Source organism: Gluconobacter sp. Dm-74 (assembly GCF_018256135.1).
Taxonomy (GTDB): domain Bacteria; phylum Pseudomonadota; class Alphaproteobacteria; order Acetobacterales; family Acetobacteraceae; genus Gluconobacter; species Gluconobacter cadivus.
This window is the reverse complement of record NZ_JAERLX010000010.1, coordinates 57,672-111,960: the sequence shown is the minus strand read 5'-3', so window position 1 is coordinate 111,960 and position 54,289 is coordinate 57,672. Positions and strand designations below refer to the sequence as shown.

Genomic DNA, 54,289 nt, shown 5'->3' with positions numbered 1-54,289 from the left:
CTGGATCACCAGAATCTTGAACATCAACACGGGATCAAACGGCGGTCGTCCACCTTTGCTCCCATCTGAATAGGCCAGAGCCTTCTCCAGATCGGGGCGGAACACCTCAAAATCCACAGTCCGGGAAAATGCCTCAAGCTGATCGCCAAGCCCGCTTAACCGGGCCAGCCGCTCTTCAACATCAAAGAAACTCGGCTGCTTCATCTGCCATCATCCCCAATCAACGCAGGAGAGATGGAATCACAGAGGAACCCTCAAATCCAGAAGGTTTTTCGAACCCTCCAGGTCTATAAACCTGATCACGCCAGTCCGAAGAAGCAACCTCGTCGAAACCAACCGAGACCGCATCGTCCGTATAACCCAGAATAGCGGTAACTTGCTGGGTGATCGCATCCGCCAGACGCTGTTTTTGCTGCTCGGATTTACCTGGCCAAAGCTTCACGATGATATGCGGCATTGAGGATTCCTCACCAGGCCTGATTGGCTGGCCCTACTGTAAACTCGTTGATCGTTGTGTCTGCTGGGGCAGAAATCGCAAACGAGACTACGTCGGCAATGCGTTCGGGTGGGATAGCATGCTGATCGTACAGCTTTTGCATGGCTGCAGCCGCCCCGGGATCAGAAATGCCGCCGAGCAATTCAGTTTTCACCGCTGCAGGATAAATCGTGGAGGTACGAATATTGCTACCCTCCATGGCTGACTCCATACGAAGCACCTCCATGAAATCGCGAACGAACCACTTGGTGCCGCCGTAGATCGCGCTGCCAGGGTATGCTTTGAGACCGGCCACTGAGGAAACGGCAATGATCTGACCGTATTTCTGTGCCAGAAAATGAGGCATGGCGGCAGCAACGCCATTCAGAACGCCTTTGATGTTAATGTCGACGGCTGCATTCCATTCGTCTGTCTTCAAGGCGGATACGGGGGCTGTCGGCATCAGACCTGCGTTGAGGAAAATAACATCAAGACGACCGTATTTTTCTTTGGCCATGTTGACCAAAGCCTCATTATCACTCGGCTTCGTTACATCCGTCACGAGGTAGGTCGCTGTGCCGCCCTCGTCTTTGATAGCACTGACAATCTCCTTTAGACGCTCTTCTCTGCGCGCACCCAGGACAACTTTCGCACCCTGCCGTGCCAGAAGCCGCGCCGTCGCTTCGCCAATACCAGAAGATGCACCAGTGATGAGAACAACTTTATCTTTAATCATGATGTGTCACCCGTATAAATATTTGACTTATTGCCCGTATTGGTCGTCAGAGACGTGCTCGAGCCAGTCTACGACTTTCCCATTCTCGACTTCCTGAATCGCGATATGGGTCATGGCCGTCTCTGGAGCGGCGCCATGCCAATTTTTTTCACCTGGTTCGAAGAAAACCACGTCGCCAGGACGGATTTCTTCGACGGGGCCGTCCCATCTCTGTACGCGACCAACGCCTGATGTCACAATAATGGTCTGGCCCAGTGGGTGGGTATGCCAGGCTGTCCGTGCACCCGGTTCAAATGTCACGTTTGCACCCTGAACACGATCGGGAGCGGCGGGGTTGAAAAGCATATCAACCCGGACCGTGCCTGTGAACCAGTCTCCGGGCCCTTTGAAAGACGGCTTGTGACCTACGCGGAAGATTTCCATAAAAATTTCCTGTGTTTCGCTGTCAGGCCGGACGAGGCCTTGTTCCGAACACGATAAGGGATCTTGCTGAACTCGATTAGAGCATATAACGTGCATGAACCTTTGAAATAAGCTCAGCAATGCCACGCGATCATATCAATGAACTGACGGCTTTTCTCGCGGTTGCCAGGGAACGAAGCTTTACGCGAGCCGCTGCCGAGCTCGGTGTCACGCCTTCAGCCTTGAGCCACACGGTGAGAGGACTTGAGGAAAGGCTCGGAGTTCGCCTGCTGTCTAGAACGACCAGAAATGTTGCAACTACCGATGCCGGAGAGCAGCTTCAAAAGCGTGTCGGGCCCCTTCTTGAACAGGTCTCTACCGAACTCGACTCAGTTGCGTCTCTTGGTAGCAAGCCTGCCGGATCAATTCGTATCACATGCACCGATGCGGCCATAGAACTGGTGTTTCGACCTAAACTTCTCGAATTTCTCCAACAATACCCCGACATCAACATCGAATTCAGCATGGATTACGCTTTTGTTGATATCGTTGCAGAACGCTTTGATGCAGGAGTCCGTATCGGGGAAGCCATCGAGAAAGACATGGTCGCGACGCGTGTGGGCCCCGACTGGCGCTTTTGCGTCGTAGGATCACCGGATTATTTTCACCGTCATCTGCCCCCTGCAACGCCTCATGATTTGCGCCGTCATAACTGTATTAATATGCGGATGACGACTGCTGGAGGAAACCTGAAGTGGGAGTTTCGTGAACCGACAGGACGCGAAATCGCATTTCGTGTGGCAGGACAAACAACGTTTAGCAACTCTATGTTGGTCCTCGGTGCTGCTATTGATGGGATTGGGTTGGGCTACGTTCCTTATGATCTGGCAAAGCCCGATATTGAAATGGGACAACTGGTTGAGGTGCTTTCTGAATGGAGCTTAGAGTGTGAAGGCCCCTATCTGTATTATCCCAGCAGGCGATTACACTCACCAGCTTTTGCAGCGTTGGTAGAAGCCATGAGATATCATCTTCCTGTTTCTTAGAAATAATACCGTCATAACTGAGGAACAAATTTTTAAGGGATTTGCGCCATCTTCCATAGCGTGTCGCGTATCCAGCAGTGCGCCTGATCGTCTCCGTAGGATCCATGCCAGATCATGTCGATCCTGACATCTGTGAGTGCTACAGGAGGCGGACTGGTCGTAAGATTGAAGATCTTTGCCAGCATTTGCGCAGGGCGGCTGTGCATGGTCGCTATCACGGGAGCCTGCACGAGCAAAGGAGCAACGCTCATAAATCTTGGCGTTGTCAGGGCAATTGAGCGGCTCAATCCCAGGAGCGCCAAGGCCTTATCAACCACACCATGCTCCCCAGGTCGCAAGCTTGTCAGCAGATGTGGGAATTTAAGAAAATCGTCGAGAGAAAGTGGTGTTTTTAATTTTGTGATATGAGAATTGAAGAGAACCAGATATTCATCCCGCATTAAAAGACGGCTTTTATGGTGGGTTTGTGCACCACTGAAGGGTCCTATACTAATCGCGAGATCGATTTTGTTTTCATCTAGCGTATTGAGGACGGATTCAGGATCAACGTTATGTAGGCGCAGGCGAATTCCTGGAGCCTTTTCCTGAAGGTACGCTAGAAATCGAGGCATCAGAAGCATTTCGATACTGTCTGGGACTGCAATCCTGAAAAGACGTTCAGCTGTGGCTGGATCAAATGGTGTTTCACGCCCTAACAAAGCCTGAAGACTACTGAGGGCCTCTCGCACGGGTAGGCGGAGAGCTTCTGCGCGCGGGGTGCGTCGCATGCCGCCCGCATGTCGTGTCAACAGTTCGTCTCCAAAAAGAGTTCGAAGACGCCCTAAATTATGGCTCATGGCAGATTGGCCGATCCCCATCAGCTTTCCAGCTTTTGTCACACTTCCCGTTTCCAGAAGAGCATCCAGAGCGATCAGAAGATTCAAATCGAGCCCAGCCAAATTGATATGATCGATACCCACCATTGACCTCATTTGTTTGTTTGATCCTGGCTGTTCTCTTATCTTCTGGCAACGGCTCTGGGGCAGATAAGCCAGTCAATCAAAAAGAATCAGGGGAGGGGAAGCATGGCGTTTATATCGCCCGATACGAAGGCTGTTTCCGACGCTCTGTCGACAATCGTGACTGAGATTTCTCATGCCTTACACTCTGTACGTATTGAGAACTGTAAAAGGGCAGCACGCATGATCGCATCTGCGCCGCGCCTGTATTTTGCAGGTGCCGGTCGCAGTGGCATTGGGATGGGAATGAACGCAATGAGGTTCATGCATCTCGGACTGAAGGTCCACATGCTGTCTGAATCAACGGCACCGGCCGTAAGTTACGGAGATGTCGTAATTATTCCGTCAGGATCCGGGAGCACGGACAGTATGCTCGCGATCGCTCGTAAAGTGGTCCGTGCGGAAGCAGATGTGATTGCCCTGACCACAGCAGCGGACAGTCCCTTGAGCCAGATCGCGACTGTCTCGATCATCATAGATGCTGCTGGGAAGCAAAGTTCACATAGAGGATCCACGGTTCAGTACGCCGGGTCGCTGTTCGAACAGGCGGCCATTCTGGTTCTGGACAGCCTCTTTCATGCCATCTGGCAGGCCAACCACCTCGAAAAGGACGTGCTTTGGGCCCGTCACGCAAATTGGGAATAATGTCATGAAACTTCAGATTGCTTTGGATCTTCTGCGCACGCGAGATGCTCTCCTTCTGCTGGGAAAGGTTGCGCCATATGTTGATATTATCGAAATTGGTACACCGCTCGTCAAAGCAGAGGGTTTAGCGGTTCTCAGGGCTATCAAGACTGCTTATCCAGAGAAAGAACTCTTCGCAGATTATAAAACAATGGATGCCGGGGAGCTTGAAGCCACCATGGCGTTTGAAGCGGGGGCTGACTCCGTTGGCGTGCTGGCCCTTGCGAACGATGCTACGATCGCAGGTGCCGTTAAAGCCGGACATACGTATCAAAAACGGGTCGTTGCTGATTTGATTGGTGTGCCTCCACAGAACCGTCTCTCCCGGATTTCCGAACTAAAAGATCTGGGGGTTTCTCACGTCGAACTCCATGCGGGATTGGATGAGCAATCTTTACCTGGGTACAGCATTGTTGATCTGCTCAAGACAATTTCCGGAAGCGTGCTTCCATTCGCCGTAGCGGGTGGGATCAATGCTTCTACAATCGTGACAGTTCGGGATGCAGGTGCCGAAGTTGCTATCGTGGGAGGGGGAATCTATGGCGCGGAGGATCCTCAGGACGCAGCCCGAAGACTGCGCAGTGCCATCAAATGAAGCAATAAAATAATTAAGGAGCTGAACATGAAGTCACGGGCTGCTGTTGCTTTTGAAGCAGGGAAACCGCTTGAAATTGTCGAAATTGATGTTGCGCCTCCCCGTAAAGGAGAGGTGCTCATTCGGATAACGAATACTGGCGTCTGTCATACAGATGCGTTCACCCTGTCAGGCAATGATCCGGAGGGGCTTTTCCCAGTTGTGCTGGGGCACGAGGGCGCTGGCATTGTCGTCGAGGTTGGCGAAGGTGTCACAAGTGTTGCCCCAGGAGATCATGTGATCCCGCTTTACACGGCGGAGTGTGGGAAATGCGAGTTTTGTCTGTCTGGGAAAACCAATCTTTGCATTGCTGTTCGTGCCACTCAGGGCAAAGGTGTGATGCCTGACGGAACAACGCGTTTTTCGTATAATGGTCAGCCTCTGTATCATTATATGGGCTGCTCGACGTTTAGCGAATATACGGTTGTTGCAGAAGTTTCGTTGGCTAAGATCAATCCTGAGGCCAATCCCGAACACGTCTGCCTTTTAGGGTGCGGTGTCACGACGGGTATTGGCGCAGTGCATAATACAGCCAATGTTCAGCCGGGGGATTCCGTTGCGATCTTCGGCCTGGGCGGTATTGGTCTTGCTGCGGTTCAAGGGGCACGGCAGGCGAAAGCAGGGCGCATTATTGCCATTGACACCAATCCGGAAAAATTTGCGTTAGCACGCCAGTTTGGTGCTACAGACTGCTTGAACCCCAAAGATTTTGATCGGCCAATTCATGAGGTGCTGATCGAGATGAGTGGCTGGGGCATCGATCACACATTCGAGTGTATTGGCAATGTCCATGTCATGCGCTCAGCCTTGGAGGCCGCGCATCGTGGATGGGGACAGTCTATTATTATTGGTGTCGCCGGAGCGGGGCAGGAAATCTCGACACGTCCGTTTCAACTGGTTACAGGACGTGTCTGGAAAGGCTCTGCTTTCGGCGGTGTCAAGGGACGTTCCCAGCTTCCGACTATGGTCGAAGACGCTATGAAGGGGGATATTGAACTTGCGCCCTTCGTCACGCACACGATGCATCTGGATCAGATTAACAAGGCTTTTGATCTCATGCATGAAGGAAAATCTATTCGGTCAGTTATTCACTTCCATTGAGGGAATAGGTGGACCCGTCTGTCCGGACAATTTCGGGCTTGAATAAGCTAGAGGGTTCGAAAATCCCTCTGGTTTTGAGTTTATCTGTGTGATTCCATTTCTCCTGAATTGATTGAGGGCGTGGATGATGAAGCAGTCTGGTTTGTTTGATGTTGAAGAGCGGCTTGCCCGGTTGAGCGGGCTTGGTGATCAGCTCGAAGCCTTTTCCCAGATTGTGGATTTTGCAGTGTTCCGTCCTGATCTGGAGGAGGCTCTGGCCTATTCCGATGGAAGCACGGGCGGACGATAGCCTGTCGTCCATGCGCTTCCTTGGGCTGGGGCTTTCAGATCGTGTTCTTGATGCCAAAACGGTCTGGCTGTTCCGTGAGTGCCTGACGCAGATGGGAGCGATCGAGGGTCTGTTCAATCGCTTTGATACAACCCTGCGGAACGCAGGCTCTCTGCCGATGTCAGGCCAGATCCTGGATGCAGCATTGATAGCCGCTCCAAAGCAGCGCAATACGAACACTGAGAACGCCGACCTCCGGGCAGGACGTATCCTCGATGACTGGCAGGACAAGCCGGCAAAGCTGTCGCACAAGGATCGTCATGCGCGCTGGACACTGAAGTTCATGAAGGCGAAGCGGCAGGATGACGGGACGATCCCCACAACGGATCTGGCCACTCCATATCCAGCGGTCCAATGCAGGAAAGTCCGTGATCCGATCCCGCGTCGAGCACGTCTTTGCCGATCAGAAATCACAGACAGGGCTGTTCGTCCGAACTTTCGATATTACCCGGGCCACCATGAGGATCGGGCTCGCCAATATCGTCTACAACATGCGCCGCTTCCTCTTCCTGGAGCCGATCAACGCGAGCGCGTAGTCATCCAGCGGGTAACAGCCCCCAATCTGCTCAAAATGCAGACCGGATGCCATCGCAGAATCAGAACCAAGGCACATCAACAAACGGTTCTTCGATCCCTCCATATGGACAACAGCCCAAAGTATTTCGCGAAAGCCAGATCCGCGAGCTTGAACAACGGATTGAAATCGTTATCGCAGAGGCAGAAGAACTCTCCGCCAAAGCACAGCTTCTCCGTTCCATTCCTGGTATCGGCCCGGTATCAGTCGTCATGCTTCTCGCAGAAATGCCAGAGCTCGGCCGCATGACAGCGACAGAAGCCGCTGCCATGACCGGACTTGCGCCAATGGCTCACGATAGTGGTGCAATGTGCGGAAAACGTGTCATTTCAGGGGAAGGAAGATCTCTCCACCACGTGCTGTTCCAGGCAGGATTAACAGCTGCCTGCCATAATCCTGTTCTGAAAGCTGCCGCCGAACGCATGAAACAGCGGGGTAAACCACATAAACTGATGATCGTCGCTATCGCACGGCGTCTCGTCACAATCGCTATCCTCAAAACCGGAGTGCCATAGCGCATTAGCTCCGCCGCTTAGACACAGTTGCGGGTTTATTTATATCCTTGAAATAATTTCGACAAAATTACACGGTTTGTGATTGCTATCTAGCTGATATTTTAAAATATCATCCCACCCATCTTTGACTGCGCCTGGTGATCCGGGAAGCGCAAATAGTAATTTCCCACGGGACACTCCCGCCATGGATCTAGATTGTATTGTAGAGGTCCCTATCTTTTTATAAGACAACATTCGAAACAGCTCTCCAAAACCGGGAATGTATTTATCTAAAACCAGATCGAATGCTTCCGGAGTGACATCTCGTTTGGTTAATCCAGTTCCTCCTGTGGTAATTATAACATCAACATCCTTATTATCGATCATGATATTGAGCGCGTCAGTAATTCGATTGATATCATCTATTTCAATCGACCTAGCCGCAAGAACGTGCCCTGCCTCCATGACTCTGTCGGCCAAGATCTTACCAGAAATGTCGGTTTCTAAATTCCGGCTATCTGAAATAGTCAGAATGGCAATCCGAACGGGTATAGAGTTGTTCAAGTTATTATCTTTCCACTTTTATTCCGGACGCGACTTTAGCTTCCCCGTCTCAAGTTCATCAGCAAGAGCATCAGCGTGATACACCGTCCTCAATGCAGCCATGATGGCACTTGTATCCGTGGAAACAGCACGATTGCGCTCGATGTCGTAATAAAGATCGCCCGCCAGGCTATCGAGGTTACCGTCAAAAATCAGGCCAACGACATCGCCTTGACGGTTAATAACAGGGGAGCCTGAATTGCCGCCGACAATGTCATTGGTCGACACATAATCAAGCTTCGTAGAGAGGTTTAGATGTGGCTTCGCATCCAACCAGACTTGCGGCAGACGGAACGGATCACTGCCCGTTGCATGTTTGTACATCCCTGCAAAATCCGTGAAGGGTGCAATGACCTTTGCGCCATCCTGGAAGCCTTTAACTGTGCCGTAAGATAGTCGCGGCGAGAACGTGGCATCCGGATAAAGTGTATCTGCCTTTCCTTCTGCCTGAGCACGCGCGAACTGGGCCCGTGCAATCGTACCCTGGGCTTCGTGCATCGGTGCTTCAATCTGGTCACGGCTGCGATTGCGGATCGTGTCCAGAACCGGCTCTAAGTGACGTGCCAGAACGATCATTGGATCTTTGGATGATTCAATGGCCTTGACGCCACCTTTGTAAAGCGCGAGACGCTCTGCGGGATCCGCCAGTTTCGTGCCCTGTATCAGTTCTACGGCGCGCTCATCCGGGCTTTTTTTTCCCAGAATCAGATGGACCGCTGCATCATCCTCACCGAGTATCTGGCGCATGGTCGTCATACCTAACGCCAAAGTCGTAGTTTCCAATTCAGTATGCACCGGCACTTTCGCAGCGATCTCGGTTTCAAGTGCGGCTAATTCCGCATCATGGTAACCGGACCGACGCTCTGTATCTGGCTTCTTTCGTTCATGCGCCGCTGACACCAGCATAACAGCGTCCCCCAGCAGACCATGAACTGTGCGTGTTATGGCAAAATCATGCACATAATACTGACGCTGCACAGCAAGAGCGGCTTCCACTTTTTTGTACGGATCACCATAAGTCTTGCGACGTTCTGCATCTGCGTCAATCCACGCCTGAAGGGCTTGATCTTCCGCCTCGCGCTTTTCTATCACTTCAGGTTCACGCAAAGCCTTTGCTGTACCAGACAGAGATTTCAGTGCGTTCTGAACACCGAAAAGCGTATTTTGTGCGTCAATTAGGTGGGTCTTGCTTTCTCTGGAATACTGCCACAGCGCTCCTTCAAGGGTCGAATAAGCAGCAATAATGGTTGGCAGACTGACATCTCGTTGAAATGCCAATGCGCTGGCCGGAAGGGACCGTTGTGTGCGTCCTGGGTTTCCGGATGTGAAAACCAGATCACCAGCCTTGGGGCCCTTTGGATCGAATTTAAAAAACGGCGTATGAACCGGCTTGCCGTCTTCAAACACCCGCAGCATCGATAGATCAATATCATAACGCGGGAATGTAAAGTTATCGGGATCACCACCAAAGAATGCTATATCCTGATCGGGCGCCATCACGAGACGGATATCCTGATAACGGCGGTAACGATAAAGCGCCGTCTGTCCACCATGATAGAGTGTCACGACATCGCAACGCCAGTGTGAGGCATCACCCAGCGCGCATTCCTTGGTCAGGACACTATTGGCAACCTGCAAAGCTTTGCCATATTCCGCACCATGTTTTCCTGCGGTCATTTCTGCGACACGACCCGTTACATCTTTCACCTGATCCAGACGATCCAGTTCCATCCCCGGACACTGAGGCTCTTTTGAGACCTCTCGAGCCGAGAAACCATCATGGAAATAATCGTGATTTTTGTCAGACAGATCCGTGAGACACGTATTGGCACAATGATGATTTGTCATCACCAAACCATCACCTGATACGAACGAGGCAGAGCAGCCTTCCGCCAAGCGTGCCGAAGACTGAATGACATGGTTAATCCATTCGACAGAGGGTTCAAACCCATATTGCTGCTTCATCTGCCGAATAGGCAAATGATCAAACGTCCACATGCCTTCTTCAGCCTGAGCAGATCCAATAAACGCAGGAATAATTGCAAACAAAATTGATTTTTTTCTCATAAATAAACCCGAATTAAGAACCTTAAAGATACGGAAACATAACTTTACTTGACGTTTTACATTGTAATAATTCCCGTTCCTTGTTTAACGAATTTTAGTATGTTAACTCGCGTCGAAACACTTTATTTTCGGTGGCTATCATTACGTTATAACATCACAAATAACCCGACATCGCAATATTCGTCAAGCATAAGACTAACGTATTCGATCCCGGACTTAAGTTGCGTAGAAATAATCAATAGCCTCTTTGTATATATTGGGATTTCGAAATAGATGTCGGGGCGAAGTCAGAAATGTAGAAATTATTATAAATATTATTCGTATAATCACTTATCCCAATGATATCTAACAACCAAAGAAATCGTGTCGATAAGCTAAAAGACTTGTGCCAAACGAGACTCCGATGCTTTGGCGATTAAATTGATAGCGGATTCCATGTCCAACATTGGTGTTTCTGATCTTCCATATTCCCGGATAGACACGGTGCCTGCCTGTGCTTCCTTCTTCCCGACGATCAGCAACATGGGTACTTTCGCGAGGCTGTGTTCGCGGATTTTGTAAGCGATTTTTTCATTGCGCAAATCGGGCTCTGCTCGGACTCCACGTTGGCGGAGCGCTTTAATCAGATCGACTGCGTAATCGTCTGCAGCGCCGGTGATTGTTGCCACCACGACCTGAATGGGTGCAAGCCAGAAAGGCAGGTGGCCGGCATGGTGTTCAAGGAGAATGCCGATGAAACGTTCAAGCGAACCGAACAGGGCGCGATGCAGCATGACGGGCGGATGTTTTTCTCCATCCGCGCCAATATAATGCGCGTCCAGACGCTGAGGCAGATTGAGATCGACCTGAACGGTACCGCACTGCCAGTCCCGGCCGATTGCATCACGCAGTACGAACTCCAGCTTGGGACCGTAAAAAGCGCCTTCTCCTGGATTGCGTGTGTAGGAGAGGCCTGAAGCTTCGACCCCGCGCTGTAACGCTTCCTCCGAGCGATCCCAGATCTCGTCCGATCCGACACGTTTGTCAGGCCGGTCGGAAAATTTGATACGGACATCTTCAAAACCGAAGTCCTTATAGATCGAAAGCACGAGATGGCAGATCCGCTGCGTCTCGGCCTCCATCTGTTCCGGTGTGCAGAAAATATGTGCGTCATCCTGCGTGAATGCACGTACGCGCATCAGGCCATGCAACGCTCCTGACGGTTCAAAGCGATGGACTTTGCCGAATTCGGCCATCCGCAGGGGCAGGTCGCGATAGCTCTTCAGGCCTTGGCGGAAAACCTGCACACCACCGGGGCAATTCATAGGCTTGAGGGCGTAGGTACGGCCTTCGGTTTCAGTGGTGAACATGCTCTCCCCGAATTTTTCCCAATGGCCAGAGGCCTGCCAGAGCGACAGATCCATGATGTCGGGCGTATTGATCTCCACATAGTTCTCGGCCTTCTGACGTTCGCGCAGATAAGCGAGCAGGGTCTGGAACAGTGTCCAGCCGTTCGGATGCCAGAACACCGCGCCTGGAGCTTCGGCCTGGAAATGGAACAGATCCATCTCGCGGCCGAGACGACGATGATCACGCCGTGCTGCTGCTTCCTGACGCTGCTCCCACGCGGCGAGTTCGTCGGCATCACGACAGGCCGTTCCGTGAATCCTCTGCAGCATTGGATTGCTTCGATCACCTTTCCAATAGGCACCAGCCGTACCGAGAAGTCGAAAGGCGTGTCCGATCTGTCCTGTGCTGACGAGATGTGGCCCTCGGCAGAGATCGACGAAGTCGCCTTGTCGATAAAAGCTCAGGGTGGCATCAGCAGGCAGGGACATGATGATCTCGGCCTTGTAGGGCTGTCCATTCTCCCGGCACCAGGCAAGTGCTCTCTCGCGATCCCACTCCTCCCGGATGATCGGCTCGTCCCGGTCGACGATCTCGTGCATCCGTGCGTCGATCCGAGCGATGTCATCATCGGTGAAAGCGTGCTCAGCGGCGAAATCGTAGAAAAATCCCTGTTCCGTGGCGGGCCCTGTCGCAAGCGCGGTGCCGGGATACAACTCACTGACGGCTTGTGCCAGAACATGGGCCGTGTCGTGACGGATCAGGGAAAGCGCATCGGCGTCCGACCGGAAGACAGGGTCAGCCCGTTGGTCACCAGTTGTGGAGGAAAGATCGCTGATAATGCCGTTCACACGGCAGGCGAGCATATCCTTTGGTGGGTGGGATGAAGGACGGGAAGAGATGGTGGTCGGTAACATGAGAGAGCCTTAACGGAGAAGAGCGGCGAGGGGGCGCGGTTCATTTGGGCGCGCGTGTCGGAAGCTTGTGCTTTTGTTGTGTCGGCAAGAAAGACGGGCAGACGCTGCATCGTGCGCAGACGCCCTGAACTTCGATGACCCGATGCCGGACCTGAAATCCAAGGGTCTCGGCCGCAGCGTCGATCAATTGACAGGATAGCGTATTTTCCACCGCTTGCGCGGCACCACATCGATCGCAGATACAGTAGACGAGGTGAGAGGGATCGTTTGCCCAGATCCGCACGAAGGCATTTCGACTTTCGAGCCGTCCCACTAACCCGCTGGCAATCAGCTTTCCGAGAGCCCGGTAAATTGTAGTCGGAGCAATCCGCGGGCAATTCGAATGACTGACACACCGTAGGATGTCGTAAGCCGAAAGTGGGACGTTTGCCTTCGTCAGCACGTCGAGTACATCATTCCGTAAAGACGTGGTCCGCCTTTTGAAGGCATCGCAACCTTGACGTGCGTCGCGAGACGGCGGCATGACACGCTCTATCATCGGGAAATTGTATCCATCACGAGGACCGGCCCAGGCCTTGCACCGTTTGCGATATTTGCCGGGAGACGATGAAGGCATCCGAGTTTGCCTTCAGCCGCCCCTTTAATGAACACTACTGCGAACGGTGTCAGGGTACTGACAATACCACTCTTTGGATTTTGGCTGCCGCACCACTCTGGTCCAGCGCTTCCATAGGCGCAGATCAGCCGAAGTGCATCGGGGGGCAACTCGAACGCAGTCTCCCCACGGGATGGCGTTATTAGCTGGATGTGCTGCCGGACGCCTCCTGTCAGCGCACCGAACAGTGCGGACAAGTCCCTGACATCAGTCAGGATGAGGGGAGACCAGTCCTGATGTAAAGCCGGGTTTACAAGGGAATCTGCGATTTCCGAAGGTGTGCCGGCGAGAGTGAGAGCAGATGGGGCTTGTGAGCAGTTTGTGAGAGTTCCTTCCCATGTTGCCGGAATCCGGCGCCCCCACACGACCATATCGACATCCGGTCGCTGCAGATCCATCACGACTGTCGCGTGGGCACAGGCGACCACATGCGGTGCAAGACGGCCCAGAGTACTGTTTTCCGGTGGGTCGATTGTTGGCGCGGGCCAGCTCTCAATGAATAGCATGGCGCCGAGACTTTCCTTCGGCGCGCGCGCGGGTGGAGTCATATCCGTCGAGACAGAATGTTGCTGTGAGGGAGGGGGCATGGTTCCCGAGCTTGACGATAGGTGGCGAACGTCTTTATGGTTACGTTATAACATAACATAGTCAATAGCAGATAAACTTCAATGGACACACTGATGGACGTTCCACGGCAAGTGAGAACCCGGCCGACCCGGGCTCAGGCGGAAGAGGCGGTGCGAACCCTGCTCGCCTGGACCGGTGATGATCCTGATCGCGAGGGGCTTGCCGGTACGCCTGACCGCGTGGTGCGGGCCTATGAGGAGTTTTTCGAGGGATATCATGACGACCCGGTCGCTCTTCTGGAGCGGACCTTCGAAGAGAGCGGTAACTACAACGAGATGGTGGTGCTACGCGATATCCGTCTGGAATCCCATTGCGAGCATCATATCATTCCGCTGATCGGTAAGGCGCATGTGGCGTATCTGCCCGACAAGCGGGTAGTTGGCATCAGCAAGCTGGCGCGTCTCGTGGACGTCTTCGCCCATCGTCTACAGATCCAGGAAAAACTGACGGCCCAGATCGCGGATACAATCCAGGGCGTGCTTCAACCGCGTGGCGTCGCGGTCGTGATCGACGCGGCTCACCAGTGCATGACCACACGCGGAGTACATAAGCCAGGCGTGAGTATGGTGACCAGCCGCCTGCTGGGCGAGTTCGAGACGTCGGAATCTCTGCGGCGCCAGTTCTTCACTATGGCGGGAATGGGTGGCGTGTGATGGGCACAACTGTATCTTCTGTGTCCACGGCATTTGGGTCGCGCGTCTCAATTGAGCAGGTCGAGGAGGGGAGCGATCTCGCCCCACGTTTCGACGCCAGCGGACTGCTGACCGTGGTCACAACGGACGCAGAAAGCGGTGATGTCATGATGGTTGGCGTCATGAACGCAGAGGCGCTCGCACGCACTATCGCAACCCGTGAGGCGCATTACTGGAGCCGGAGCCGTCAGTGTCTCTGGCGAAAGGGCGCCACGAGCGGGCTGGTCCAGCATGTCCTCGAAATGCGGATCGACGACGATCAGGACGCGATCTGGCTGCGCGTTCACACTGCGGGCACAGGAGCGAACTGCCATGTGGGTTATCGAAGCTGTTTTTATCGGCGTGTTGATCTCACTTCTGAGGAAGGCCTTCCGTCATCATCGGCAGCACTCCTCTTTTGCGAAACGCACAAAATATTCGATCCGCTCGCCGTCTATGGCGACGCCCCAAACCCGACAAAGCTTTAGAGGAAAAATCCCCATGGATGACCAACTTCCCGTTACCGTGCTGTCCGGCTTTCTTGGCGCGGGAAAGACGACCTTGCTCAATCACGTACTGAATAACCGCCAGGGCTATAAGGTCGCGGTCATCGTGAATGATATGAGCGAGGTCAACATTGACGCCGCTCTGGTGCGCGAGGGCGGCAGCAATCTGTCGCGTACCGATGAAAAGTTGGTTGAAATGACCAATGGCTGCATTTGCTGCACGCTCCGCGACGATTTGTTGCAGGAAGTACGGAGGCTCGCAGAGGAGCGGAAATTCGATTATCTGCTCATTGAATCTACAGGCATTGCGGAACCGCTGCCCGTAGCCGCAACGTTTGAGTTTCGTGACGAGAGTGGCGTCAGCCTGAGCGATATCGCACGGCTGGATACGATGGTGACGGTCGTTGATGCGGTCAATCTCCTGCGCGATTATTCTTCCAGCGATTTCCTGAAGGATCGGGGTGAAACGGCCGGGGAGGACGACGAGCGTGCCCTGGTCGATCTGCTCGTCCAGCAGATCGAGTTTGCGGATGTCGTGGTGATCAACAAAGTCTCCACCGCTACATCGGATCAGGTTGATGCGGCGAGGCAGATCATTCGTGCGTTGAATTCGGACGCTGATATCATCGAGACCGACATGGGGTCTGTTCCTGTTGAGCAGATCCTGAATACAGGCCGTTTCGATTACGAGAAGGCACATCAGCATCCGTTGTGGTTCAAGGAACTTTACGGCTTTTCCAGCCATGTTCCTGAAACAGACGAATATGGCATCCGTAATTTTGTCTATCGTGCGCGCCGTCCGTTCGAACCAGCGAAATTCCAGGCCTTCCTTGATCGGAACTGGTCTGGCGTCGTACGCGCCAAGGGCCATTTCTGGTTAGCTACGCGCCCGGACTGGGTAGGTGAAATGAGTCAGGCTGGAGCCCTGGTGCGAAGCGAGGCGATGGGGCTGTGGTGGGCTGCGATTCCGAAAAATCAGTGGCCGGATACTGATCAGTGGCGCGACTTCGTATTGGGAAACTGGGATCCGGTCTTCGGCGACCGTCGTCAGGAAATCGTCTTTATCGGCAATGGAGATATGGATGAATCCGGTCTTCGGCAGGAACTTGATGCCTGTCTTGTTCCAGATCTCGGAGACACCGCTTTTGAGCCGTCACGCTATGCACGCCTCCCTGATCCCTTTCCGCTTTGGCGTCGCCAGTCGGAAAGTCTTGAGTCGGCCTGAACGAATTCCCACACGCTATTATTGAGGAATATTTTCATGAAAACCCGAGCTGCAATTGCGTGGGAACCTAACATGCCGCTTGAGATCGATCTGGTTGATCTCGAAGGCCCGAAAGACGGCGAGGTTCTGGTCCGTATCGTGACCACGAGCCTGTGTCATACGGATATGTTTACCCTGTCGGGGCATGATCCGGAAGGACGTTTTCCATGTATTCTCGGTCACGAGGGGGTCGGGATCGTCGAGGATGTGGGTAAAGGTGTTACCTCTGTTGCTCCGGGTGATCATGTCATTCCGCTCTATATTCCCGAAGACCCGAACTGCCCGATGATCCGTTCGGGCAAAACCAATCTCTGCTCGACTATCCGCGAGACACAGGCGCTCGGTCTGATGCCAGACGGCACCAGCCGTTTTTCATACAAGGGCCGCCAGATCTTTCATTACATGGGCACCAGCACGTTCAGCGAATATACCGTGCTGCCCGAAATTGCCGTGGCGAAGATCACCAAAGAGGCGCCGCTTGCGAAAGCCAGCGTCATGGGGTGCGCCGTCCCGACAGGTATGGGAGCCGTGCGGAACGCCGCGAAAGTGGAAGCGGGATCGACTGTGGCCGTCTTTGGTCTCGGTGCGATCGGCATGGCCGTCATTCAGGGGGCTGTCATGGCCGGTGCTGCAAGGATCATCGGCATCGACACCAATCCGGCGAAGTTCCTGCTGGCCCGAAATCTGGGGGCGACCGATCTCGTCAATCCGACCGATCATACCGATCCAATCCAGAAAGTTATCGTGGAGATGACGGGTGGCGGCGTGGATTATTCCTTTGAGGCGATCGGTCGGGTCGATGTCATGCGAGCGGCCCTTGAGTGTTGCCATAAAGGCTGGGGTGAATGCACAGTCATCGGTGTCGCTGGGGCTGGCGAGGAGATCTCGACGCGGCCTTTCCAGCTGATCACGGGACGGGTCTGGCGGGGCACGGCCTTTGGGGGTGTAAAAGGGCGTTCGCAGTTACCCGGTATGGTCGATGAATGGCTGGCGGGGAAGTTTAGCGTTGACCCTTACATCACCCACAACATGACTCATGACCGGATCAATACGGCATTTGATCTTCTGCATCGGGGAGAGGCCATTCGCTCTGTCATGCATTATCAGCCGGGCGAAACCATGTCGAATGACCTACCTGGCAAAATTCTGACCGATCTTTAAGGAGACGAAATGTGGCTATGCTGAGACCAAATCCACGTGGTGATTTCCCCGTAGTTTCTGAAAGCGCCTTTATCGACCCGACCGCGATCCTGTGCGGTCATGTGATTGTCGAGGACGATGTCTTCATCGGTCCCTATGCCGTTATTCGCGCCGATGAAGCCGATGAAGACGGCCATGTCGAGCCCATCCGGATCGGGAGTGGGTCGAACATTCAAGACGGTGTGGTCATCCACTCAAAAGATGGCGCGGCCGTGACGATCGGGTCGCGCACGTCCATTGCACATCGCTCGATCATTCACGGTCCCTGCGCTGTTGGAGACGAGGTATTCATAGGCTTCAATTCCGTGATCTTCAACTGCACGGTCGAACGGGGTTGCGTGGTAAGGCATAACTCCGTTGTCGAAGACTGCGTCTTGCCGGAGCAGTTTTATATTCCGTCCACGACAACAATTCATTCGAATACAGATCTATTGACGATTACGCAGGTCACTCAGGATGCGACGGCATTTTCTGAGAGCGTCGCGGAGATGAATGTTAGTCTGGCACACTCCTATCGACGTATAGCCAATCAACTTTAAAACTTCCGTCAAGGGACGCAATTAAAGAGGTACGAACCAATTTTGGCTGAATGGGGACCTTATTCTCCTGGAAAAACCGGAGGGTTTTTAGAGCCCTCCGGTTTGTCGGTTCGGTGAACACCACGGGCGCCAGGAAATCCAGTTGGAACCGCATATCTGGCGATCATCTGCTAAGTGGACACTATCGTACCATGAGCAGTGGCCCACGAGGTTTTGCCTGACACGCCAGGATGTAGCCCGCCTTCTTGTCTGCCGCCGATAGACCGACTTCGCAACCGGTTGTGATGGTGCCTTTTATGAGCTTGACTTTGCAGTGTAGGTTGTGCCCGATAGCGAGAAGCTGATCGGATATTCCTTGGTGTCCGGCAGGTTATCTCCGTGCGACAGAACGCCGCCGAACGATTCACAGGCGATCCGTTCAGGTGAAGTCCCGAGTTCATCACACAATACAAGCGCCGCGGCGACCATAGCAACTGGGCCGCAAATACGCATATGATGATCGGCTATAAAACGGAAGGGAAGCCGTTCACCTACCAGCGGGCGTCGTCTGAACGAACGGATATCTGGCGTTTCGGCTCGCACGTGAATGATATACATGGTGCCCGCTCAGAATCCTGCGGGGCGTTTGTTTTCTTCCAACGCCGTGCATGCCGCTGCATTGTTATACGTTGTAACGATATCGTTCAGTGCGATCCTTGTGTTAACGCCGGTGCGTGCAGACCGAGTATTGATCGCTACACGAAAAAAATGATTAAAGCGCGCGGGATTAGACCATGCCGGCTGCGTCCGGCGCCTGTACTCTGCGAAGCGGCGGGCAAAAGCATTGTCTCTCTGACCAGTTAGCGGATCGCGAGACGGCACGACACAACGCTGACAGGGGTTTATTCCCAACCACTCTGTGCCACCAAGGTGAAACTCGACTTCGTCTCCAAGTCCTCCGAACAGTGCATCTTCCCAAAAAGCCGGGACGCCCCCGATCTCGATATTGGTCCGAAAGCGGGCCCGAACTTGCTCGACTGGCAACCCGAACCATATTCCAATCGTCTCTAGCGTCGCAACGCTGATGATAGTCGGACCAGGCGAATCCGTATCATCAGGATGTCCCGTAGTGGTATCCGCCCGAAGGTGGACTGGAAAACCGAAAAACCGACTTAGCCATGCCTCTATTGGTCTTGCAGTGCCATCAAGATTGAACAGAACAGTAGGCAGACCTCGACCAGAGTCATCTCGTAGGCTTACGGTCCGTTTATCAAGATCGAAACCAGCGCGGATGCGATGAATCTCTGCGTGGTTCTTGCCGTTAACCACACGCCCCTGTGCGTCAAATAGAGCCCAGCACCGGTCGTCTGCCAAGGCCCCGCTAGTAAGAACCCGCGCATTTGTGACTTCCACCGGATCCAATGATTTAATCGGAAAGATCAGAATGCGGGAGATAAACGGAACCGATCTGGTCATTTTTCATAATCTCGCGAGGAAATTTCAGATGTTAGAAACTATGTTGGAGCGGCGGATCTAATACGTCATGGCAGCCTTGTTTTGAGGACTGTATTGGTGATTGCAATGAGACGCCGTACGATAGCGACGATCACCAGTTTGTGTGGTTTACCCGATTGTTTCATGGGTTTGGAAACATCTTTCAGAAGGGTTTATGGCACGCAGTTGCCAATCCTGCCTGAAACAGGGGCTGACGGAGAAATCTTCCTCCCCTTGAAATGACACGTTTTCTATGCATCACGCCATTGTCATGAGCCATTGGTGCAAGTCCGGCCATGGCAGAGGCTTCTGTTGCCAGAATACGATCAAGTCCTGGCATTTCAAACGGATAGTGTTTCTTTTTCTAACTGATCCTGGCCACTCGGCCCCTCTGTTCTGACGTCGACATCCAAGGCTTGAATCACATCAGACCGATTTTCCAAACAGACTCTCAAGCCGTCGATGCCCGCCCGAGCCTGATCTTATACGGAAAAATGGAATAAGCGCTTGAATATAAGTGAGCGTTCACTTACCTTACTTCCGTAAGGAGAACCCATGCCGACCTCACGCCGTTCCAGATTGTCCGCGACTGACCGCAAGCAGGCCATCCTGTCCGCTGCAGCTCCCATTTTCGCCCGGCTCGGTCGGGACGGTGCGACGACCAAGGAAATCGCCAGAGCCGCTGGTGTTTCCGAAGCTTTGCTTTATCGGCACTTTACCAGCAAGGACGTGCTTTATGCGGCGCTTGAAACTCACTGCGTTGAAGCGAATGCAGTTGGCAGCCGTATTCTCGCCGAGGTGACGCCTTCAACTGAAACACTGGTCATGGGTGTCGCCATACTCGTGCACGCAGTGTTTCCCGGTATTGGCGATGCGCAGTCTCACGAAGACACCAAACGCCTTGTGACGGCCAGCCTGCTTGGCGATGGCCAGTTCGCAAAGGCGTTCCTCGACCAGCATGTAAAGCCGTGGGTCAGCGTTTTTTCGCAATCATTCAGGGCGGCTCAAGACGCGGGAGACGTCGAATCTGGCATTCATATCGGTCATGCAGAGATATGGTTCGTCCATCATCTAGCGAATACTTTGCATCTCATCAGCCTGCCCGACATCACGGTCGTTGAATACGGCATCACACGAGACAAGCTGGTCGAGAACACTATCCGGTTTCTGTTGCGCGGGCTCGGCCTCCAGAACGCCGTCATAGACCGGCATTACGACCCGAAAAAACTCAAGATGATCATTATATCAATGGATCAGAAAATATGATGGAACCGATCAGGACTATAGGCGTCATCGGTGCAACGGGGCGGCTTGGCGCGCCAGTTGCAGCGGAACTGGCAAAACATTTTCAGGTGAGGGCAATCGTTCGTTCGCCAGACAAAGCTCGGAGGATACTGCCGCCTAATGTCGAAATCGCCCAGGCAGATCTGCGGGACATTGCGGGGTTGCACAAGGCGCTCGACGGGGTGGATGCGCTCTATCTCAACCTTGCGACCGACACGGCGGATTTGACGCTTCCCTTCTACGAAGAGAGGGAGGGTGTGCGGAACTTGATGAGCGCCATCAAAGGGTTGAATATTAATTATATTGCTAAAATCGGTGCTCTGGGCGCCTATCCTCCCGCGCTCAACACTATCAGACATAACATCGTGCCCAATATTATTCGGATGGAAGGGCACAAAATCATCGCGGATTCCGGTATTCGTCATACGTTTTTCGCGCCGACCCATTTCATGGACCTGCTCCCAAATATGATCAGCGGTCGAGCGCTCCAGTGGATCGGGAATACACACATCAAAATCTGGTGGATCAGCTCCGCCGATTATGCGCGCTGGGTGATTGAGGCGTTTCAGAATCCTGAGGGAATGCCTGTACATTGCCCCGTACAGGGGCCGGAAGCGATCTCCGTCAGGCAGGCGCTGGAGCGGTTTGTCCGAAATTATGATCCGACACTTAAAATTCGCGTGGCTCCACTTTGGATCATGCGGATGATCGGTCTTTTTAATCCGAAAATGAAGTTCGTCGCGCATTTGTTTGCGTATTTCGGGGATCACGAAGATCCGTTCTATGCCGAAAAAATCTGGCAGGAACTGGGCAAGCCCACAACGACGCTCGAGATGTTCGCGCAGGAGCTGCGGCAAAGTCGGCATTTACAACAAGGCGCGAAATGAGCGGGTCAGGGAATAAAGCGATGATCACACCTAAATGTCTGAAAGACGGCCAAACAGGACGGGTCATGCCGGTCGTAGACTTTAATCGCTGTGAGGGAAAAGACGCCTGCGTCGCCGTATGTCCTTACGACGTGTTTGAAGTGCGCAAGATCGATCCGTCCGATTATCGCGATCTTTCATTTGTGGGCAAAATCAAGAGCTATGTCCACGGAGGGATGGTCGCCTATACCCCGCATGCTGATCAATGCCGTGCTTGTGGTTTGTGTGTGAAAGCATGTCCTGAGCGCGCAATCAAATTGGTAAAAATTTGACGTTCATACAAAGATGACTGCGCATTTTTTTCTATAATCAGAATTTCTGCTGATGTAAGTCGTCATGACTCCTCGTGCTTTGGGGAAGCTATGACAGCCTATCTCTTTCTGGAGAGATTTATCTGTCATAGCTATTTTGAGCGCCCATTAAAAATCTCACTTTACATGACTACCCAATACTGATGCGACAGCATCGCGCAGCCATACTGCGGCAGGATCACGATCACTCCGGGCTGACCAGATCATCGATACTGCCGGGATACGCAAGTTCAGTGGAACGGGACGGATCGTTAAACCGAAATGCGCGGCATGTTGCTGAGCGATCCGGCTGGGAAGCGTAGCCAGAACGGGGGCGGCTGCTGCGGCAGCAAGTGCCGTCAGAAAATCTGATGCAGCGAGGACCACGTTGAGTTCCTGACCAATCTGCATCAGTGCGTCTGACAGGCATCCCTGGATGTCATCTTTCAGCGTCATGAGAACATGGGGCAATGCAAGATAACGCTCAACCGTGATTGGAGCATCCGGATCGATCAGCTTCGGGTTGAAGCAGCAGACGAGAGACTGCTCATACAACGATACCCCACAATGGCGTTCCAAACCGAAATCAAAACACCCAACTGCGATATCCAGCGCCCCCGTATCCAGTAATGTATAGACCTCACTCCGAGGAGATCCACGTGACAGCAGTCGTATTCCAGGTGCATGCCGTTGCAAATAGGCCGTCAGTTTAGGCATCAGAAAGACTTCAAGTTCGGACGAAAAGCCGAAACGAAAGATGCGCTGTTCCGTCGCAGGATCAAATTGTTCCTCAGACATCAGGATGTGCTGAGCCTGCCTTAACAACTCCGCAACATGTGACGCCATGGTTGACGCTTTGGCGGTCGGTTGCATGACAGCACCGGTTCTGACGAGCACATCATCGTCCAGTAACATTCGGAGGGTGGCGAGTGCATGGCTCATTGCGGGTTGTTGAATGCGAAGGCGTCGTGCCGCCTTTGTGACGCTGCGTTCTGAAACGAGGGCGTCGAAAGCAATCAGAAGATTGAGATCGAAGGAACGAAGATTGAAATGATCAATGGGTTTCATATTTCAAATCGATTTGTATGATGTTTGCGCGCACCCTAACGTCTGATGCGACGTAAAACAATCGTATTGAGTCAATCATGGCAGCAGCTTTTCAAGTGGGTGACGCCCGTGTCACGCGTATTCCCGAACTTCATTGGGATAACGCGCGCCCTCACAAACTGTATCCGGATATCGACGCTGAGGCACTTGCAATATTCGGTCCGTATTTGACGCCAGGATCATTTAACCCCGTGACCGGTGGGCTCGCGCAGGGAACTCATGCGTGGCTTGTTCAGGTTTCTGGTCTCAATATCCTGGTTGATACCGCCACAGGAAACGACAAGCCGTTACCTGCCGCACCGGCACTGGATCATCTGCATACGTCGTTTCTCGAACATCTTGCAGCCGCAGGCGTACAACCGGAGCAGGTTGATACCGTTCTGCATACGCATATTCATGCCGATCATGTTGGATGGAATACGCGTTTGCACAACGGAAAATGGGTGCCGACCTTTCCGAAAGCCCGTCATGTTTTCTCAGTGATTGAGGCCCGATACGGCGCCAGCAATGACGGTATTGACCCTGCTCCAGACCTACCTCCAGAGATCTTAGGGCGCCCGGACCATCGCCCACTCCCACGTGTCTATACAGACAGCATGCTCCCCGTTATCGAAGCCGGGCTGGGAGAGGCGATTATCATCGACGGTCAAGATCTTCTTGCAGGTTTCTCTTTTCATCCGACCCCTGGGCACAGCATCGATCATGCCTCGATCCGGCTGCGGTCGGATGGTGAAGACGCGTGGTTTACAGGAGATGTCATGCACCATCCTCTGCAGGTTTATCGTCCGGATCTGCGGTCCGTTTACTGCGAATTCGTTCAGCCTGCCGAGCGCTCGCGGCAGTGGTTTCTTGGAGAAGCGGCGGAAAGCGGGAGTCTCTGCTTTACCAGTCATTTCGCGGAAACGGGTGCCGGATATGTCAGGCGTCGTCCAGAAGGTTTTGCATGGGAATTTGCGCAACTAAATGTAGGAGACGCCAGATGACAAATCTGCTTATGGAAAACCTGTTCATTCCGAGTGATACGGACAATATCTCGCTTCATCTGCGCCATAAACGACGTGCAGACATCCAGATATTTGGTTCACAGCGCACTATCTTGCTGATGCATGGCGCGACGTTGCCGGCAGAAAGTCTTTTCGATGTTCCTGTTGGGGAGGGGGCATTCATGGATGTTCTCTCGCGGGAAGGATTTGACGTTTATGCGCTCAACGTGCGGGGCTTCGGAGGATCAACGCGTCCTGATGGAATGGGAGGTGCACCTGAAGCTGCGCTGCCTCAGGTCAGGACCGAAACAGCAGTACGCGATCTGAGTACTGCTGTTGACTATCTTCTCGCAACGCTTGCCATCCCACGTCTTTGCCTGATCGGAATGTCCTGGGGTGGCACGGTTACCGGCGCATATACGGCTGCTCACAATGACAAGGTGGAGAAATTAACGCTGATTGCACCGCAATGGATCAATGACGGGGTTTCTCGTCTGGATCCGGGTGGTCCAGTGCCTGCTTATCGCCGCTTTAATGTTCAGGCATTTCGCCAGCGCTGGCTTGAAGGCGCACCTGAGCAGAAACGCGAAGAGATTCTGCCAGCAGGGTGGTTTGAACAGTGGGCCGCAGTTATTCTTGCGAGCGATCCCGCAGAGCAGGATGGAGTGATCCGGGCGCCTGCGGGTGTCATTCAGGATGTGCGTGACTACTGGTCCGCAGGGAAGGCGTTTTACAGTCCCGAAAAGATCACGGTCCCGGTTCTTCTGCTTCATGCTGAGTGGGATTTGGATGTAACTACTCAGCAGATGGGAAACCTGTTTCCACGTTTTCTCAATGCCCCGTATCGTCGCTGGACGGAGATTGGGGAAGGAACGCATATGGTGGTTATGGAAAGGAACCGATGGCAGGTGCTTGAAGAAATTCTGATCTTCCTGCGGACTGCCCCTCATTCAAAGGGTTAAATTCTAGGAAGTGTCCTGATCTGCCGCGTGTTTGACCTGTTCTAGCGGGATAGACGCGATCCATCATTGAAGTGGATCTCGTCGGGATTGCTTGCAAAACGAGCTGCTTTCTCGTCCAGGAAAAATGAGCACTCTCAGGTCGCCTCGGCCGCAGCATTTCGCCTGATAGCCTGAGGCGGCTGATGGAACTCCCGCAGGAAGGCGCGTCGCATCCGTTCGGGATCATGAAAGCCTGTCATGACGGCGATGGCTTCAATGGGGAGGGTAGATCTCTCCACCTGCTCGCGTGCGGCTTCGAGACGCAGTCGTTCGACTGCTTTTGCGGGGCTCATCCCCACCGCTGCCCGGAAACTGCGAGAAAAATTTCGGGGGCTCATGCCGGCCTGACTGGCCAGAATATCCACGGTCAGGCGCTGTTCCAGGTTGGACCGGATCCATCCCAACAGTTCGGCAAAGCGTTCCTGAGGGCTCGTCATCTCGAGGAGTGCCGAGAACTGGGACTGTCCTCCGGGACGGTGATAGAACACCACCATTTGCTGCGCCGTACGACGGGCAATATCGGCCCCAAGATCTTCGGCAATCAACGCCAGCGCCATGTCGATGCCAGCGCTGATCCCCGCAGATGTCCAGATCAGGCCATCATGAATATGAATGGCATCTGCCGAAACCCGGATTTTAGGGAACTGTGCTGCCATGGCCGGGGCTTGTTGCCAGTGTGTCGTCACACGACGGCCATCAAGCATGCCAGCTTCTGCCAGCAGGAAAGCCCCTGTACACACACTGCAGATACGTCGCGCATTTCTGGCCTGATGCCTGATAAAGTTCAGTAATTCTGGGCAGCTCATAGCCTGCCTGTGGCCTTCGCCTCCGACAACGATAAGCGTATCGAACGACCCTGCCGCCGCGAGCGGAACCGTCTCGATCGTCATCCCGGAAGACGACCGGACCAGACCACCATGGTGGGACAGGGGCGTCATCTCATACGGAGCCGCCCCAAATCCTCCGGCAAGCTCGAAGGCTGCCGTCACTCCGGCAGCGTCGAGCAACTGGAAGTCTGGATAGAGAAGAATACCGATCTGTCTGGTCATGGCTTGAAATGAGGGATCGTTGTCCTTTCGTCAAATGCTCTTTTGGAAAACACTGACAGGTCTCGGATCAACTCGTGATCCGTCCCCGAACCAGAGGCGGAATTCCCAATGTCCCGACCCCCATTGCCTCCCTTCAATGCTGAAACTGCTGTTCAGAAAGTCCGTCTCGCGGAAGATGCCTGGAATGGCCAGGATCCTGAAAAGGTGGCGCAGGCCTATACGACCGATAGCCAGTGGCGCAATCGCCTGGAATTCATCCACGGACGCGAGGACATCGTTGCGTTCCTGACGCGCAAATGGGAGCGCGAGCAGGAATACCGCCTTATCAAGGAACTTTGGGCTTTTCAGGATAACCGGATCGCGGTCCGCTTTGCTTATGAGTGGCAGGATCAGGCCGGACAGTGGTTCAGGTCCCATGGGAACGAGAATTGGGAGTTCGATGAAAACGGGTTGATGCGTTACCGCGCAGCGTCAATCAACGACCAACCCATTTCGGCGACCGACCGTCTGTTCCGATGGCCTGAGGGACGGCGTCCGGACAGTCACCCCGGTCTTTCGACGCTAGGATTGTAACTGTCCGGACGCGTTTCCTTAAGGCGTTGACTGGAACGCCTTGCGGCCTTCTGCGTCCAGCGCCGCGAAGTCTTCATCGGACAGTGTGATGTCGGCAGCCGCGACATTCTGTTCCAGATGGGCGACCTTGGACGTGCCAGGGATCGGAAGCATCGCCTTGCTGCGCATCAGGACCCAGGCAAGAGCAATCTGGCTTGGATGCGAGCCGTATTTCTTCGCCATCGTGTCCAATATGGATCCCGGCCTGGCGAGGTCGCCGGCGGCGAGAGGGAACCACGGGATGAACCCGATGTTCTGCTGCGTGCAGTAGTCGAGTACGTCCTCGCTGGTGCGATCGACGAGATTGTAGCGGTTCTGGACGGTCGCGACCTCGAAGAATTTCGATGCTGTTTTGATGTTGTCGACAGAGACCTCGCTCAGTCCTGCATGACGGATCAGTTTCTGATCAATGAAGGAGCGGACCGCGTCGAACTGTTCGTCTGCCGGGACTCTGGGATCGATCCGGTGGAGTTGCCACAGATCAATCTGCTCGACGCCGAGGTTGCGCAGGCTTTTGTGCACCTGCTGCAATAGATATTCTGGGCGTCCGACCGGTTTCCAGATGTCGGGGCCGGAGCGGGTGAGGCCGCCTTTCGTCGCGATGACCAATCCTTTGGGATAGGGATGCAGAGCTTCCCTGATCAGCCATTCGGAGACGTCCGGACCATAGGAATCCGCCGTGTCGATGAAATTGACGCCGAGTTCTGGGAGGCGCTTCAGTGTGCGGATGGCCTCGTCGTGATCGGCGGGCGGTCCCCATATACCCTGGCCAGTGATGCGCATCGCACCGAAACCAAGCCGGTTGATGCCGAGATCGCCGCCAATCCTGAATGTGCCTGATCGGGAAGCGTTAGAGGGGGACTGGATCATGGGTTTAGGTTCCTTCATGACAATGTCGTCTCTGAGGCCAGTATCTCGGCCAGTCTGTCGAAAGCTGGCTGGTAGATCTGTGTCGGCATCCGGGCCTCCATACTGGCGGCATGTTCGGCTGGGGCCTCGAACTGCCCCCGCCATTGGATGAACGTGTGGTCGCTCTTCGTTATGGGAAGAAGGCTGATGGTAGAGCGATAGTTCCGGACCGGCAGGGCTGATTCAACGATCGAGAACGTGACCGCGTGATCCACGTCGGAGAGTGCCAGAAGCTGTTCGCGGATGAGTCCGACATCCCCCATCTCAACCAAGCGGATTGCGCCGACGCGGTCACCGGACTCATTGCCTTCGATCGCGCAGCTTCTGACGCCCGGCAACCAGCGTCCAAGGGCGCCAAAATTACGGACCAGCCGCCAGACAGAGGGAAGGGATGCAGGAATGATACTACTGGCCATAACGTGGATCATGAGGCTGGCTTCGCTTGGAATTGTGTGGCCCTCATAGCGACTGCCCTCCCGTCACCTCGATGCGTTGGCCATTCATCCAGCGCATGTCGTCCGACAGAAGGGCACGGACCGCAGCTCCGATATCGTCGGGCTGTCCGACACGCCCGAGGGGTGTGATGTCTGCAAGGCTTTTATTGATCGTGGCATCGTCACGGACCAGACCACCACCGAAGTCCGAGGCGATCGCACCAGGGGCGACGGCGTTGACGGTAATGCCTCGCTCTCCCAGTTCTTTTGCCATGTAGAGTGAGATGACTTCGGTAGCGGCTTTCATGGCTGAATAAGGTCCATGATCCGTTAGGTAGAAACGGGTCGCGGCAGAGGTAATGTTGAGAATACGACCGCCGTCCCGAATCAGGGGCAGGAGGGCCACCGTCAGAAGATAGGGGCCTTTGAAATGGATGTTGTACTGGTTATCGAGCTGTTCGGATGTCGCAGCATCGAAGCGAGTGTGAATGATATTGCCTGCGTTCTGAACGACATAACTCAGTGCACTGTGCTCGAACTCATGTGAGAGAAGTGCTCTGACCTGTCCGGAAAAATCCGCGAACGATTCATGGTCCACGATATCCAGCTTCAGCATGCGCAGTTTTGCATTTTGGCCGACGAGGGCTGCTTCGGCAGCGTTCGCCTCGTCTTCGTTGGAGTGATAGGTCCCGATCACGTTGATGCCCGAGGCAATCAGATGTTTCGCGATACTGTATCCGATGCCGCGATTGGCACCCGTGACGAATGCGATGTCCTGTTTGCTCATAACTGGATTCCTTGGCCGAGACACGGCGATGTGTTCCGGAATTTAATTCCGTACTGGATGGTCCATAATATGTGCGCAAAACAGGGTCAAGGAGTTATGGAGTGGTCGATATGGAATTAACGGCATAAGGCTTGGCCTGTTGCAGGCTCATCAATGTCTGGCAGACCGTTTCACGGCGTGGTGAGCAGCGCGTTGGCATCCCATAAGGTCAGAAGCGAAGTGATGGCGGCATCCAGATGTGTTGACGTCATCCCGTCCCGCGCTTCGCATGTCATGCCATGGAAAAATGTCGCGAAAATATCGGGCAGGGCCGCTGTTGTCGCGCAATCGCGCAGTTCGCCGCGGGCAATCGCGCGCTCCACGCAGACCCGGATTCCGGTCCGCGTCCGCTGGCGCTCTGCAGCGAGAAGGGCCTGAACGGCTTCGTTTTCGGGCGAACAGTTACTGGCGCCCGAGACGACCAGACAGCCACAGGGATGCGTCCGGGTCGCCTGCATACGCGCTGAACCGCGCAAAGTCCGTTCAATCGCATCCCGCGGTATCAGGTTTTCGTCCCATAAGGGCGACATCACCTGTCCGTAGGTCGCCAGATAATGCTGCACGACTTCGCGAAACAAGGCTTCCTTCGAGCCGAACGCGGCATAGAAACTTGCCGGCGAAATATTGCCCATGCAGGATTTGAGCTGTGTCAGGGAGGTCGGTTCGTAGCCCTGCGCCCAGAAAAGCGTCATGGCGGCATTGAGTGCTTTGTCCCTGTCAAACTCCCGGGGACGCCCTGTTCGCGCCATGGTATTGCTCCTTTTGAAAGATTTTCATATTAAGTGATCCAGAAGTAATTGCCAAGAATTTACGCTCTCATATATAGATCATTCGATCCATATATGAGAGCCGCATGACCTCCAAGACGATACCCCTTCGCAGAAGTCCCGATGACAGATTACCTATGGCCGGCTTACTCGCCTTGGCGATGACTGGCTTCATCTGCATTATGACTGAAACTCTTCCTGCAGGTTTGCTGCCTGAGATCGGGGCTGGGCTGCATGTTTCCCCCGCCTTGGCAGGGCAGATGGTCACGGCTTACGCCTTGGGCTCCCTGAGTGCTGCGATCCCGCTAACATTGGCCACACAGCGCTGGCGGAGAAGGCGGGTTCTACTGCTGGCGATCATTGGTTTTGTAGTTTTTAACTCCATCACAGCATTCTCGACGGATTATGACCTGACCCTCGTGGCGCGATATGGCGCGGGTGCAGCGGCAGGGCTCGCCTGGGCCCTGCTGGCCGGCTATGCACGCAGAATGGTGACACCCGCTCAGCAAGGACGTGCTCTGGCTATCGCCATGGTTGGCACGCCGATCGCGCTTTCTGTAGGTGTTCCGGCGGGCACTTGGCTGGGCGCGGCTGTGGGATGGAGACTGGCCTTCTGGATCATGTCGGGTGCCACCTTGCTGTTAATTGTCTGGGTTCTGGCGAAGGTTCCTGATTTTCCAGGCCTTGCACATCATGAGCGCCAGCCGTTCGGTCATGTCCTGCGAACACCGGGGGTGCGATCTGTTCTGGGCGTCGTGGTAACATGGATGCTCGCGCATAACGTTCTCTACACTTATATCGTACCGTTCATTACACCGGCAGGGCTGGCAGGAGAGGCGGACCGCATCCTCCTGCTTTTTGGCCTTGCTGCCCTTGCAGGCATCTGGCTCACCAGTTGCACGGTCGATCATGCCCTCCGGCTTTCTGTTCTGGTCAGTCTGGCAATATTCGCTGCTGTTGCAGTTTTTTTTGCAATTGGATCAGCATCGCCTGCGGTGATCATGATTGGCGTTACGATATGGGGTCTGACTTTCGGAGGGGCCGCGACGTTGCTCCAGACGGCTCTGGCTGATGCAGCCGGGGAGGGTACAGATGTTGCGTTATCGATGAATGTCGTCGTCTGGAACAGCGCCATAGCCGGCGGTGGCCTGTTGGGTGGTGTGTTGCTGGAAACGTGGGGAGCTCTGTCATTCCCCTGGATTGTGATGGCACTCGCTGCTGTAAGCTTCCTGATCGCATGGCAAGCCCGCTCCTATGGGTTCCGACCTGGCCATCGGCTCGGGCATGGAAAAGAAAACTGAGTATTCGATGACAAGCAGCGGATTGCGTTACCGCGTGATCACGCCCTGGCTAAAGATTGGTGCGCCGCTATACCTGCCAGGACACCCGACGCTGCTGCGACCGTTGCATTATGCATCGGGCTAGCCGCATCCCCAGCTACATAGACCCCGGACACAGAGGTTGCGCCCCAGGTATCGACCTTGATGAACGGACCGGTAGGTCCGTTTTCCAGAATACAGCCCAGATCCTCGGCAATCGGGCTGGCAGGTCTGGTTTTCGGTACCGTGAACACAGCTGCGACTTCAATGAGCCGTCCATCCGCCAGCTTCACGGCATCCAAACCAGGAGCATCTCCGATGAGAGAAATGATTGGAGTACGTTCGATCACGACGCCGCGCTTGTTAAGCAACATTGCCTGCTCTGGATCAGGCTCGTAAATTCCCTGAGTGAAGTAAGTTGTTGGCCCCCAATCGGGTATTAATGTTGCCTGATGGATTGACATTGGGTTTGTGGCGATAATTCCAAGCTGATGATTGCGGACCTCATATCCGTGGCAATAAGGACAATGAAGAACGGTCTTGCCCCATCGTTCCGCTACACCAGGGATATCGGGCAAAGTATCGGAAACGCCAGTAGCGAGTATCAGCCGCTTCGCCTGAAATTTTGCTCCGTTGGCTAGAGACACAGTAAACGTCTTGCCATTCCGTGCCACCTTCTGCGCGTCGTTCTGCAAGATCTGCGCAGTTGGATATCGCCGTAATTGTGCAGTGGCTTCACGCATAATGGTGTTCGGCGCTTTGCCGTCCTGGCCGAGGAAACCATGAGACGCGTCTGCGAAGCGGTTTCGCGGTAAGCCAGCATCGATCAGCAAAACGCTCATGCGAGCCCGTGCCAGCTGAATAGCTGCCGCTTGTCCGGCAAAGCTGCCGCCTATCACGATCACATCATACATGGTTAAATCCTATTCAACTTCATATGTAATGTCTGAAGTTACATATATGCATATCAGCTTTTTGCAACTCTTGATGTGACATGATAGAAGAGCCTAAAGGGCAGGCGATGCAACTGGACGGGCGATTATCGAGAATGATGCATTTGCTGATCCATATGGATCGCGCGAATGGGCCCATCACCTCCGGTGAAGCAGCGGAAATGCTGCATACCAATCCGGTTGTTATTCGGCGTACGATGGCAGGCCTGCGGGATGTGGGGTTCGTTCGTTCCATCAAGGGGCACGCTGGCGGGTGGACGCTTCTGAAGCCGCTGGAAAGTATCTCGATGCTTGATGTCTACAAAGCCGTGGGGCAGCCACGTATTTTCGCAATTGGCCTGGCCGACCCGGCGCCCGATTGCCTCGTCGAGCAGGCCGTAAATGCGTCAATGACGAGCGCACTCGAAAAAGCTGAGGCGCTTCTGATTGCTCAACTAGGCGAGGTCACTCTTGCAGCAATCGCCAAAGATTTTGACCGGCGCTTTTCTGCGTCTTGTGCGAGCTCTCCCTGAACCAGGGTAGTCTGCCGCTTTAGAGCTCAAAAAGCTTTGCAGTTACTCGATGGAATGAAGCTCAAACGTAAAGCCGCACAATGCATAAAAATGGTAGCGGCTGTTTGCAGGGGACCCTTCTTCTATGTGAGGTGTGCTTTGAGAGACCTTTTTGCCATAAACCTGTCTTTCATCGCGGAAACAAACGTTCGAACATTTACGGACTGACGTTCTTTGGCAGGGAACAGGATGAAGACCGGAAGTACTGAGGCGGGGGTGTCAGTCAAAATTCTTCGAAGCTGCCCATTTTCAACAAATTGGTGAGTTTGGTAGGATAATGCCGTGACGATGCCTAGATCTTCGGTGGCGGCTGTGAGAGCCGCATCGACACTGTTCACGAAAAGCCGGGGCGAGACTTTTATCGAAAAACCAGATTTCCCGCCCTGTCGCCACTCAGAATATCCCGCTGCATATTCATTAACCTCAATGAGGCTATGCGTTGCGAGATCCTCAAAGACCTGTGGCTCTCCGTGTTTCTTCAGATAAGCTGGGCTGGCAACAAAAATTTTCTGGACCTCTCCGATTTTCTGCATCTTCAGGGCGCTGTCTTGTGGAGGCGCAATCCGGATGGCGAGATCAACTCCTTCTTCCACAAGATGAACAACCCGGTCTGTCAAAAAAAGCCTGATGTTCAATTGCGGCCAGGCTTTTAAAAGTTCTGTGACAACGGGAAGGACGTGTACCCGTCCAAAAATAACGGGGGCGGTAATCGACAATACTCCTTGGGGAGCAGTCCTCGCACCTTGCGCTATAGCAATCGCACCATCTAGGTCGAAAATCGCTGCCCGACACCGAGCCAGAAACACCACGCCTTCAGTGGTCAGATGTACAGAGCGGGTTGTACGGTTGAATAAGGAGATTCCGAGAGCTGTCTCGAGGCTTCTCACCGTCCGTGTTACCGTTGTTGCGGAAAGACCCAGCTTTCGGGATGCTCCGACAAAACTGGCGTGATCGGCCACGGCCATAAAGATCCGCAATGCCGGAAGGTCGATCAGATCTCTCTCCTGTAATCAACAAATTATAGCCACAAAACGTAATAATGAAGTGCGCTTTTGGTAGATTATCGCACGCTTTGTTGCGTGAGAAGACAACGTATCTGTTCAACCGTTTTTTTCGGGAGTTCCCCATGAAGCTCTATTATCATCCCCTTTCGGGGCATGCGCATCGGGCGCACCTCTTTCTCTCTCTTGTCGGCTTGCCTCACGAATTGACGCTTGTCGACCTTGCCGCGGGTGAGCAGAGAACTCCGGAATTTTTAAGGCTGAACGCCTTTGGAGAAATTCCCGTTCTAGATGATGACGGGACTATCATTGCGGATTCCAATGCCATCCTTGTTTATGTCGCGCGAAAAATGGGGCCATCTCATTGGCTGCCAGAGGACCTAGTAACAGAGGCGGAAATTCAACGCTGGCTGTCTGTTGCGGCAGGAAAAATCACATATGGATGCTGTGCTGCGCGTCTTGTGACAGTCTTTGGAGCCCCCTTCAATCCGGAAGAGGTCATCCAGCGTGCTCATGACACACTCAAAGTGATCGAGCAAACCTTGCTGGGCCGGACCTGGATCGCAGGAACCCAAGAACCGACAATCGCGGATGTCGCGCTTTACAGTTATGTCGCGAGAGCTCCGGAAGGAAATGTTGATCTATCAGAATACAAGGCCATTGGTAGATGGTTGCAGCGCACGGAACGCCTGGAGGGATTTGTTCCATTCGCGAATATTGTAGCGGATTTAAAAACAGGAGAGGCGCAATGAACTTCTCTCATCTGAGTCTAGATCATGTAGGCATTCGTGTGACGGATCTCGCCGTTTCCGAACGGTTTTATGCCAAATTTGGCTTCATCCGTGATCCAGAAGAATACGCTCCAGCGGTGAAAGCCTGTGGTCTACATCACCCATCCGGGCTTCGTATTCATCTTATTTTTAATGGTGTGTCAGACCCGGCTGGTAATATTCTGATGGATGTTCCTGTCAAATATCCAGGATACACACATGCGGCATTTATTATCGAAAGTATGGTGGGTCTTGTGGCCTGGCTGAAACAGGAACGGATTACGATCACAGAAGGCCCAGTGCATATGGGGCATGACAGACGCGTCGTCTGTTTTATTCGTGATCCAGACGGGAACGTTTTGGAATTTAACGAAATTCTCCAGTAATTTGTCTTTCTGGAACTCTGAATTTGATAGCCGAATGAGGACACCGATAATAAAATTCAGCCGATATCACTTAGATCGAGTACTACCAAGGTAGATTGTTCGACGCATACGCTGAACGAATGAATCAAGAAGGTCGACGCCGGTAAGCAGACTAGTCTTGAATTTCTATCTGTTCGTGCATTTTAAACCAGATCAGGGACGGAGAGAATGGAGCAGGGTTCATGAGGCGGCATGCCTACCATTCGTGGCGGCAAAGAGCGCGAGGGAGGCGAGGCACATGAGCGTTCCTGCGATCGCAAAGCCCCACCAACCTGCAATGCTGTAGAGTGCGGCCCCGCAAGACGATCCGAGCGCACCGCAGACGAACACACCGCCCATATAAGCAGCATTCAGGCGTCCGCGCGCAGTGTCGTTGAGACTGTAAACCACGCGCTGGCTGATGACCTGATTGGTTTGCACCCCACCATCCAGCAGCAGCGCAAGTACCGCGAGGACGATAATCCAACCTGCAGCGACGGCCCAGCCCGAGGTGAGAGACGTTGCGCCTACGAGTGCGATTGCGCTCAGTGTCGCCGGACGGGTCAGTCCGGCGTCAGCCAAGCGTCCTGCGAGAGGAGCGGCCAGTGCGCCGCCTGCTCCCGCGAGTGCGAAGAGGGCAATCTTGCTCTGGCTAAAGCCGAACTGGGCATGAAGCAAAAGCGGAATGGCGGTCCAGAACATGTTGAAGACAGCGAAGACGAGACCATGACAGGCGATGCGAACCCTTAACGTCCTGTATTGGACCAGAAGATGCATGATCGACCGCAAGAGGCTTCCGTAAGACATGCGACGGGTTGGGGCCTGAACGGGCAGAACGCGCGCCAGCCCAAGACCCGCGAGCATCATGACGACAGCAGAGACCCAGAACACGGCTCGCCAGCCGAACGCGGCCGCCATAGCGTTTGCGACGGGCCGCGAGAGCATGATCCCCGACAGCAGACCGCCCATGATATTGCCGATCGTTCTGCCACGTTGACCGGGTTCCACGAAATGCGTGGCGAGCGGCAGCAGAATCTGCGATCCCACGGAACACAGACCGATGGTGACGGAAAACAGCATGAATGTCGCGACTGAGGTGCTGAGCGCCGCTCCGATCAGACTGACGACAAGCCCGGCAATCGTTAGGAGGATCAGACGACGGTTTTCGGACTGGTCGCAGAGCGGCACGATCAGGACCAACCCAGCCCCGTAGCCGAGTTGGGTCAGCGTGACGATACTTCCCGCCCATGTGGAGGAAATGGCCAGTGCACTCGTGATGGGGCCGATCAGAGCCTGCGCGTAGTAGATGTTCGCGACCGTCAGGCCGCACACCCCGGCGAACAGTCCGGTTATCGCCGGTGTCAGGCGGAATGTCGTGTGAGCGGTAGCGTTTGTCACGGGCGGCCTTCTGGCAACTTTTGAGGCGAGTGGCGGCTCAGAACGTGTTCCTGAAAATGATCTCGTCTGTCGGAAGGATGCCGCCGGTCGGGTGAGGGGACTTGGCACATTTACCGACCGCGACGAACATGACGATTTCATGGTCCTCGGGAAGATTGATCAGCTTGCCCACTGCGTCGAAGTCGAAACCGTCCATCGGGCATGTGCCGTAGCCCATGCTTTCGGCCTGTAGCATGATGGCTGCCGCTGCCATACCGCACGAGCGCATGCCTTCGTCGCGCTGGACCTGTTCGCGTCCACGATAATACTGATCGATCGCGCCGGTCATGAATTGCTGCACTTCGGTGGAGGCGTTTTCCCAGTAGCGCGTGGTGGATTTCTCCCACGCCTTGATGTCAGCGCAGAGAACCAGAAGCACGGAAGAGTCGGTAACCTGAGCTTGATCCCATGCGACGGCGCGGATCTTGGTGCGCAGTTCTGGATCGGTCACGGCGACGAAGCGCCAATTCTGGATGTTGAACGCCGTTGGCATACGGCGGGCGAGACCGAGCAGTGTGTCGAGTTCAGCGTCCGTCATGCGGTGGTCGGGATCGAAGACTTTGGTAGCGCGGCGTTGCAGAATGGCACTGGCGACGTCGAGGGGCATGACATTTCTCCTGTTGTGTGGCTCTGTTGTACAATTTACCCTGTCAACGCGGAGAGGGCATTAAGGGTGCTTAGGCTTATGAGACGGCCCGTCTGATGGGTGTTCCATCGTTCCCCTTGGCCCGTCCGGGATAGCCGTAGGCCTACAGAGTTTCATTTCGGGTGATGGCATCTTTGCTGATGCGAGGCGCCATAACACTACATTCTTTTTGGGAGGTATGATCTACCATGTATCAGGGCTGGTAATGGTTTCATGAGATCGCCTTGTGTCATACACACTACCAGCCGTGACGCTGACTGGCGATCTCTTCATCGTCGGGGATCTGTTCCCGAGACTGGGGCCGGAGCATAGCATCACTGATATCGCTTCCTATCATGTCTATGCTCCTGATTTATATGGCTATTCATGGAATTTTTCAAATGTACGGAAGGAAAAAGAAAGGCATGTTTAAGACATTACTATTTCCTAACATGCCCTTCAGGAAGAATACTAGCGCGTCATAGATTTAAACAATTGTGTCTGTTCGACCAGCGCGCGTTCGGTTGGCAACCGTTCCATACTCGATGCACCATAAAATCCATGGCAATCAGGGCAAGCCTTGAGGACTTTCTGGGCATCTTCAGGCATTGCAATCGGTCCGCCATGGCAAAGAACGATGACGTCGTCTCTCACACTTTTGGCAGCATCCGTCATCTGGTTGATCAGCGTTATACAGTCGTCCAGTGTGAATGCTGTTTCTGCACCAATATTGCCACCAGTTGTCAGGCCCATGTGGGCAACCAGAACATCCGCGCCCGCTTTTGTCATGCTGACAGCTTGCTCTGGGTCGAAGATATAAGGGGTCGTGAGCAAATCTTTCTTGCGGGCCCGAGCGACGACATCCACTTCCATAGCATAGCTCATGCCGGTTTCTTCAAGGTTTTTTCGGAATGTACCGTCAATCAGCCCGACTGTCGGGAAGTTTTGTATACCAGAAAAACCCACCCTGCGTATTTCGTCGAGGAATACATCAAAGTCCACAAATGGATCGGTACCATTCACGCCGGCAAGTACTGGCGTGTTTGGGACAACTGGCAGCACCTCACGTGCCATCTCCATAACGATCTGATTGGCGTTGCCATAAGCAAGCAAGCCCGCAAGTGAACCGCGTCCAGCCATGCGGTAACGACCGGAGTTATAAATGACGATCAGATCGATGCCGCCCTCCGCCTCACATTTGGCGGAAAGACCTGTTCCTGCTCCGCCCCCAACGATGGGGCGCCCTTCTGCGATAAGGCCGCGCAAACGACCAAGAATAGTTTCGCGTGCAATGCTAGGCATTGAATTCGGTCTCCTTGAACATTGTCTGAAATTCGTCCGCCATTGCCTGAGCAAAAGCAGAATCATTGAGCGCATATGGCAGGCGTATCAGCCTTCGCCTTGCGCTTTCGCGCAGCATCCCTGATAACGCCGCGACGAATGCTTCATCGGCTTCGGGATCGAAAAAGACCTCTCCAGCCGCATCAAGTAAAGAAAAGCCGCCTTCCGGTATAAAGAATGCGACGGGGCCTTCGCAGTGATTCAGGCGTTCGGCAATCATTTGCCCCATCTGACGACATTCTTCGGCTGATGTACGCATCAGTGTGATGTGTGGGTTATGCTCTACCAGAACACGATTTCTATAATTTTGTGGAACCGTATCTCGGGCAGCGAAATTGACCATGTCGAGACCACCGCAACTGCCGACATAAGGCACTTTAGTGCGTTCAACTGCGCCGAGCCGGTCTTCTCCACAAGGAAAAATACCATTCGCAATGAGGTCGCAGAATTCCGTTGTTGTAACGTCAATTACACCGCGTATGACTCCACGATCAATAAGCTGTTCCATCGAACGACCACCCGTGCCGGTGGCGTGAAACACCAAACAGTCAAACTGATGATGCAAGGTATCAGTCAGGTGTGTGACGCAGGGTGTCGTTACACCAAACATCGTCAAGCCAATCGCAGGGCGTTGGTCTTCGGGTTCATGCGTCGCAGAACGCACCATACCGGCCATGGCATTCGCTGCGTTTTCGAGCACTCGCCGCGACACACGGTTCAGCCCTTGCATATCGACCACGGAATACAGCATTGCTATATCGGATCCACCAACATAAGGCGCAACGTTTCCAGATGCCACGGTGGACACAAGAATTTTTGGAATACCGATGGGCATTGCCTGCAAAGCAGGTGCTACCAGTGCGCTGCCTCCAGACCCCCCTAGTGCCAGTACTCCTGCCACATCAGGGCGCGAGGAGAGATAGTGCAACAACGCGTCAGACATTCCTGCAATTGCTGGACCTCTGACATTCCCGAATACGGCATCGGGCCCACGCGGGTGGCATGATGCGACGTCCCATGCCACGACATCGGTGGCTTGAATGACACCGGTGCAATTGTGTCCTGTGGAGACATCGACAACTCTGGAGAGCACACCACGTTCCGACAATTTGGTTTGCAGATAACGGAGTTCTGCGTCCTTGGTGTCTCGCGTTCCGATGATATAGACGTATTTTGCCATCGTCAGGCCATCCGGGGACACGGCTCAAGCAATGTGACCGTCAGTGGTCTTTCCAGTCCTGCCGTAAACGTCTCTTTCATGGCCAGGAAATGTGCCGTCTGCTCATGAATTAGAAGCGCGTCGAGACTCTCCCACTGTTCGATAAACACGAGATGCTGCGGGTTGTTTTGGTCACGCTTGCAGTCATAGGAGATATTGGACGGCTCTAAACGCGACGCGATAACGCATGCCGCAACTGCGCCGAGGACGGCATCTTTGTGTTCAGGTCGGATGTAGATTTCGGCAATGATAGTAAGGACATTTGTTGATAGGTCTGACATGCTTTCTCTCCGCCGCCTGACTGTTCTTGTCAGACTAACGCGGAGTGACACTTTCAGCCTAAGACTATAGTGTCGCGTGACACTTTTCTTTCTACTAGTTCGCATGCCTGACGTATGCGCGTCAGCGCTACGGTCAGATTTTTGAAGGATACGGCACCCAGGGCGAGCCTTACGCCTGTTGTTTGAAGGGTGTCGCAACTGGCAAAAGCGCTCGGTGGTGCGATTGAAACACCGAGTGCCTTTGCGTTTTCAGCGACGTTTTCTGCTGTGGATGCATCCATGGGCAGCCAAAGGTGAAAGCCGTCTCCACCCGGTTCTGTCATGCGTTTGCCCAATATATTACGGGCAAGATTCCGTCGTCTTGCGGCTTCGGCACGTAAAGATTGACGGACGCTGCTAGCCGTTCCATCGCTCAACCACTGAGCCATCATCGCATAGGACAGGGGAGCGATCATCAGGGATGATGCAAGCAGTACTGGAAGTGTCTGCGCTGCGAATGCAGCTGGGGGGGCAAGCGCGCCTATGCGCAAACCTGGACTGATGATTTTTGACAGACTGGAAACATGAAAAGTCCGTTCCGGAATGAGCGCCGCGAGAGTGTGGTTTAGCTTGCTCTGTCCAGCATAGACACCATCTTCGATGACCAGAGCATCGAACCGGCGGCATAACTGGGCAATGGCATGTACTCGATCGCTATCCATGCAAGCGGTGGTTGGATTATGCAGGGTGGGCGTTACATACACTAATGCCCGTCCAGTTTGGGGTGACGATAAGGCGGCTTCCAGCCCATCAGGCATCATCCCGCGCGCATCCATGGCAATACTTTGCAAGGTTTTTCCTCCGCGACGCACTGTGTCCAGCATGCCGGGGTAGGTCACCTCTTCGGTTATAATGCTGCCCACATGTGGGCGCGCGACGGTGAACGCCACGCTGAGTGCCTGTTGCGCTCCACCAGTCAGTAACAGATTTTCCGGATCGATTTCGATACCGCAACCTGTCAGCCAGTGCGCCATAATTCGACGGTGTTCGATATGTCCAGCAACAGGTGGATAAACGTTAAAAAGGGCGGCGTCGACGGTACGGGCCAGACGTGACAGGGTGCGAGCGAGTGCTCGGTCACTAAACATGGGCGGGGGCATATTGGTGGACATATCCAGCAAAATCGACCGATCATCCGCCCGTGCTGCAACGAAAGATCCACGCCCATGCTCGGCCCGCACTAATCCGCGTCTTTCAAGAATGGCATAAGCGCGCGTAACGGATCCAATGCCGATGCCCAGACGCCACGCGAGGTCACGGTGTGCTGGCAGTCGATCGCCAACAGACAAAATACCATGGAGTATGTCTGATCCCAGCACGTCGGCTAGACGCTCTGCTGACGATCCGGTTCCGTCTGGGAGACGTGCATTCCAAGGTGACTGGCTTCGCATTGTTTTGCCTAATTAATTTTAGAAAGCTCAATAGTGGGGGAATACCCCGCTCTGGATGGCAGATGGAGGGTGGTTAGGACTATTCTATCGTATCGTCCCGCCCCCGCGAAGCCAGAAGCCAATCGTCAGGGCTACCTGGAGGGTTCGAAAAACCCTCTGGTTTTGAGTCTGTCTCTGTGATTCCATTTCTCCTGCATTGATTGAGGGAGAAGATGAAGCAGGCTGGTTTCTTTGACGTTGAAGAGCGGCTTGCGCGATTGAGCGGGCTTGGTGATCAGCTTGAAGCGTTCTGCCCTGATCTGGAGAAGGCCCTGGCCTATTCAGATGGAAGCAAAGGCGGGCGACGGCCATTTGATCCGGTGCTGATGTTCAAGATCCTGGTGATCCAGACGCTGAACAATCTGTCTGATGAACGGACGGAATATCTCATCAACGACCGGCTGTCGTTCATGCGTTTCCTTGGTCTGGGGCTTTCAGATCGGGTGCCTGATGCCAAAACAATCTGGCTGTTCCGTGAACGCCTGACACAGGCGGGGGCCATTGAAAGACTGTTTGAGCGCTTTGATGCGACCCTGCGGAACGCAGGCTATCTGCCGATGTCGGGTCAGATCCTGGATGCAACGCTGGTGGCTGCTCCAAAGCAGCGCAATACTAATGCCGAGAAGGTAGATCTCCGGGCAGGACGTACCCCCGAAGACTGGCAGGACAAGCCGTCCAAGCTGTCGCACAAGGATCGCCATGCGCGCTGGACGCTGAAGTTCACGAAGGCGAAGCGGCAGGATGATGGAACCATGCCATCCAGCGATCTCGCCATCCCGTTCTTTGGCTACAAATCCCAGGTATCGATAGCGGGGCCGGGTTTGATGCCATGGAGAAAGTCGGAGAAGCGCAGGCTTCGGAGACGTGGTTGTGGATCAGACCCGGTTCCCAGCATGCCGGGAACCGGGTCTATACTCTCAGAGCGAACCAGGCCGGTTCGGGGCTGAAGTCCCTGAGAGATCCGCCGATCGTCTCGTCTTTTGTGAAGCATGAACCCGGTCCGGCCGCGCTGACGGGGCAAGAGTAACAAGATTGTGGCGTCTGCTTTGAGTGAAGTTGATCGGCCACGAATGACACACCTGACTGTGACCGTAGCGTTGGTTCCCTCACCAGAAAGGACCGACCATGACATTCCGTATCATTGGTATTGATCTGGCCATTCGCGGAGATCACCTCGCTCAGATCTATGACGATGGCCGCCCTAATGGCCGTGCAATTCGTTTCAGGCACGATCAGCCCTCACTCGCCGCTTTTGTTCAGACAGCCGTGATGGGGCTGAGAGCGGATGACCACATTCAGGCCATCATGGAGCCAACCGGCATGAGCTGGTTTCCTGTTGCCCACCATCTTGCAGATGCTGGCGTCACCGTGGCTCGTGTCAAGGGAAAACGGGTCAAGGCTCTACGCCGTTACCTTTCCGAACACGCCAAAACGGATATGGCTGATGCCCAGATCCTGGCGGCCATACCGTCATTTGGTGGACCACGTCTTGATCCAGTCCACATTCCGGATCCGCAAAGCCACGCTCTTCAACGTCTAATCAAACAGAGAAGCCGCTTTCAGAACGAGATCGCGGATGCCAGGCGGCGCCTGCTTGATCTCATTCGTTGGGCATCCCCCAGGCTTGAAGCAGTCTTGCCCGACTTAGGAACACGGCTCTCTTTGGCCCTGTTGCAGAAATGGTTTCACCCCTCGGATGTTTTGAAGGCGCGTCGTACGACATTCGCCAAATATGTTGGAGCTCATGCGGGAGGGAACCATCCGCGCAGTGGGCCCTTTGTGGAAACGCTGATCACAGGGTTACGTGAAGCGGCGCAATACGCTCAAGACCTTCATGGGACACACATTGATTTTTCGGAACTACAATTCCAAATCGCGACGGGAATTGAGAATGTTCTGAAGAAAATCCAACCAGTTGAAGATTTTGAGCAGCATATTGCAGATCTCTATAAACACCTCGACCCACAGGCTCTTCTGCTCAGTGTTCCGGGTGTCGGCCGTCATCTCGCGCCAACCCTGATCGGTATCTTGCAGAACATTGAGCGGTTTCATTCCGAAAAACATTTACGGTGGTTCTGTGGCCTGTTTCCCAGGAGGGCTGATAGTGGTGGTGTGGAGCGAGCGGGCCAGACCCTGATCCAGGGTGGCAATAACCGCATCAAACATGCACTTTATCTTGCTGCTGATACGGCACGAAAAACAGATCCTGAACTGGCAGAACTTTATTGGAGGCTGATGACGGCGAAAGGTCATCATCACAAACAGGCTTTATGTGCCGTTGCCAATCGTATTGTGAACCGGATCTTCAGCGTTCTCAAACGAGGAAAGCCTTATGAAGTGCGCGACAGGGAGGGAAACAGCATCACCCTCTGTGAAGCAAAAGCTATCACTCTGGAGCGCTATACTGTCGGAGAAAACAGTAGAGCAGGACGTCGTTCCAATCGGATCGAAAAGAACTCCTGAAACCGGAAAAATTGCTTGCGCTCTCGGTACAAGATCACGTCTCCATCGACCGGAAGTATCGGTTCATCCGGAAATGGAAGACGACGGATGCCGTTGCCAGCGATGGCGCGCGATTGAGAGAGGGGCTGCTGGATAAAACCAATACGGCCTCAAGCGTCTGGGCAGACACGGCCTATCGCTCCAAAGCCAACGAAGACTTCATGGAAAAGCAGGGCTTTGTCTCCAAGGTTCACAGGAAAAAGCCGCATCTCAAACCTATGCCCCGGCATATCCAGAAATCGAATGCCGGAAAGTCTGTGATCCGATCTCGTGTCGAGCATGTCTTTGCCGATCAGAAATCACAGACGGGACTGCTGATCCGAACTGTCGGTATCACCCGGGCCACCATGAGGATCGGGCTCGCCAATATCGTCTATAATATGCGCCGTCTTCTCTTCCTGGAGCGAATCAGCGCGAGCGCGTAGTCATCCAGCAGGGGACAGCCCCTAATCCGTTCAAAACACAAACAGAAAACGCCCCAAAGAACCGTCAATCAGATTGCCAAAACCCAGAAATCACGGGCCAAGCACATCAATCAACGGTTCTTCGATCCCTCCATCTGCATTTCGTGCCCTCTTGACGAGGCAAGCATCTCTTCCAATTTTTCTTTCGCTGGACGCCATCGGGTCCGGCATAGGCTCTGTGAGCCAGACAACTGAAGTCCATGTTGCTTTAATCGGAGGATGTGGATGTCGACACTGAAAGGACTTTATTCCCGCTATCGCCGCTCCTTGCGCACAGCCGCCCGGAGATGGCGCAACCGACTGGAGGGAGGCGTATCATGGTAACGCGCCCCCTTTTTGGAGACGATCCGCTAGCTCCGCGTGTCCTCTCCGTGCTCCGCCGCCTCGGTCATGACGGACGTGGCGTGATGCTGACGTCTCTGGTGGCCCATACCGGTATACCGGGGATCAGACTTCGCTCTACGCTGGAATGCCTGGTCCAGGCGGGCACGGTCACCCCTGCCGGGTGTGATCCTCTGGCTTCTGATCTCGCGTTCCGTGTCCCCATGCGGGCAAGAGCCGCACCGCCAGTTCCGATCGCGGCGTAAGGCACAACCGCGCCGGGTAGATCAGAAACGCCTTCTCCGAGCGGAAGCGCCATCTTTTCTGGAACGACCGCACGAATGAGAGGGTGGAGCGGGGCCTTCCATCGGAGGTCCCGCGTTTCTGCAGATGAAATCAAAAGCAGCGAGAACAGGGAGATGTCGAGTTTTATTCATTTTCTCAACCTGAAGGCGCTTCAGCACTATTGGAATAACCATCCCCCCGTGCCCCGTTCACGGGGGACAATGCGGCCAGTTTGGTCGCACTCCGCGGGAAAGACGGAGCGAGCGGAACAGACAGCCAAGCAACCTCGGCACCTTCGGCAGCGGGAGAGGCCACATGTCGCTGTCGGTCTCATCCTCATGCTGCTGGTCGGAATGGTCTCGCCGACATCAGCTCATGCACCGCAGGGTATGCTGTCGTGCGAGACAGAAAAGCAGCCGGTAAACATTCCATCCATGCCACTGGCCCGCGCCATAGAGATATTGAGCCGGCAGACCGGGTGCCCGGTCCTAATCGACCCGATCCTTATGGACGGCAGGACCTCGGCAGCCGTCAAGGGCGCCTATACGCCTCAGGCCGCCCTCCTGCATCTGTTCGGATCCGTGCATATCGACGTCACCGCCACTGTTTCTGGCTTGAGCGTCAGTCCTCTGGATGCGACGGCTCTGACATCGGGTGACACGCGGTCCGGCCTGAGGAGTGCACCATGACTCTTCATACGGACAGGCCGAACAAAATTATGTCGCTTCCGACCGTTCAGATCAGCACAGAACTGGCGGTCCTGCTTGCCCACTATCTCAGCTACGAGGAAAAAGACCGCGGATACGGCGGCCTCATGCATCGGGCGGCTGACCATCTGATTTACCACCTGGTATCTCGCTGGAGAACCGCGCCAGACCCGGAAGCGACGACCCGACCAACGCCGTGGTCCGAAAACTCCTGCCTGTCGCTGACCGCACGCACATGGCCAAGGCCTTGGGCTAGTCGTTGGGAGACCTCGAAAATCAACTGACATTGGCCTTGCCAAAGGCCGTGCGAGATCATGCCAGAATATTGTCCTGTTGTCTGCCATGCTGGCACCGGATGTAAGCCGGAAGGGCCATGAGCCCTTCCAGAGACTGATTCAGTCCGCAGGGGAGTTCGCATCCACATCCGAGGGATCAAGCGGTTCGACCAGTCCTTTTAACTCTGGATCAGTGGAACTGCTCTAAAAGAAAAACCAGACCCAGGGCGTGGGAACTATAACGCAATTCATAGATGGGAAAACGGCTATGGAAGACCTCTCCATGAAACGTTCCTGGCAGAGCAGGGACTGGTCCCACTTCATCAAGCTGTTCAGGGGCCTGACATTCTACGAGCGTTTTGAACAGGCGATCATTCTGACCCTGATTGCGCTCATCATGCTGGTCACCGCCATCGCGACGATTCATCTGATCGGCGCGGTATGGCATCTGGTCGTCGATGTCGGAATCGATCCGATCAACCAGACGATCTTCCAGGCGATTTTTGGCGCGATCTTTACTGTTATCATCGCCCTTGAATTCAAACACTCCCTGCTGGTCGTTCTTGCCCAGCATGAGAACGTCATCCGGGTACGGACCATCGTCCTGATCGCCCTCCTGGCGATTGCCCGCAAATTCATCCTGCTGGATCTGCATGATGTGACTGCCATGGAACTGTTCGCTCTCTCGGCGGCTGTTCTGGCGCTGGGTGCCGTCTACTGGCTGGTCCGCGAGCAGGATGCGCGTGTCGCGCGCGATGCCAGAGAACAGGCGCATCTTGAAGATAATCCTGCGGCCCGCTGTGAGCCTGAACGGTCTTCATCCTGAAGAATCGAAGTAAAGGCGGTCTATAACGCCGCCTTTACTCAATCCCCACTATGTCTCGTGCGATGAGGACGTCTTCTTCGCCGTCTCTGGCCCTGACGGTGCCAGATGATCTGTGTCGATGGGCCGGAACGGCGGAATGGGTTGTCCGGGAGAGTAGACCGGTCCCTTGTAGTTCTGATCCAACTGGCTTGCGTTCAAGCTGTCGACCAGCATATCACCTGTGCCGTCTTCGTAATGAGTGCGAGCCCCGGTTTCGGGGATTGTGGACGTTCCCTCAGTCGCCCTTGCATCGAACGATGTTGCAGTCGTCCGGACAACATCACCAGCATGTGCGCCCGACTGGCTCAGTAGAGACAAGCTCAGAGCAGCGCACGACAGAGATATTTTCATCCTCTTCATGCTCATGACCTTTCGAGATTCTCCCTCGGCCGGATGAATGGCCGGGGGAGAGTTTTCGTCACGCCATCAGGCTGCCTCTTTCCGCGCCTCAATCTGGGGCACGGCTTCCTCCGCACGTGCTGTAGAGGACGTAATCGCGATACGACGCGGCTTCATCGCTTCGGGTATCTCACGTTTCAGAGTAATGGACAGAAGTCCGTTCTCGAAGTGCGCATCGGTGACTTTCATATGCTCGGCCAGATCGAAGCGGCGTTCGAATTCTCTGCCCGCAATACCCCGATGGAGATATTCGGTGGCGCTTTGCGGCTCCGGCGCCTTTCGACCTGTCACGACAAGAGTATTGCGCTCCTGTGTGATCGTAAGGTCGGCCTCGGCAAGTCCGGCAACCGCCATGTCGATCCGGTAATCATCCTCACCGGTCTTGACGATATCGTAAGGCGGCCAGTTATCGACCGCCGGAATCCGGCTGGCGAGATCAAGGGCGTTGAGCATTCTGTCAAAACCCACGCTCGAACGGAACAGGGGAGCAAAATCAACGGTGGCTCTCATAGCCATATCCTCCTTTGAGCAACATGGACACAAGATCAAAACTGATAGTTCTGTCTGCCGACCCCTTCGGCGGCCGGCAGATTCAATCTGGGCACTCCGTGCATGGTGTCAAGAGGTATCAAAAATGCAGAAAGGCAGGTTTGGGCGTCCTCAATCGTTCGCGTGTTCAGAGTGGACCAGAACAATGCCTGATAGTATCGGATGGAAGTTGCTGGCCGTGGCATTCGCCGCGACCATGCTGATTGCCGCTCCGGCGGAGGCCTGGCCGTGGATTTATGCTGGACCACCCATTGTCGTTCCACCACCAGTCCTGGTCGCGCCGCTAGCTGTCAGTTGGGGTGGGCGGTCTCCTTCAGAAGGCTTATCAACCGCCGGTATGGCACATCAATGCCGCAAGGAGGCCTTCCACCCCATCTGACATGTCTTGTTCTATGATACGTTCTCAGAAGGGGCTGCTTTTATGCAGCCGAGCGGAGAATGCACTCGGGTGGGAGGAAACTCCATCAGCTCATGGTGATTGCGGACTGTCCGCTAAGGAGCTTGGCGAATGGGGGCTTGTATGTCCGGGATGAGGGCGACTACAGCCCGTCTGCTCTGTTGTTGATGAGCCGACAGGCTGTTTAGGGGGGGAAGCGGCAGGTCGGCTATGCACGCAGATATGACAAAAGCGGACACGAAACTTTGTGCTGCGATCTGGTTGCGCTTAATTTGTCTACCTTAGAATAAATCTCCGCGCTATGAAGTGACTAGTTTAATGGTCAGGAGATTCGATGTGCAAACTGTGAATTTGGTGGACGCAAAAGCCCACCTCAGTCGTTTGGTCGATCAGGCCATGCAGGGCGAACCCGTTCGCATTATGCGTCGGGGGAAAATCGTCGCACAAATCGACAAAGTCACATGCAAGCGCAAGCCTGTTGATTTGAACGCTCTGCGCTCGCTTACAGCCAATATGACAGTCCAGGCTGTGTCCGCGCGAGAAATGGTACGGGATATGCGAGACGAGGCACGATATTGAGCGTTTATATCGATACGTCCGTTCTGGTTGCCGCGCTGACCAACGAGGCAGAGACAGACCGGATGCAATCATGGCTTTCCAGTCAGGATCCAGACGAATTATTTATAAGTGATTGGGTCGCGACTGAGTTTTCTTCCGCACTTTCAATCAAACTACGGAGCGGTCAGATCAACGTTGCTGACCGTGCAAATGCGTTAGCCCTCTTTACTCGTCTGTCCGCTGAAAGCTTTCAGATTTTGCCCATAACGACACAGCAGTTCAGGGCAGCGGCGCGTTTTTCTGATCAGTATGCGTTAGGGCTGCGTGCAGGTGATGCCTTACACCTTGCCGTCTGCGCCGATCACGGAGCAACGTTATGCACTCTTGATAGACGCCTCGCTGAGGCAGGTCCTAATATAGGCTTAAAAACAAAGCTACTATAATTTGTCAGGAATGGGGGGGTAGCCGGTTGTGTTGGGATAAGAAGCGTAACCAAAGCCATCCCATCAGGGCAGACAGAACAGAGCCAGCAAAGATGCCCATCTTAGCTGGTGTCACAAGATCTGATCCGGAAAATGCCAAGTTTGCGATAAACAGACTAATCGTGAACCCAATGCCGCATAGCAACGAAAGCCCAAACAGCATCCCCGTCGGCGTTTCAGCCGGAAGCGTGGCGATCTTCAGGCGGGTCGAAAGCATTGTTATACCAAAGATGCCGACCGGTTTGCCAACAATCAGTCCTAATATAATCCCGAGCGGAGCAGCCTCCAGCATCATGTCCGGATGAACGCCAGCTAGTGAAACACCCACGTTCATGAAACCGAACAGCGGTAGAACGACCCAGGTAACGAAAGGGGTCAACGCAGAAGATGTCCGATCAAGTGGCGTAGCTTGTCTGGCATCCATTCCTGAGGTGACTGCTGGAAGGCATAGGCCGGTGATGACTCCAGCAAGCGTCGGGTGCAGGCCGGCATCCAGAAGCGCCACCCATAACAGGACGCAACCGATGCCGTAGCTCCAGAGAGTTCTGATCCCAATCCTGTTCGCGCCGACCAATGCGGCAGTCACGATCACGACCGCGATAAGCCCCGGCCAATACAGAGCGCTCCCATAAAATAGGGCGATCACCACAATCCCCAGCACATCGTCGAAAATGGCAAGCGCCATCAGCCAGGCCCTGGCTCCCGGCGAGACATGCCTTCCAAGAGCAAGGATGATTGGCAACGTAAACGCGGCATCCGTTGCAACAGGAACGGCCCAGCCGCGTGTCGCTTCCGGATGATCGCATGTTACCAGCAGATACGTAAGGGCCGGCACGATCATTCCCCCCAACGCTCCGATAAGCGGAAGGGCGATGCTGCGTAGTGATGAGAGGTGCCCGGAAACAATTTCCTTTTTGATTTCGAGAATGACCACCAGAAAGAATAGGGTCATGAGTCCGTCAGAGACCCATGCATCAATGTTTTCTGGCCCCCGCTCTCCCAAGATGGGTAATTTCATGGGCGTTGTTATCAGGGTGCCGTAACCCGACGCCCATGACGAATTCGCCAGGACAAGACCCAACAGGGATGCCAGCAGGAGAACAGACGCCCCACCTGCGGGAGAGGCCAGAAAACGTCGGATATGCGTTGTGGACGGAACAGAAAATTCGCTCATTCCTCTTTGTTGAATGAGGCAGGCTCCCACACAAGCCTGTAGCGATGCGCTACCTTGTCATAATGTTTCTATTAATGCCCGCTTTCCGGATGGCCGTTTAACGCGGCTGATGTTCGGCGTGTAGGCGTAAGCGGACCTGCTGCTTACGCCCTCATCTCGGACATGCAAAGCGCCGTAGAGAATTTCCAAAAGCAGACATGCTTTCTGTATGCCGTCTAACTACCGCTCATACGCCTGACTATGCATCCCATAATCTCTCAGGAATTCTTATCTGCCTCACCCAATGTCTGCGCCGCGACGATCGACCAGTCCTTTTCTCCATGCCCAGCATCAATGGCTTCTCCCATCTGTCCGAAGATCGCAGCCAGCATTGGCAGTTCACGACCGGTCGCAGCACCCGCTTCTGTCGCAAGCCTCAGATCCTTGAGGCCGAGAGCCGCACGGAAGCCGGGTTCGTAAACCCGGTTCGTGATATTCTTCGAGTAGACCTGATAAGATCGACTGCCAAACAGCGTATTTAGGATCAGATCAAAAAATACCTCGCGTGCGACACCATTAGCCTCTGTCAGCACAACTGCCTCCGCCATCGCCTCAATCGCCATGGTAATCATCATATTACACGCAATCTTAGCCGCATGAGCTCCCCAAGGTTTGTCCCCCATCGGCCAAATACGTTTGCTCAAAACCTCGAATACGGGCACGAGCCTGGCCAAATGTGTTGGATCGCCACCCGTCAGGATCTGCAACGCGCCGTCTGCCGCAACATCCGGCCTGCCAAGAACAGGGCTTGCCACAAATGCCACCCCGGCTTGGTTGTGCAGCGCCGTCAGCTCGCGCGAAAACGCGACCGAAATCGTGGACATCATCACATGGATCACACCTGATTTTGCGCGTGACAGCAAATCTGGATCGACGATTACGGAGCGAACAGCCGTATCATCTGACAATATTGTCAGTACGACATCGCCCTCGAAGGCCTTATCCGGTATTTCCAGCGTGGTCACACCTGCAAGCGTGCGGCCCGAGCGAGTCCAAGCGGAAACGTCATGGCCGTTGCGGACCAGATTGGTGGCCATAGCACGACCCATCGCACCGAGGCCGATAAAGGCTATCTTCATGCTAACGCCTCTGTGTTCGGCGCAAGCCATGCCAGTACTGGAGCCAGTGCTTCGTCAGAGTTTTTCTCGTAAATCAAGCCATGTCCGTTGCCGTGCACGCCATAATCCGGCAGGTGCATCAACTCGGCTGAAGCCCCCGCATTATTCAAAAATGCAGCAGTGGGCAGGCTTGCGGCGGCAAAGTCGCTAGCCTCGGCGGTCACGATCAGGATCGGCAATCCGACCAGAGACGGCAGGCGATACGTACCTGGCTCTGCAGCTTGCAGGACCGTTGCATCGCTCACAGGCGGTTCGAACGCCAGTGGCGCGGCAGCAGCGCCCCACGTCATCGGTCCGATGTTGGGAATGGTCGCAAAAGGCGGCCCCATTGGCTCGATCGCAACGATACCCCGCACGAGATCAGGTCTCCGATCAGCGACCAGCCAGCCATCCGGGCCGGAGGCAGAATGCGTCAGCAGGATCGCAGGGCCAATTTTATCCAAAAGGGCTGCGGTCCGGTCGGCATCCATCGTCTGGGAGACGCACAAATCAGCGGGCAATGGCCCATAACCCGCGATAAAATCGTCCATTGCCGACTCGTTATCCGCAGCAAACGGCCATTGTGTATGGCGCGGATTGGTACCAGGGAAATAGATCTGACGGCCGCCTTCATAGGAAAACGGCGGTCCCATTGCCCCGGTGATGTCCGTATGCAGGGGCGAACGCCCGTGCCCCGGCCGGTCGATCACTAGCACTGCATAACCTGCTTCAACCAGACGCTGCGCCCATCCCGCTCGGCCATCGGGCGTATCGAACCATTCCGTCCCCTGAAACCCGCCCCCATGCATCAAAACGATCGGGTAAGGACGTGTAACGTGTTCGGGTGCCTCCCACTCCACATACATCGGTGCACGCTGATAGGTGCGGCCAGATTGGACCACGCGCTCGCCTGGTATCCAGAAATGGCCTCGGCGAATACTGCGTAGCGGTGCATTCGACCATGGGTGATGAAAATTCATATCAGAACCTCAGAGAGGCAATACGCGCAGGCGCAGTGGTTCAAGATTGGTAAAGCGAGGCACATCCGCCATGACGGCCGCAACTTCCCGACTGCTGAATGCGACCTCGATACTGGCTGAATCGGTAAAGCGGCACTCGCAGATCGCGACAGTTTCGGAAGTGTCCTTCGCTGGGTAGAATGCTGCGAGCGACACAAGCCCATAGGCACCAAAGGCATTCCTCACCAGCGGCAGGTGGCGCTCCACATAGTATACCCGGTCGAAACGATCGGCTGGTGTGCCGCGATAGATCACATATAAGACCGCTTCATTCATGCGCCGAACCCGCCGTCAATCGTGTGCATGGCGCCCGTGATCCCACTCGCATGCGGACCTACGAGATAGGCCACCAAGTGTGCCACATCTTCTGCTGTGCCGTGCCGTTTGAGCGCCATCTCGTCATGCATCGCCTGCACGAGGGGACCGTCATGAGGATTCATGTCGGTGTTCGTCGGACCCGGTTGCACCACGTTAACCGTGATATCACGCGCGCCAAAATCTCGTGCCAGACCACGCGCAAGACCCTGCAATGCCGATTTACTCATTCCATAAGCCGTAAGACCTTCGAACGGCATTCTGTCTCCATGCACAGAACCTATCAGGATAATCCGGCCGCCCTCACTCATCTGACGCGCAGCTTCGACGGATGCGAAATAAGGGCCGCGAATATTGACGTCGATCAGATGGTCTACTGCATCCGGCTCCAGCGTTAGCGGGTCGCCTGGCAACAGAAGGGCGGAATTATAGACCAAAACATCAAGCGGCCCTATCTCGCGCAGGAGGGCAATCGTCGCATCGCGGTCTGAAGCGTCGCTGCGGATCGCGTGTGCGCCAGTACGAGCCGCGACTGCCTCCGCAGCTGTCTGCGATCCAGCCCAGGTGAATGACACGTCGTCGCCTTCTGCAGCAAAGCGCGCGACGATCGCCGCCCCAATTCCACGACTGCCGCCGATGACCAGAATTTTGCGTGTTGCCGAAGCCAACATTAGGAGCTCCTTGAATTTGTTGATTGATCGCTACATAATTCATTAAGCACTAACGTCAAGGGTTTTTGAGTGACCGATCATTTATTATCAAAAGGAGCGCGTGGCCGCCCCCGCCGGTTCGATCCAAATGCCGCTCTCATCACCGGGCGCGCATTATTTCACACGCACGGTTATGAAGCGCTTGGTATTGCCGCCATTACCGAGGCACTCGGTATCCGGCCGGCCAGCTTCTATGCTGCGTTTGGGAGCAAGGCCGCCTATTTCGAGCGAATTGCAGAAGCGTATGTGGCCGAAGTTCTGCCGCTGGAGGCCTTCTTTCGTGATGACTGTCCGATTGTCGACAGTATTGCCGAGCTGCTGGGCGAAGCCGCACGCACATACACGACCTGCAGTGATCAAGCAGGGTGCCTGATCCTTGAAGCGTTGCGGGCCGATCGTAGCGGCGAAGGAAGGCGCATCGCTATGCGCGTTGCTCAGATCCGTCGTGAAAAGCTGCAAGCCTTCATCGCCCGCGGGGCACCAGCGGTAGCATTAATCGCAACCGACGTCGTGACGGTGACAATGGCCGGCATGTCGGCTGCTGCGCGAGATGGTGTCAGCTGTGTATGTCTGGAGCAGGTCGCAGCGGTTGCTACGGTCGGCCTACGTTCACTTATCGAGGGAAGCGCGTAGGCAGTTGATCAATAGTGATGATATGGTGATATGTTCGCAATCCCGACTCTACGAACTGATCTCAGGCTGACTTTCATTAAACTGCCTATCTGCTCAGTGATGTAGGAGCAGACAGGCGGCTTACGCCTTCAAAGCGGTCGTTCAGACGGTGTCTGCAACTTCCCAAAATCGGACGCAGCTAAATTTAGGATCTGACAGGCGATGGATTCTGCGTAATGTCGGGCAAACTGTGCATCCCAACCTTGGACTACCGCATTTCTCATTTTCGTCGTGGGCCTTCCTCTCTCTATAGACGGGCGTCGGTCGAAATCCGTGCCGGCAGGGTGAAGACGACATGGAAATACCCGACCGGCAGCAGATCGGCCTCCCGCTCGGCCAGCCATGTCCGCGCGGCGTTCACCTGACAGCGCGGACAGTGACGGTTGCGGCAGCTGTTATAGGCGATCCGCCAGTGTCCGCAGTACCCGCAGGGCGCGACATGCCCACCAGCGGCGCATGTTCCTGATGATATCCGCTTTGCCACCAAACCGGCGCTGGCAACTACGATGATCGGACGTGCGCTGGATGCCGACATATCGTTCGCTTGGGTCGCGGGCGACAGCGTGTATGGTGTCGGCGAT

The 54,289-nt window shown here is 54.4% G+C and carries 63 protein-coding genes and 5 pseudogenes (2 of these 68 only partly in view); 33 read left to right on the top strand and 35 right to left on the bottom strand.

What is annotated here, in order from left to right:
* The 4 genes in view from JK208_RS13225 to JK208_RS13210 are tightly spaced (at most 27 nt apart) and all read right to left on the bottom strand, a layout consistent with a single transcriptional unit that may run on beyond the window.
* A protein-coding gene (locus JK208_RS13225; RefSeq protein ID WP_194268042.1) for an IS5 family transposase crosses the window boundary here: on the bottom strand, positions 1–204 show its 5' portion. Its footprint begins 876 nt before the window's first position; the window shows 204 of its 1,080 coding nt (coding positions 1–204); its start codon is at positions 202–204; its stop codon lies beyond the left edge, outside the window.
* Between the two features lie 16 nt (positions 205–220).
* Positions 221–457, bottom strand: a complete 237-nt coding sequence (locus JK208_RS13220; protein WP_235993403.1) for a tautomerase family protein — start codon at positions 455–457, stop codon at positions 221–223.
* A gap of 10 nt (positions 458–467) precedes the next feature.
* On the bottom strand, positions 468–1,211 hold the full coding sequence (locus JK208_RS13215; protein ID WP_086649792.1) for an SDR family oxidoreductase: 744 nt from the start codon (positions 1,209–1,211) through the stop codon (positions 468–470).
* Between the two features lie 27 nt (positions 1,212–1,238).
* Positions 1,239–1,634, bottom strand: a complete 396-nt coding sequence (locus JK208_RS13210; protein WP_194268040.1) for a cupin domain-containing protein — start codon at positions 1,632–1,634, stop codon at positions 1,239–1,241.
* A 119-nt stretch (positions 1,635–1,753) separates the two neighbouring features.
* On the opposite strand from JK208_RS13210, the gene JK208_RS13205 reads away from it, so the two are divergent.
* Complete coding sequence (locus JK208_RS13205) at positions 1,754–2,659, top strand: LysR family transcriptional regulator (protein WP_077804047.1); 906 nt, start codon at positions 1,754–1,756, stop codon at positions 2,657–2,659.
* Between the two features lie 32 nt (positions 2,660–2,691).
* Here the strand turns inward: JK208_RS13205 and JK208_RS13200 are convergent, their stop codons facing one another.
* Positions 2,692–3,621, bottom strand: a complete 930-nt coding sequence (locus JK208_RS13200) for a LysR family transcriptional regulator (protein ID WP_077804231.1) — start codon at positions 3,619–3,621, stop codon at positions 2,692–2,694.
* 102 nt (positions 3,622–3,723) lie between these two features.
* On the opposite strand from JK208_RS13200, the gene hxlB reads away from it, so the two are divergent.
* From hxlB to JK208_RS13175, 5 genes and pseudogenes are all read left to right on the top strand, one after another.
* On the top strand, positions 3,724–4,302 hold the full coding sequence (gene hxlB / locus JK208_RS13195; RefSeq protein ID WP_077804048.1) for a 6-phospho-3-hexuloisomerase: 579 nt from the start codon (positions 3,724–3,726) through the stop codon (positions 4,300–4,302).
* Positions 4,303–4,306: 4 nt separating this feature from the next.
* Complete coding sequence (gene hxlA, locus JK208_RS13190; RefSeq protein WP_099287725.1) at positions 4,307–4,936, top strand: 3-hexulose-6-phosphate synthase; 630 nt, start codon at positions 4,307–4,309, stop codon at positions 4,934–4,936.
* 27 nt (positions 4,937–4,963) lie between these two features.
* Positions 4,964–6,076, top strand: a complete 1,113-nt coding sequence (locus tag JK208_RS13185) for an S-(hydroxymethyl)glutathione dehydrogenase/class III alcohol dehydrogenase (RefSeq protein WP_077804050.1) — start codon at positions 4,964–4,966, stop codon at positions 6,074–6,076.
* Between the two features lie 124 nt (positions 6,077–6,200).
* A pseudogene (locus tag JK208_RS13180) lies at positions 6,201–6,940 on the top strand (transposase).
* Between the two features lie 46 nt (positions 6,941–6,986).
* A complete protein-coding gene (locus tag JK208_RS13175) occupies positions 6,987–7,493 on the top strand; it encodes a transposase (protein WP_235993402.1) in 507 nt (168 codons plus the stop codon).
* 39 nt (positions 7,494–7,532) lie between these two features.
* Here JK208_RS13175 and moaB read toward each other — a convergent pair whose 3' ends face one another.
* The 5 genes from moaB to JK208_RS13150 all read right to left on the bottom strand — a co-directional run bounded on the left by moaB (position 7,533) and on the right by JK208_RS13150 (position 13,546).
* Positions 7,533–8,036 carry a molybdenum cofactor biosynthesis protein B gene (gene moaB / locus JK208_RS13170; RefSeq protein ID WP_077804051.1) on the bottom strand — a complete coding sequence of 168 codons (504 nt, stop codon included), beginning with the start codon at positions 8,034–8,036 and terminating at the stop codon, positions 7,533–7,535.
* A gap of 18 nt (positions 8,037–8,054) precedes the next feature.
* On the bottom strand, positions 8,055–10,142 hold the full coding sequence (locus JK208_RS13165; RefSeq protein ID WP_077804052.1) for a S46 family peptidase: 2,088 nt from the start codon (positions 10,140–10,142) through the stop codon (positions 8,055–8,057).
* Between the two features lie 374 nt (positions 10,143–10,516).
* Positions 10,517–12,319, bottom strand: coding sequence for a threonine--tRNA ligase (gene thrS / locus JK208_RS13160; protein ID WP_371818978.1), 1,803 nt, complete (start codon positions 12,317–12,319; stop codon positions 10,517–10,519).
* A gap of 106 nt (positions 12,320–12,425) precedes the next feature.
* On the bottom strand, positions 12,426–12,908 hold the full coding sequence (locus tag JK208_RS13155; protein WP_232309385.1) for a Fur family transcriptional regulator: 483 nt from the start codon (positions 12,906–12,908) through the stop codon (positions 12,426–12,428).
* An 11-nt stretch (positions 12,909–12,919) separates the two neighbouring features.
* Positions 12,920–13,546 carry a DUF1826 domain-containing protein gene (locus JK208_RS13150; RefSeq protein ID WP_167369414.1) on the bottom strand — a complete coding sequence of 209 codons (627 nt, stop codon included), beginning with the start codon at positions 13,544–13,546 and terminating at the stop codon, positions 12,920–12,922.
* 174 nt (positions 13,547–13,720) lie between these two features.
* On the opposite strand from JK208_RS13150, the gene folE reads away from it, so the two are divergent.
* The 5 genes from folE to JK208_RS13125 are packed head-to-tail and all read left to right on the top strand — an operon-like array spanning position 13,721 to position 17,847.
* A complete protein-coding gene (folE, locus tag JK208_RS13145; RefSeq protein ID WP_233142725.1) occupies positions 13,721–14,320 on the top strand; it encodes a GTP cyclohydrolase I FolE in 600 nt (199 codons plus the stop codon).
* On the top strand, positions 14,320–14,826 hold the full coding sequence (gene hisI, locus JK208_RS13140; protein ID WP_149026849.1) for a phosphoribosyl-AMP cyclohydrolase: 507 nt from the start codon (positions 14,320–14,322) through the stop codon (positions 14,824–14,826). Before folE ends, hisI begins: the two co-directional genes overlap by 1 nt.
* 13 nt (positions 14,827–14,839) lie before the next feature.
* On the top strand, positions 14,840–16,069 hold the full coding sequence (gene zigA / locus JK208_RS13135) for a zinc metallochaperone GTPase ZigA (RefSeq protein ID WP_211576429.1): 1,230 nt from the start codon (positions 14,840–14,842) through the stop codon (positions 16,067–16,069).
* Between the two features lie 36 nt (positions 16,070–16,105).
* Positions 16,106–17,269 (top strand): S-(hydroxymethyl)glutathione dehydrogenase/class III alcohol dehydrogenase, encoded by a 1,164-nt coding sequence (locus tag JK208_RS13130; RefSeq protein ID WP_077804059.1) that lies wholly within the window; start codon positions 16,106–16,108, stop codon positions 17,267–17,269.
* 17 nt (positions 17,270–17,286) lie between these two features.
* Positions 17,287–17,847 (top strand): carbonate dehydratase, encoded by a 561-nt coding sequence (locus JK208_RS13125; RefSeq protein ID WP_077804060.1) that lies wholly within the window; start codon positions 17,287–17,289, stop codon positions 17,845–17,847.
* Between the two features lie 294 nt (positions 17,848–18,141).
* Here the strand turns inward: JK208_RS13125 and JK208_RS13120 are convergent, their stop codons facing one another.
* From JK208_RS13120 to JK208_RS13110, 3 genes are all read right to left on the bottom strand, one after another.
* Positions 18,142–18,444, bottom strand: coding sequence for a hypothetical protein (locus tag JK208_RS13120; RefSeq protein WP_063904072.1), 303 nt, complete (start codon positions 18,442–18,444; stop codon positions 18,142–18,144).
* A 9-nt stretch (positions 18,445–18,453) separates the two neighbouring features.
* Complete coding sequence (locus tag JK208_RS13115) at positions 18,454–19,302, bottom strand: MOSC domain-containing protein (protein ID WP_063904071.1); 849 nt, start codon at positions 19,300–19,302, stop codon at positions 18,454–18,456.
* A 181-nt stretch (positions 19,303–19,483) separates the two neighbouring features.
* Positions 19,484–19,579, bottom strand: a complete 96-nt coding sequence (locus JK208_RS13110) for a hypothetical protein (protein ID WP_232309402.1) — start codon at positions 19,577–19,579, stop codon at positions 19,484–19,486.
* Between the two features lie 296 nt (positions 19,580–19,875).
* Here JK208_RS13110 and JK208_RS13105 point away from each other — a divergent pair, with 296 nt between their 5' ends.
* The 3 genes from JK208_RS13105 to JK208_RS13095 are packed head-to-tail and all read left to right on the top strand — an operon-like array spanning position 19,876 to position 21,802.
* Complete coding sequence (locus JK208_RS13105) at positions 19,876–20,586, top strand: TetR/AcrR family transcriptional regulator (RefSeq protein ID WP_077804062.1); 711 nt, start codon at positions 19,876–19,878, stop codon at positions 20,584–20,586.
* Positions 20,583–21,491, top strand: a complete 909-nt coding sequence (locus tag JK208_RS13100) for an SDR family oxidoreductase (RefSeq protein WP_211576426.1) — start codon at positions 20,583–20,585, stop codon at positions 21,489–21,491. The genes JK208_RS13105 and JK208_RS13100 overlap by 4 nt, the downstream gene beginning before the upstream one ends.
* 20 nt (positions 21,492–21,511) lie before the next feature.
* A complete protein-coding gene (locus JK208_RS13095) occupies positions 21,512–21,802 on the top strand; it encodes a ferredoxin family protein (protein ID WP_064275570.1) in 291 nt (96 codons plus the stop codon).
* Positions 21,803–21,958: 156 nt separating this feature from the next.
* Here JK208_RS13095 and JK208_RS13090 read toward each other — a convergent pair whose 3' ends face one another.
* Positions 21,959–22,888 carry a LysR family transcriptional regulator gene (locus JK208_RS13090; protein ID WP_063904067.1) on the bottom strand — a complete coding sequence of 310 codons (930 nt, stop codon included), beginning with the start codon at positions 22,886–22,888 and terminating at the stop codon, positions 21,959–21,961.
* 77 nt (positions 22,889–22,965) lie between these two features.
* Between JK208_RS13090 and JK208_RS13085 the strand changes: the two genes are divergently transcribed.
* Positions 22,966–23,910: an MBL fold metallo-hydrolase gene (locus JK208_RS13085; RefSeq protein WP_077804064.1), complete on the top strand. Its 945-nt coding sequence runs from the start codon at positions 22,966–22,968 to the stop codon at positions 23,908–23,910.
* Positions 23,907–24,872: an alpha/beta hydrolase gene (locus JK208_RS13080; RefSeq protein ID WP_077804065.1), complete on the top strand. Its 966-nt coding sequence runs from the start codon at positions 23,907–23,909 to the stop codon at positions 24,870–24,872. The genes JK208_RS13085 and JK208_RS13080 overlap by 4 nt, the downstream gene beginning before the upstream one ends.
* A 134-nt stretch (positions 24,873–25,006) precedes the next feature.
* On the opposite strand, the gene JK208_RS13075 is transcribed toward JK208_RS13080, so the two are convergent.
* Positions 25,007–25,960, bottom strand: a complete 954-nt coding sequence (locus tag JK208_RS13075) for a GlxA family transcriptional regulator (RefSeq protein WP_063904064.1) — start codon at positions 25,958–25,960, stop codon at positions 25,007–25,009.
* 108 nt (positions 25,961–26,068) lie between these two features.
* Here JK208_RS13075 and JK208_RS13070 point away from each other — a divergent pair, with 108 nt between their 5' ends.
* Positions 26,069–26,533 (top strand): nuclear transport factor 2 family protein, encoded by a 465-nt coding sequence (locus JK208_RS13070; protein ID WP_077804066.1) that lies wholly within the window; start codon positions 26,069–26,071, stop codon positions 26,531–26,533.
* An 18-nt stretch (positions 26,534–26,551) separates the two neighbouring features.
* Here the strand turns inward: JK208_RS13070 and JK208_RS13065 are convergent, their stop codons facing one another.
* The 4 genes from JK208_RS13065 to JK208_RS13050 all read right to left on the bottom strand — a co-directional run bounded on the left by JK208_RS13065 (position 26,552) and on the right by JK208_RS13050 (position 29,490).
* Positions 26,552–27,442, bottom strand: coding sequence for an aldo/keto reductase (locus tag JK208_RS13065; protein WP_077802257.1), 891 nt, complete (start codon positions 27,440–27,442; stop codon positions 26,552–26,554).
* A 14-nt stretch (positions 27,443–27,456) separates the two neighbouring features.
* Positions 27,457–27,909 carry an SRPBCC family protein gene (locus tag JK208_RS13060; RefSeq protein WP_063904061.1) on the bottom strand — a complete coding sequence of 151 codons (453 nt, stop codon included), beginning with the start codon at positions 27,907–27,909 and terminating at the stop codon, positions 27,457–27,459.
* A gap of 31 nt (positions 27,910–27,940) precedes the next feature.
* On the bottom strand, positions 27,941–28,702 hold the full coding sequence (locus JK208_RS13055) for an SDR family NAD(P)-dependent oxidoreductase (RefSeq protein WP_063904060.1): 762 nt from the start codon (positions 28,700–28,702) through the stop codon (positions 27,941–27,943).
* Between the two features lie 170 nt (positions 28,703–28,872).
* The gene (locus JK208_RS13050; RefSeq protein WP_063904059.1) at positions 28,873–29,490 is read right to left on the bottom strand and encodes a TetR/AcrR family transcriptional regulator; all 618 of its coding nucleotides are present in this window, start codon (positions 29,488–29,490) and stop codon (positions 28,873–28,875) included.
* 104 nt (positions 29,491–29,594) lie between these two features.
* On the opposite strand from JK208_RS13050, the gene JK208_RS13045 reads away from it, so the two are divergent.
* Positions 29,595–30,809, top strand: a complete 1,215-nt coding sequence (locus JK208_RS13045) for an MFS transporter (RefSeq protein WP_063904058.1) — start codon at positions 29,595–29,597, stop codon at positions 30,807–30,809.
* 38 nt (positions 30,810–30,847) lie between these two features.
* Here JK208_RS13045 and JK208_RS13040 read toward each other — a convergent pair whose 3' ends face one another.
* On the bottom strand, positions 30,848–31,741 hold the full coding sequence (locus JK208_RS13040) for an NAD(P)/FAD-dependent oxidoreductase (RefSeq protein ID WP_077804067.1): 894 nt from the start codon (positions 31,739–31,741) through the stop codon (positions 30,848–30,850).
* 80 nt (positions 31,742–31,821) lie between these two features.
* Here JK208_RS13040 and JK208_RS13035 point away from each other — a divergent pair, with 80 nt between their 5' ends.
* Positions 31,822–32,292, top strand: a complete 471-nt coding sequence (locus JK208_RS13035; RefSeq protein WP_233142702.1) for an Rrf2 family transcriptional regulator — start codon at positions 31,822–31,824, stop codon at positions 32,290–32,292.
* Between the two features lie 122 nt (positions 32,293–32,414).
* On the opposite strand, the gene JK208_RS13030 is transcribed toward JK208_RS13035, so the two are convergent.
* Complete coding sequence (locus JK208_RS13030) at positions 32,415–33,308, bottom strand: LysR family transcriptional regulator (RefSeq protein ID WP_255376062.1); 894 nt, start codon at positions 33,306–33,308, stop codon at positions 32,415–32,417.
* A 149-nt stretch (positions 33,309–33,457) separates the two neighbouring features.
* On the opposite strand from JK208_RS13030, the gene JK208_RS13025 reads away from it, so the two are divergent.
* Positions 33,458–34,084, top strand: a complete 627-nt coding sequence (locus JK208_RS13025; RefSeq protein ID WP_063904081.1) for a glutathione S-transferase family protein — start codon at positions 33,458–33,460, stop codon at positions 34,082–34,084.
* Positions 34,081–34,488 (top strand): VOC family protein, encoded by a 408-nt coding sequence (locus JK208_RS13020; RefSeq protein WP_063904056.1) that lies wholly within the window; start codon positions 34,081–34,083, stop codon positions 34,486–34,488. The genes JK208_RS13025 and JK208_RS13020 overlap by 4 nt, the downstream gene beginning before the upstream one ends.
* Before the next feature lie 219 nt (positions 34,489–34,707).
* Here JK208_RS13020 and JK208_RS13015 read toward each other — a convergent pair whose 3' ends face one another.
* From JK208_RS13015 to JK208_RS12990, 6 genes are all read right to left on the bottom strand, one after another.
* Positions 34,708–35,904: an MFS transporter gene (locus tag JK208_RS13015; protein ID WP_244178138.1), complete on the bottom strand. Its 1,197-nt coding sequence runs from the start codon at positions 35,902–35,904 to the stop codon at positions 34,708–34,710.
* A 37-nt stretch (positions 35,905–35,941) separates the two neighbouring features.
* Complete coding sequence (locus JK208_RS13010) at positions 35,942–36,550, bottom strand: nitroreductase family protein (RefSeq protein ID WP_077804069.1); 609 nt, start codon at positions 36,548–36,550, stop codon at positions 35,942–35,944.
* A 489-nt stretch (positions 36,551–37,039) separates the two neighbouring features.
* Entirely contained in the window at positions 37,040–37,870 is an 831-nt protein-coding gene (locus tag JK208_RS13005) for a phosphoenolpyruvate hydrolase family protein (protein ID WP_077804070.1), read from the bottom strand.
* Positions 37,863–39,089, bottom strand: a complete 1,227-nt coding sequence (locus JK208_RS13000; protein ID WP_077804071.1) for a Tm-1-like ATP-binding domain-containing protein — start codon at positions 39,087–39,089, stop codon at positions 37,863–37,865. Before JK208_RS13000 ends, JK208_RS13005 begins: the two co-directional genes overlap by 8 nt.
* 2 nt (positions 39,090–39,091) lie before the next feature.
* Positions 39,092–39,409: a putative quinol monooxygenase gene (locus JK208_RS12995; RefSeq protein WP_077804072.1), complete on the bottom strand. Its 318-nt coding sequence runs from the start codon at positions 39,407–39,409 to the stop codon at positions 39,092–39,094.
* Positions 39,410–39,462: 53 nt separating this feature from the next.
* The gene (locus JK208_RS12990; protein WP_077804073.1) at positions 39,463–40,839 is read right to left on the bottom strand and encodes a PLP-dependent aminotransferase family protein; all 1,377 of its coding nucleotides are present in this window, start codon (positions 40,837–40,839) and stop codon (positions 39,463–39,465) included.
* A 212-nt stretch (positions 40,840–41,051) separates the two neighbouring features.
* Between JK208_RS12990 and JK208_RS12985 the strand changes: the two are divergent.
* From JK208_RS12985 to JK208_RS12955, 7 genes and pseudogenes are all read left to right on the top strand, one after another.
* Positions 41,052–41,687, top strand: a pseudogene (locus tag JK208_RS12985) (transposase); the annotation flags it as partial.
* 316 nt (positions 41,688–42,003) lie between these two features.
* Positions 42,004–43,341, top strand: a complete 1,338-nt coding sequence (locus JK208_RS12980) for an IS110 family transposase (RefSeq protein ID WP_077804074.1) — start codon at positions 42,004–42,006, stop codon at positions 43,339–43,341.
* A gap of 29 nt (positions 43,342–43,370) precedes the next feature.
* A pseudogene (locus JK208_RS12975) lies at positions 43,371–43,805 on the top strand (transposase); the annotation flags it as partial.
* A gap of 356 nt (positions 43,806–44,161) precedes the next feature.
* Positions 44,162–44,431 carry a hypothetical protein gene (locus JK208_RS12970; RefSeq protein WP_077804075.1) on the top strand — a complete coding sequence of 90 codons (270 nt, stop codon included), beginning with the start codon at positions 44,162–44,164 and terminating at the stop codon, positions 44,429–44,431.
* Positions 44,432–44,788: 357 nt separating this feature from the next.
* A complete protein-coding gene (locus tag JK208_RS15910; protein WP_235993401.1) occupies positions 44,789–45,139 on the top strand; it encodes a hypothetical protein in 351 nt (116 codons plus the stop codon).
* On the top strand, positions 45,136–45,441 hold the full coding sequence (locus tag JK208_RS12960) for a hypothetical protein (RefSeq protein ID WP_233142707.1): 306 nt from the start codon (positions 45,136–45,138) through the stop codon (positions 45,439–45,441). Before JK208_RS15910 ends, JK208_RS12960 begins: the two co-directional genes overlap by 4 nt.
* Positions 45,442–45,700: 259 nt before the next feature.
* Positions 45,701–46,258 carry a phosphate-starvation-inducible PsiE family protein gene (locus JK208_RS12955; RefSeq protein WP_077804077.1) on the top strand — a complete coding sequence of 186 codons (558 nt, stop codon included), beginning with the start codon at positions 45,701–45,703 and terminating at the stop codon, positions 46,256–46,258.
* Positions 46,259–46,306: 48 nt separating this feature from the next.
* Here JK208_RS12955 and JK208_RS12950 read toward each other — a convergent pair whose 3' ends face one another.
* The gene (locus JK208_RS12950; RefSeq protein ID WP_099287170.1) at positions 46,307–46,648 is read right to left on the bottom strand and encodes a hypothetical protein; all 342 of its coding nucleotides are present in this window, start codon (positions 46,646–46,648) and stop codon (positions 46,307–46,309) included.
* A gap of 75 nt (positions 46,649–46,723) precedes the next feature.
* Positions 46,724–47,206, bottom strand: a complete 483-nt coding sequence (locus JK208_RS12945) for an Hsp20 family protein (protein WP_077804079.1) — start codon at positions 47,204–47,206, stop codon at positions 46,724–46,726.
* Positions 47,207–47,390: 184 nt separating this feature from the next.
* On the opposite strand from JK208_RS12945, the gene JK208_RS12940 reads away from it, so the two are divergent.
* The 3 genes from JK208_RS12940 to JK208_RS12930 all read left to right on the top strand — a co-directional run bounded on the left by JK208_RS12940 (position 47,391) and on the right by JK208_RS12930 (position 48,643).
* Positions 47,391–47,624 carry a hypothetical protein gene (locus JK208_RS12940; protein WP_167383471.1) on the top strand — a complete coding sequence of 78 codons (234 nt, stop codon included), beginning with the start codon at positions 47,391–47,393 and terminating at the stop codon, positions 47,622–47,624.
* Between the two features lie 354 nt (positions 47,625–47,978).
* Entirely contained in the window at positions 47,979–48,221 is a 243-nt protein-coding gene (locus JK208_RS12935) for a type II toxin-antitoxin system Phd/YefM family antitoxin (RefSeq protein WP_077804080.1), read from the top strand.
* Positions 48,218–48,643 carry a type II toxin-antitoxin system VapC family toxin gene (locus JK208_RS12930; protein ID WP_077804081.1) on the top strand — a complete coding sequence of 142 codons (426 nt, stop codon included), beginning with the start codon at positions 48,218–48,220 and terminating at the stop codon, positions 48,641–48,643. The genes JK208_RS12935 and JK208_RS12930 overlap by 4 nt, the downstream gene beginning before the upstream one ends.
* A gap of 4 nt (positions 48,644–48,647) precedes the next feature.
* On the opposite strand, the gene nhaA is transcribed toward JK208_RS12930, so the two are convergent.
* The 5 genes from nhaA to bdcA all read right to left on the bottom strand — a co-directional run bounded on the left by nhaA (position 48,648) and on the right by bdcA (position 52,997).
* Positions 48,648–49,856: a Na+/H+ antiporter NhaA gene (gene nhaA, locus JK208_RS12925; protein WP_077804082.1), complete on the bottom strand. Its 1,209-nt coding sequence runs from the start codon at positions 49,854–49,856 to the stop codon at positions 48,648–48,650.
* Between the two features lie 257 nt (positions 49,857–50,113).
* Positions 50,114–50,974, bottom strand: coding sequence for an NAD(P)-dependent oxidoreductase (locus JK208_RS12920; RefSeq protein ID WP_077804083.1), 861 nt, complete (start codon positions 50,972–50,974; stop codon positions 50,114–50,116).
* On the bottom strand, positions 50,971–51,894 hold the full coding sequence (locus tag JK208_RS12915; protein ID WP_198945561.1) for an alpha/beta hydrolase: 924 nt from the start codon (positions 51,892–51,894) through the stop codon (positions 50,971–50,973). Before JK208_RS12915 ends, JK208_RS12920 begins: the two co-directional genes overlap by 4 nt.
* Positions 51,895–51,981: 87 nt before the next feature.
* The gene (locus tag JK208_RS12910) at positions 51,982–52,287 is read right to left on the bottom strand and encodes an EthD family reductase (protein ID WP_077804085.1); all 306 of its coding nucleotides are present in this window, start codon (positions 52,285–52,287) and stop codon (positions 51,982–51,984) included.
* Positions 52,284–52,997, bottom strand: a complete 714-nt coding sequence (bdcA, locus tag JK208_RS12905; RefSeq protein WP_077804086.1) for an SDR family oxidoreductase — start codon at positions 52,995–52,997, stop codon at positions 52,284–52,286. Before bdcA ends, JK208_RS12910 begins: the two co-directional genes overlap by 4 nt.
* 69 nt (positions 52,998–53,066) lie before the next feature.
* Between bdcA and JK208_RS12900 the strand changes: the two genes are divergently transcribed.
* Positions 53,067–53,669, top strand: a complete 603-nt coding sequence (locus JK208_RS12900) for a TetR/AcrR family transcriptional regulator (RefSeq protein WP_077804087.1) — start codon at positions 53,067–53,069, stop codon at positions 53,667–53,669.
* Between the two features lie 304 nt (positions 53,670–53,973).
* Here the strand turns inward: JK208_RS12900 and JK208_RS12895 are convergent.
* Positions 53,974–54,168 (bottom strand): annotated as a pseudogene (locus JK208_RS12895) (transposase zinc-binding domain-containing protein); the annotation flags it as partial.
* On the opposite strand from JK208_RS12895, the pseudogene JK208_RS12890 reads away from it, so the two are divergent.
* Positions 54,158–54,289, top strand: a pseudogene (locus JK208_RS12890) (IS701 family transposase); its annotated part runs 600 nt beyond the window's last position; the annotation flags it as partial. The pseudogenes JK208_RS12895 and JK208_RS12890 sit on opposite strands and share 11 nt — an antisense overlap.

Excerpts from the sequence above, each read along its gene's own strand:
- JK208_RS13220 (WP_235993403.1), bottom strand. The coding sequence starts at position 457 with ATGCCGCATATCATCGTGAAGCTTTGGCCAGGTAAATCCGAGCAGCAA.
- JK208_RS13215 (WP_086649792.1), bottom strand. The coding sequence starts at position 1,211 with ATGATTAAAGATAAAGTTGTTCTCATCACTGGTGCATCTTCTGGTATT.
- JK208_RS13210 (WP_194268040.1), bottom strand. The coding sequence starts at position 1,634 with ATGGAAATCTTCCGCGTAGGTCACAAGCCGTCTTTCAAAGGGCCCGGA.
- JK208_RS13205 (WP_077804047.1), top strand. The coding sequence starts at position 1,754 with ATGCCACGCGATCATATCAATGAACTGACGGCTTTTCTCGCGGTTGCC.
- JK208_RS13200 (WP_077804231.1), bottom strand. The coding sequence starts at position 3,621 with ATGGTGGGTATCGATCATATCAATTTGGCTGGGCTCGATTTGAATCTT.
- hxlB (WP_077804048.1), top strand. The coding sequence starts at position 3,724 with ATGGCGTTTATATCGCCCGATACGAAGGCTGTTTCCGACGCTCTGTCG.
- hxlA (WP_099287725.1), top strand. The coding sequence starts at position 4,307 with ATGAAACTTCAGATTGCTTTGGATCTTCTGCGCACGCGAGATGCTCTC.
- JK208_RS13185 (WP_077804050.1), top strand. The coding sequence starts at position 4,964 with ATGAAGTCACGGGCTGCTGTTGCTTTTGAAGCAGGGAAACCGCTTGAA.
- JK208_RS13175 (WP_235993402.1), top strand. The coding sequence starts at position 6,987 with ATGCCATCGCAGAATCAGAACCAAGGCACATCAACAAACGGTTCTTCG.
- JK208_RS13165 (WP_077804052.1), bottom strand. The coding sequence starts at position 10,142 with ATGAGAAAAAAATCAATTTTGTTTGCAATTATTCCTGCGTTTATTGGA.
- JK208_RS13155 (WP_232309385.1), bottom strand. The coding sequence starts at position 12,908 with ATGCCGCCGTCTCGCGACGCACGTCAAGGTTGCGATGCCTTCAAAAGG.
- JK208_RS13150 (WP_167369414.1), bottom strand. The coding sequence starts at position 13,546 with ATGCTATTCATTGAGAGCTGGCCCGCGCCAACAATCGACCCACCGGAA.
- folE (WP_233142725.1), top strand. The coding sequence starts at position 13,721 with ATGGACGTTCCACGGCAAGTGAGAACCCGGCCGACCCGGGCTCAGGCG.
- hisI (WP_149026849.1), top strand. The coding sequence starts at position 14,320 with ATGGGCACAACTGTATCTTCTGTGTCCACGGCATTTGGGTCGCGCGTC.
- zigA (WP_211576429.1), top strand. The coding sequence starts at position 14,840 with ATGGATGACCAACTTCCCGTTACCGTGCTGTCCGGCTTTCTTGGCGCG.
- JK208_RS13130 (WP_077804059.1), top strand. The coding sequence starts at position 16,106 with ATGAAAACCCGAGCTGCAATTGCGTGGGAACCTAACATGCCGCTTGAG.
- JK208_RS13125 (WP_077804060.1), top strand. The coding sequence starts at position 17,287 with ATGCTGAGACCAAATCCACGTGGTGATTTCCCCGTAGTTTCTGAAAGC.
- JK208_RS13120 (WP_063904072.1), bottom strand. The coding sequence starts at position 18,444 with ATGTATATCATTCACGTGCGAGCCGAAACGCCAGATATCCGTTCGTTC.
- JK208_RS13115 (WP_063904071.1), bottom strand. The coding sequence starts at position 19,302 with ATGACCAGATCGGTTCCGTTTATCTCCCGCATTCTGATCTTTCCGATT.
- JK208_RS13110 (WP_232309402.1), bottom strand. The coding sequence starts at position 19,579 with ATGCATAGAAAACGTGTCATTTCAAGGGGAGGAAGATTTCTCCGTCAG.
- JK208_RS13105 (WP_077804062.1), top strand. The coding sequence starts at position 19,876 with ATGCCGACCTCACGCCGTTCCAGATTGTCCGCGACTGACCGCAAGCAG.
- JK208_RS13100 (WP_211576426.1), top strand. The coding sequence starts at position 20,583 with ATGATGGAACCGATCAGGACTATAGGCGTCATCGGTGCAACGGGGCGG.
- JK208_RS13095 (WP_064275570.1), top strand. The coding sequence starts at position 21,512 with ATGATCACACCTAAATGTCTGAAAGACGGCCAAACAGGACGGGTCATG.
- JK208_RS13090 (WP_063904067.1), bottom strand. The coding sequence starts at position 22,888 with ATGAAACCCATTGATCATTTCAATCTTCGTTCCTTCGATCTCAATCTT.
- JK208_RS13085 (WP_077804064.1), top strand. The coding sequence starts at position 22,966 with ATGGCAGCAGCTTTTCAAGTGGGTGACGCCCGTGTCACGCGTATTCCC.
- JK208_RS13080 (WP_077804065.1), top strand. The coding sequence starts at position 23,907 with ATGACAAATCTGCTTATGGAAAACCTGTTCATTCCGAGTGATACGGAC.
- JK208_RS13075 (WP_063904064.1), bottom strand. The coding sequence starts at position 25,960 with ATGACCAGACAGATCGGTATTCTTCTCTATCCAGACTTCCAGTTGCTC.
- JK208_RS13070 (WP_077804066.1), top strand. The coding sequence starts at position 26,069 with ATGTCCCGACCCCCATTGCCTCCCTTCAATGCTGAAACTGCTGTTCAG.
- JK208_RS13065 (WP_077802257.1), bottom strand. The coding sequence starts at position 27,442 with ATGATCCAGTCCCCCTCTAACGCTTCCCGATCAGGCACATTCAGGATT.
- JK208_RS13060 (WP_063904061.1), bottom strand. The coding sequence starts at position 27,909 with ATGATCCACGTTATGGCCAGTAGTATCATTCCTGCATCCCTTCCCTCT.
- JK208_RS13055 (WP_063904060.1), bottom strand. The coding sequence starts at position 28,702 with ATGAGCAAACAGGACATCGCATTCGTCACGGGTGCCAATCGCGGCATC.
- JK208_RS13050 (WP_063904059.1), bottom strand. The coding sequence starts at position 29,490 with ATGGCGCGAACAGGGCGTCCCCGGGAGTTTGACAGGGACAAAGCACTC.
- JK208_RS13045 (WP_063904058.1), top strand. The coding sequence starts at position 29,595 with ATGACCTCCAAGACGATACCCCTTCGCAGAAGTCCCGATGACAGATTA.
- JK208_RS13040 (WP_077804067.1), bottom strand. The coding sequence starts at position 31,741 with ATGTATGATGTGATCGTGATAGGCGGCAGCTTTGCCGGACAAGCGGCA.
- JK208_RS13035 (WP_233142702.1), top strand. The coding sequence starts at position 31,822 with ATGATAGAAGAGCCTAAAGGGCAGGCGATGCAACTGGACGGGCGATTA.
- JK208_RS13025 (WP_063904081.1), top strand. The coding sequence starts at position 33,458 with ATGAAGCTCTATTATCATCCCCTTTCGGGGCATGCGCATCGGGCGCAC.
- JK208_RS13020 (WP_063904056.1), top strand. The coding sequence starts at position 34,081 with ATGAACTTCTCTCATCTGAGTCTAGATCATGTAGGCATTCGTGTGACG.
- JK208_RS13010 (WP_077804069.1), bottom strand. The coding sequence starts at position 36,550 with ATGCCCCTCGACGTCGCCAGTGCCATTCTGCAACGCCGCGCTACCAAA.
- JK208_RS13005 (WP_077804070.1), bottom strand. The coding sequence starts at position 37,870 with ATGCCTAGCATTGCACGCGAAACTATTCTTGGTCGTTTGCGCGGCCTT.
- JK208_RS13000 (WP_077804071.1), bottom strand. The coding sequence starts at position 39,089 with ATGGCAAAATACGTCTATATCATCGGAACGCGAGACACCAAGGACGCA.
- JK208_RS12995 (WP_077804072.1), bottom strand. The coding sequence starts at position 39,409 with ATGTCAGACCTATCAACAAATGTCCTTACTATCATTGCCGAAATCTAC.
- JK208_RS12990 (WP_077804073.1), bottom strand. The coding sequence starts at position 40,839 with ATGCGAAGCCAGTCACCTTGGAATGCACGTCTCCCAGACGGAACCGGA.
- JK208_RS12980 (WP_077804074.1), top strand. The coding sequence starts at position 42,004 with ATGACATTCCGTATCATTGGTATTGATCTGGCCATTCGCGGAGATCAC.
- JK208_RS12970 (WP_077804075.1), top strand. The coding sequence starts at position 44,162 with ATGGTAACGCGCCCCCTTTTTGGAGACGATCCGCTAGCTCCGCGTGTC.
- JK208_RS15910 (WP_235993401.1), top strand. The coding sequence starts at position 44,789 with ATGCTGCTGGTCGGAATGGTCTCGCCGACATCAGCTCATGCACCGCAG.
- JK208_RS12960 (WP_233142707.1), top strand. The coding sequence starts at position 45,136 with ATGACTCTTCATACGGACAGGCCGAACAAAATTATGTCGCTTCCGACC.
- JK208_RS12955 (WP_077804077.1), top strand. The coding sequence starts at position 45,701 with ATGGAAGACCTCTCCATGAAACGTTCCTGGCAGAGCAGGGACTGGTCC.
- JK208_RS12950 (WP_099287170.1), bottom strand. The coding sequence starts at position 46,648 with ATGAAAATATCTCTGTCGTGCGCTGCTCTGAGCTTGTCTCTACTGAGC.
- JK208_RS12945 (WP_077804079.1), bottom strand. The coding sequence starts at position 47,206 with ATGAGAGCCACCGTTGATTTTGCTCCCCTGTTCCGTTCGAGCGTGGGT.
- JK208_RS12940 (WP_167383471.1), top strand. The coding sequence starts at position 47,391 with ATGCCTGATAGTATCGGATGGAAGTTGCTGGCCGTGGCATTCGCCGCG.
- nhaA (WP_077804082.1), bottom strand. The coding sequence starts at position 49,856 with ATGAGCGAATTTTCTGTTCCGTCCACAACGCATATCCGACGTTTTCTG.
- JK208_RS12920 (WP_077804083.1), bottom strand. The coding sequence starts at position 50,974 with ATGAAGATAGCCTTTATCGGCCTCGGTGCGATGGGTCGTGCTATGGCC.
- JK208_RS12910 (WP_077804085.1), bottom strand. The coding sequence starts at position 52,287 with ATGAATGAAGCGGTCTTATATGTGATCTATCGCGGCACACCAGCCGAT.
- bdcA (WP_077804086.1), bottom strand. The coding sequence starts at position 52,997 with ATGTTGGCTTCGGCAACACGCAAAATTCTGGTCATCGGCGGCAGTCGT.